This window comes from Sphingobium sp. TB-6, from assembly GCF_012927365.1.
Taxonomy (GTDB): domain Bacteria; phylum Pseudomonadota; class Alphaproteobacteria; order Sphingomonadales; family Sphingomonadaceae; genus Sphingobium.
The window spans coordinates 1-55651 of sequence record NZ_JABBGL010000019.1 but is presented as its reverse complement, the minus strand read 5'-3'; the positions used below and the strand labels follow the sequence as shown (position 1 = coordinate 55651).

At 59.9% G+C, this 55651-nt stretch carries 57 protein-coding genes and 2 pseudogenes (1 of these 59 cut by a window edge); 39 read left to right on the top strand and 20 right to left on the bottom strand.

Annotated features, from left to right (window positions below):
• Positions 1-65, bottom strand: partial view of an FMN-binding protein gene (locus HHL26_RS19685; RefSeq protein ID WP_169576596.1) — the 5' portion only. Its footprint begins 463 nt before the window's first position; only the first 65 of its 528 coding nucleotides appear in the window; the start codon lies at positions 63-65; its stop codon lies off the left edge, out of view.
• Positions 65-952 carry a DUF6662 family protein gene (locus HHL26_RS19680; RefSeq protein WP_169576595.1) on the bottom strand — a complete coding sequence of 296 codons (888 nt, stop codon included), beginning with the start codon at positions 950-952 and terminating at the stop codon, positions 65-67. The genes HHL26_RS19685 and HHL26_RS19680 overlap by 1 nt, the downstream gene beginning before the upstream one ends.
• Before the next feature lie 168 nt (positions 953-1120).
• On the opposite strand from HHL26_RS19680, the gene HHL26_RS19675 reads away from it, so the two are divergent.
• Positions 1121-1801, top strand: coding sequence for a response regulator transcription factor (locus HHL26_RS19675; protein ID WP_169576594.1), 681 nt, complete (start codon positions 1121-1123; stop codon positions 1799-1801).
• The gene (locus HHL26_RS19670; RefSeq protein ID WP_240962523.1) at positions 1791-3203 is read left to right on the top strand and encodes a HAMP domain-containing sensor histidine kinase; all 1413 of its coding nucleotides are present in this window, start codon (positions 1791-1793) and stop codon (positions 3201-3203) included. Before HHL26_RS19675 ends, HHL26_RS19670 begins: the two co-directional genes overlap by 11 nt.
• A 38-nt stretch (positions 3204-3241) precedes the next feature.
• Here the strand turns inward: HHL26_RS19670 and HHL26_RS19665 are convergent, their stop codons facing one another.
• A complete protein-coding gene (locus tag HHL26_RS19665; protein ID WP_169576593.1) occupies positions 3242-3610 on the bottom strand; it encodes a hypothetical protein in 369 nt (122 codons plus the stop codon).
• A 201-nt stretch (positions 3611-3811) separates the two neighbouring features.
• A complete protein-coding gene (locus tag HHL26_RS19660) occupies positions 3812-4222 on the bottom strand; it encodes a glycine zipper 2TM domain-containing protein (RefSeq protein WP_169576592.1) in 411 nt (136 codons plus the stop codon).
• Positions 4223-4402: 180 nt separating this feature from the next.
• Here HHL26_RS19660 and HHL26_RS19655 point away from each other — a divergent pair, with 180 nt between their 5' ends.
• Positions 4403-6496 carry a TonB-dependent siderophore receptor gene (locus HHL26_RS19655; RefSeq protein WP_169576591.1) on the top strand — a complete coding sequence of 698 codons (2094 nt, stop codon included), beginning with the start codon at positions 4403-4405 and terminating at the stop codon, positions 6494-6496.
• Positions 6497-7120: 624 nt separating this feature from the next.
• Here HHL26_RS19655 and HHL26_RS19650 read toward each other — a convergent pair.
• Together HHL26_RS19650 and HHL26_RS19645 are read right to left on the bottom strand one after the other, a co-directional pair.
• Complete coding sequence (locus HHL26_RS19650) at positions 7121-8287, bottom strand: IS91 family transposase (RefSeq protein WP_346765607.1); 1167 nt, start codon at positions 8285-8287, stop codon at positions 7121-7123.
• Between the two features lie 31 nt (positions 8288-8318).
• Positions 8319-9239: a site-specific integrase gene (locus HHL26_RS19645; RefSeq protein WP_169576589.1), complete on the bottom strand. Its 921-nt coding sequence runs from the start codon at positions 9237-9239 to the stop codon at positions 8319-8321.
• Positions 9240-9436: 197 nt separating this feature from the next.
• Here HHL26_RS19645 and HHL26_RS19640 point away from each other — a divergent pair, with 197 nt between their 5' ends.
• Positions 9437-9637: a hypothetical protein gene (locus tag HHL26_RS19640; RefSeq protein WP_169576623.1), complete on the top strand. Its 201-nt coding sequence runs from the start codon at positions 9437-9439 to the stop codon at positions 9635-9637.
• 456 nt (positions 9638-10093) lie between these two features.
• Positions 10094-10810: a helix-turn-helix domain-containing protein gene (locus HHL26_RS19635; protein WP_169576588.1), complete on the top strand. Its 717-nt coding sequence runs from the start codon at positions 10094-10096 to the stop codon at positions 10808-10810.
• 291 nt (positions 10811-11101) lie between these two features.
• Here the strand turns inward: HHL26_RS19635 and HHL26_RS19630 are convergent, their stop codons facing one another.
• The gene (locus HHL26_RS19630) at positions 11102-11947 is read right to left on the bottom strand and encodes a MucR family transcriptional regulator (protein WP_169576587.1); all 846 of its coding nucleotides are present in this window, start codon (positions 11945-11947) and stop codon (positions 11102-11104) included.
• Between the two features lie 465 nt (positions 11948-12412).
• Here HHL26_RS19630 and HHL26_RS19625 point away from each other — a divergent pair, with 465 nt between their 5' ends.
• The 3 genes from HHL26_RS19625 to HHL26_RS19615 all read left to right on the top strand — a co-directional run bounded on the left by HHL26_RS19625 (position 12413) and on the right by HHL26_RS19615 (position 13810).
• Positions 12413-12583 carry a DUF6771 family protein gene (locus HHL26_RS19625; RefSeq protein ID WP_169576586.1) on the top strand — a complete coding sequence of 57 codons (171 nt, stop codon included), beginning with the start codon at positions 12413-12415 and terminating at the stop codon, positions 12581-12583.
• Positions 12584-12687: 104 nt separating this feature from the next.
• Complete coding sequence (locus HHL26_RS19620) at positions 12688-13044, top strand: hypothetical protein (RefSeq protein WP_169576585.1); 357 nt, start codon at positions 12688-12690, stop codon at positions 13042-13044.
• Between the two features lie 541 nt (positions 13045-13585).
• Complete coding sequence (locus tag HHL26_RS19615; protein ID WP_169576584.1) at positions 13586-13810, top strand: hypothetical protein; 225 nt, start codon at positions 13586-13588, stop codon at positions 13808-13810.
• 286 nt (positions 13811-14096) lie between these two features.
• Here HHL26_RS19615 and HHL26_RS19610 read toward each other — a convergent pair whose 3' ends face one another.
• The 8 genes from HHL26_RS19610 to HHL26_RS19575 form a co-directional block, all read right to left on the bottom strand.
• Positions 14097-14459: a type II toxin-antitoxin system VapC family toxin gene (locus tag HHL26_RS19610; protein WP_346765605.1), complete on the bottom strand. Its 363-nt coding sequence runs from the start codon at positions 14457-14459 to the stop codon at positions 14097-14099.
• Positions 14460-14472: 13 nt separating this feature from the next.
• The gene (locus HHL26_RS19605) at positions 14473-14745 is read right to left on the bottom strand and encodes an AbrB/MazE/SpoVT family DNA-binding domain-containing protein (RefSeq protein WP_169576582.1); all 273 of its coding nucleotides are present in this window, start codon (positions 14743-14745) and stop codon (positions 14473-14475) included.
• 316 nt (positions 14746-15061) lie between these two features.
• Positions 15062-15469 (bottom strand): hypothetical protein, encoded by a 408-nt coding sequence (locus HHL26_RS19600; protein ID WP_169576581.1) that lies wholly within the window; start codon positions 15467-15469, stop codon positions 15062-15064.
• Positions 15466-15837: a winged helix DNA-binding protein gene (locus HHL26_RS19595; protein ID WP_169576580.1), complete on the bottom strand. Its 372-nt coding sequence runs from the start codon at positions 15835-15837 to the stop codon at positions 15466-15468. The genes HHL26_RS19600 and HHL26_RS19595 overlap by 4 nt, the downstream gene beginning before the upstream one ends.
• Positions 15838-15961: 124 nt before the next feature.
• Positions 15962-16561 (bottom strand): DNA repair protein RadC, encoded by a 600-nt coding sequence (radC, locus tag HHL26_RS19590; protein WP_169576579.1) that lies wholly within the window; start codon positions 16559-16561, stop codon positions 15962-15964.
• Positions 16531-16971, bottom strand: a complete 441-nt coding sequence (locus HHL26_RS19585; RefSeq protein WP_169576578.1) for a hypothetical protein — start codon at positions 16969-16971, stop codon at positions 16531-16533. Before HHL26_RS19585 ends, radC begins: the two co-directional genes overlap by 31 nt.
• Before the next feature lie 44 nt (positions 16972-17015).
• A complete protein-coding gene (locus HHL26_RS19580; protein WP_169576577.1) occupies positions 17016-17360 on the bottom strand; it encodes a hypothetical protein in 345 nt (114 codons plus the stop codon).
• Between the two features lie 61 nt (positions 17361-17421).
• The gene (locus tag HHL26_RS19575; RefSeq protein WP_169576576.1) at positions 17422-17997 is read right to left on the bottom strand and encodes a helix-turn-helix transcriptional regulator; all 576 of its coding nucleotides are present in this window, start codon (positions 17995-17997) and stop codon (positions 17422-17424) included.
• A gap of 297 nt (positions 17998-18294) precedes the next feature.
• Here HHL26_RS19575 and HHL26_RS19570 point away from each other — a divergent pair, with 297 nt between their 5' ends.
• The 14 genes and pseudogenes from HHL26_RS19570 to HHL26_RS19505 all read left to right on the top strand — a co-directional run bounded on the left by HHL26_RS19570 (position 18295) and on the right by HHL26_RS19505 (position 34138).
• Entirely contained in the window at positions 18295-18762 is a 468-nt protein-coding gene (locus HHL26_RS19570) for a sigma-70 region 4 domain-containing protein (RefSeq protein WP_169576575.1), read from the top strand.
• A complete protein-coding gene (locus HHL26_RS19565) occupies positions 18759-19646 on the top strand; it encodes a toprim domain-containing protein (protein WP_169576574.1) in 888 nt (295 codons plus the stop codon). Before HHL26_RS19570 ends, HHL26_RS19565 begins: the two co-directional genes overlap by 4 nt.
• A gap of 34 nt (positions 19647-19680) precedes the next feature.
• The gene (locus HHL26_RS19560) at positions 19681-21693 is read left to right on the top strand and encodes a ParB/RepB/Spo0J family partition protein (protein ID WP_169576573.1); all 2013 of its coding nucleotides are present in this window, start codon (positions 19681-19683) and stop codon (positions 21691-21693) included.
• 133 nt (positions 21694-21826) lie between these two features.
• A complete protein-coding gene (locus HHL26_RS19555) occupies positions 21827-26158 on the top strand; it encodes a strawberry notch-like NTP hydrolase domain-containing protein (RefSeq protein WP_169576572.1) in 4332 nt (1443 codons plus the stop codon).
• Between the two features lie 115 nt (positions 26159-26273).
• A complete protein-coding gene (locus HHL26_RS19550) occupies positions 26274-26519 on the top strand; it encodes a type II toxin-antitoxin system ParD family antitoxin (protein ID WP_135115720.1) in 246 nt (81 codons plus the stop codon).
• Entirely contained in the window at positions 26512-26802 is a 291-nt protein-coding gene (locus tag HHL26_RS19545; protein WP_169576571.1) for a type II toxin-antitoxin system RelE/ParE family toxin, read from the top strand. Before HHL26_RS19550 ends, HHL26_RS19545 begins: the two co-directional genes overlap by 8 nt.
• A gap of 182 nt (positions 26803-26984) precedes the next feature.
• Complete coding sequence (locus HHL26_RS19540) at positions 26985-27395, top strand: hypothetical protein (protein ID WP_169576570.1); 411 nt, start codon at positions 26985-26987, stop codon at positions 27393-27395.
• A gap of 61 nt (positions 27396-27456) precedes the next feature.
• Entirely contained in the window at positions 27457-28665 is a 1209-nt protein-coding gene (locus tag HHL26_RS19535) for an ATP-binding protein (protein ID WP_169576569.1), read from the top strand.
• Positions 28666-28771: 106 nt separating this feature from the next.
• Positions 28772-29584 (top strand): annotated as a pseudogene (locus HHL26_RS19530) (DUF932 domain-containing protein); the annotation flags it as partial.
• A gap of 613 nt (positions 29585-30197) precedes the next feature.
• On the top strand, positions 30198-32045 hold the full coding sequence (locus tag HHL26_RS19525) for a reverse transcriptase/maturase family protein (RefSeq protein WP_169576568.1): 1848 nt from the start codon (positions 30198-30200) through the stop codon (positions 32043-32045).
• Between the two features lie 85 nt (positions 32046-32130).
• A pseudogene (locus tag HHL26_RS19520) lies at positions 32131-32508 on the top strand (hypothetical protein); the annotation flags it as partial.
• Positions 32509-32562: 54 nt separating this feature from the next.
• A complete protein-coding gene (locus tag HHL26_RS19515) occupies positions 32563-33144 on the top strand; it encodes a hypothetical protein (RefSeq protein WP_169576567.1) in 582 nt (193 codons plus the stop codon).
• A 61-nt stretch (positions 33145-33205) separates the two neighbouring features.
• The gene (locus HHL26_RS19510) at positions 33206-33508 is read left to right on the top strand and encodes a hypothetical protein (RefSeq protein WP_240962522.1); all 303 of its coding nucleotides are present in this window, start codon (positions 33206-33208) and stop codon (positions 33506-33508) included.
• A 21-nt stretch (positions 33509-33529) separates the two neighbouring features.
• Positions 33530-34138 (top strand): hypothetical protein, encoded by a 609-nt coding sequence (locus HHL26_RS19505; RefSeq protein WP_206377541.1) that lies wholly within the window; start codon positions 33530-33532, stop codon positions 34136-34138.
• A gap of 416 nt (positions 34139-34554) precedes the next feature.
• Here HHL26_RS19505 and HHL26_RS19500 read toward each other — a convergent pair whose 3' ends face one another.
• Together HHL26_RS19500 and HHL26_RS19495 are read right to left on the bottom strand one after the other, a co-directional pair.
• Positions 34555-34908 carry a DUF4186 domain-containing protein gene (locus tag HHL26_RS19500; protein WP_169576566.1) on the bottom strand — a complete coding sequence of 118 codons (354 nt, stop codon included), beginning with the start codon at positions 34906-34908 and terminating at the stop codon, positions 34555-34557.
• A 154-nt stretch (positions 34909-35062) separates the two neighbouring features.
• Positions 35063-35407 (bottom strand): HU family DNA-binding protein, encoded by a 345-nt coding sequence (locus tag HHL26_RS19495; RefSeq protein ID WP_277349424.1) that lies wholly within the window; start codon positions 35405-35407, stop codon positions 35063-35065.
• 184 nt (positions 35408-35591) lie between these two features.
• Between HHL26_RS19495 and HHL26_RS19490 the strand changes: the two genes are divergently transcribed.
• From HHL26_RS19490 to HHL26_RS19465, 6 genes are all read left to right on the top strand, one after another.
• On the top strand, positions 35592-36395 hold the full coding sequence (locus HHL26_RS19490; protein ID WP_169576562.1) for a fructosamine kinase family protein: 804 nt from the start codon (positions 35592-35594) through the stop codon (positions 36393-36395).
• A gap of 222 nt (positions 36396-36617) precedes the next feature.
• Positions 36618-36830 (top strand): hypothetical protein, encoded by a 213-nt coding sequence (locus tag HHL26_RS19485; protein ID WP_169576560.1) that lies wholly within the window; start codon positions 36618-36620, stop codon positions 36828-36830.
• Between the two features lie 326 nt (positions 36831-37156).
• Positions 37157-37618, top strand: coding sequence for a DUF736 domain-containing protein (locus HHL26_RS19480; RefSeq protein ID WP_169576559.1), 462 nt, complete (start codon positions 37157-37159; stop codon positions 37616-37618).
• A gap of 94 nt (positions 37619-37712) precedes the next feature.
• Positions 37713-38723, top strand: coding sequence for a DUF2493 domain-containing protein (locus HHL26_RS19475; protein ID WP_169576557.1), 1011 nt, complete (start codon positions 37713-37715; stop codon positions 38721-38723).
• Positions 38724-38734: 11 nt separating this feature from the next.
• Positions 38735-38950, top strand: coding sequence for a DUF6117 family protein (locus tag HHL26_RS19470; RefSeq protein WP_169576556.1), 216 nt, complete (start codon positions 38735-38737; stop codon positions 38948-38950).
• Positions 38951-39437: 487 nt separating this feature from the next.
• Positions 39438-40376, top strand: coding sequence for a DUF2493 domain-containing protein (locus HHL26_RS19465; RefSeq protein ID WP_240962521.1), 939 nt, complete (start codon positions 39438-39440; stop codon positions 40374-40376).
• Between the two features lie 147 nt (positions 40377-40523).
• Here HHL26_RS19465 and HHL26_RS19460 read toward each other — a convergent pair whose 3' ends face one another.
• The gene (locus tag HHL26_RS19460; RefSeq protein WP_240962520.1) at positions 40524-40859 is read right to left on the bottom strand and encodes a hypothetical protein; all 336 of its coding nucleotides are present in this window, start codon (positions 40857-40859) and stop codon (positions 40524-40526) included.
• A gap of 417 nt (positions 40860-41276) precedes the next feature.
• Here HHL26_RS19460 and HHL26_RS19455 point away from each other — a divergent pair, with 417 nt between their 5' ends.
• The 6 genes from HHL26_RS19455 (at position 41277) to HHL26_RS24630 (ending at position 48200) form a co-directional block, all read left to right on the top strand.
• Positions 41277-41624 (top strand): hypothetical protein, encoded by a 348-nt coding sequence (locus HHL26_RS19455; RefSeq protein ID WP_169576553.1) that lies wholly within the window; start codon positions 41277-41279, stop codon positions 41622-41624.
• Positions 41625-42095: 471 nt separating this feature from the next.
• Positions 42096-42398, top strand: coding sequence for a hypothetical protein (locus tag HHL26_RS19450; protein ID WP_169576552.1), 303 nt, complete (start codon positions 42096-42098; stop codon positions 42396-42398).
• A complete protein-coding gene (locus HHL26_RS19445) occupies positions 42395-44404 on the top strand; it encodes a type IV secretion system DNA-binding domain-containing protein (RefSeq protein WP_169576550.1) in 2010 nt (669 codons plus the stop codon). Before HHL26_RS19450 ends, HHL26_RS19445 begins: the two co-directional genes overlap by 4 nt.
• Complete coding sequence (gene mobF, locus HHL26_RS19440; RefSeq protein WP_169576548.1) at positions 44401-47337, top strand: MobF family relaxase; 2937 nt, start codon at positions 44401-44403, stop codon at positions 47335-47337. The genes HHL26_RS19445 and mobF overlap by 4 nt, the downstream gene beginning before the upstream one ends.
• A 13-nt stretch (positions 47338-47350) precedes the next feature.
• Positions 47351-47857 carry a lytic transglycosylase domain-containing protein gene (locus HHL26_RS19435; protein WP_346765604.1) on the top strand — a complete coding sequence of 169 codons (507 nt, stop codon included), beginning with the start codon at positions 47351-47353 and terminating at the stop codon, positions 47855-47857.
• Positions 47838-48200 carry a helix-turn-helix domain-containing protein gene (locus HHL26_RS24630; protein ID WP_346765603.1) on the top strand — a complete coding sequence of 121 codons (363 nt, stop codon included), beginning with the start codon at positions 47838-47840 and terminating at the stop codon, positions 48198-48200. Before HHL26_RS19435 ends, HHL26_RS24630 begins: the two co-directional genes overlap by 20 nt.
• An 82-nt stretch (positions 48201-48282) precedes the next feature.
• Here the strand turns inward: HHL26_RS24630 and HHL26_RS19425 are convergent, their stop codons facing one another.
• Complete coding sequence (locus HHL26_RS19425) at positions 48283-48474, bottom strand: hypothetical protein (protein WP_169576546.1); 192 nt, start codon at positions 48472-48474, stop codon at positions 48283-48285.
• 379 nt (positions 48475-48853) lie between these two features.
• Here HHL26_RS19425 and HHL26_RS19420 point away from each other — a divergent pair, with 379 nt between their 5' ends.
• Both HHL26_RS19420 and HHL26_RS19415 read left to right on the top strand, forming a co-directional pair.
• Positions 48854-49144: a type II toxin-antitoxin system ParD family antitoxin gene (locus HHL26_RS19420; RefSeq protein WP_169576544.1), complete on the top strand. Its 291-nt coding sequence runs from the start codon at positions 48854-48856 to the stop codon at positions 49142-49144.
• Positions 49145-49513: a type II toxin-antitoxin system RelE/ParE family toxin gene (locus HHL26_RS19415; RefSeq protein ID WP_169576542.1), complete on the top strand. Its 369-nt coding sequence runs from the start codon at positions 49145-49147 to the stop codon at positions 49511-49513.
• A 183-nt stretch (positions 49514-49696) separates the two neighbouring features.
• Here the strand turns inward: HHL26_RS19415 and HHL26_RS19410 are convergent, their stop codons facing one another.
• On the bottom strand, positions 49697-50971 hold the full coding sequence (locus HHL26_RS19410) for a site-specific integrase (RefSeq protein ID WP_169576540.1): 1275 nt from the start codon (positions 50969-50971) through the stop codon (positions 49697-49699).
• A gap of 332 nt (positions 50972-51303) precedes the next feature.
• On the opposite strand from HHL26_RS19410, the gene HHL26_RS19405 reads away from it, so the two are divergent.
• The 3 genes from HHL26_RS19405 (at position 51304) to drt3b (ending at position 55553) form a co-directional block, all read left to right on the top strand.
• Entirely contained in the window at positions 51304-53124 is a 1821-nt protein-coding gene (locus HHL26_RS19405; RefSeq protein WP_066555449.1) for a tyrosine-type recombinase/integrase, read from the top strand.
• 247 nt (positions 53125-53371) lie between these two features.
• Positions 53372-54607 (top strand): antiviral reverse transcriptase Drt3a, encoded by a 1236-nt coding sequence (gene drt3a / locus HHL26_RS19400; RefSeq protein ID WP_066555451.1) that lies wholly within the window; start codon positions 53372-53374, stop codon positions 54605-54607.
• Complete coding sequence (gene drt3b, locus HHL26_RS19395) at positions 54600-55553, top strand: antiviral reverse transcriptase Drt3b (protein WP_169576538.1); 954 nt, start codon at positions 54600-54602, stop codon at positions 55551-55553. Before drt3a ends, drt3b begins: the two co-directional genes overlap by 8 nt.
• The last annotated feature ends 98 nt before the right edge of the window (positions 55554-55651 follow it).

Below are 55651 nucleotides of genomic sequence, written 5' to 3'. Positions count from 1 at the left end.
TGGGCTGGCGGTGCCACCAGCACCACCGGGACCAGGGCCAACAGGGATGCGCGGGGAGCCGACATCAGAACACCCTCCCGATCTTCAGGCGGATGCCGTCCCAACGGGTATGCTCGTCGCCATAGATGCGGCCATTGACGATATTGTCCCGCTGCTCGTCATTATAGCCCTTGGCGTGGATCTGATAGAGCACGGAGAGGGTGAAGAACCACTTCTGGCTGCCATAATGGATGTTCGGCCCCACGAAATGGGCGGTATGCTCCTGGCTGCCGTGCCCCAGCGTATAGCCGACAAATTCATTATGGTTGCGATATTCAAGGCCGAAGGACCAGTTCGGGCGGAAACGGTAGGATGCGCCCGCATCGAATTCCAGCTGCGTCGCCTTTTCGACTTCTCCGTCCTGCTCCTCATGCTCGAACTCGACGAAAGCGTTGGCGGCCAGCACCAGCCGATCGTCGAGGAAATTCTTTTGCGCGATCACTTTCAGTTCGATTGCGCGCTCATGCGGGCCAATCTCGGGTTCGACATAGAAGGCCAGGCCGAACGGCTTCTTGTAAGGACTCATCACCCGCCAGATCATTTCGGCCGACACCGTATCGAAGCGGAACTTATTGTAGGGCCGCGCCGGATCATGCGCCGGCGGGATGTCGAGGCCCTCGGTCGTGCCGGCGACGCTGTTGCGGTTGGCCGAGATGTAGCTCGTGTTCAGATAGCCGGCGATCTGGAAATTGTCGGTGATGCCATGCTCGACCTCGGTTCGCAGCTTGACGTCGTGGAAATGGCCGTTGGCCTGATCCTCGCGCAGCGTGACCCATTGTTCGATCTCGGTCTTGCCCTTGGGCATGACGTCCGTGGTGTAGACATAGCCGAACAGCGGTTCGCCGGCCATTGCAGGAGTCGATAGCGCGGTCGCCACCGCCGCTAGACCAATTGCTATTCTTTTACCTGACATATGCGCCCCTTCGTCTGCAAATGCGAACTGTTATCATTTGCGGCGATAGAGACTTGCTGTAGGGTCGGTCCAGCACGGAATGGCAACATTGGGAAATTGTATAGCAATGGCAATCAGGGCGTCATCTCGGTCCCTCGACCCCCACCTCAACCATGGCGAGGGTGAGCGATGAAGATTCTGCTCGTGGAGGACGATCTGGAATCGTCTGCCTATGTCGCGCGGGGACTCCGGGAATTGGGGCATCAGGTCCAATGCATCCCTGAAGGACAGCAGGCTTTGGGCGTCATTCCGGCAGGCGGGTTCGACGTGCTGGTGCTGGATCGGATGCTGCCAGGTCTGGATGGCCTCTCGCTCTTGCGCATGGTGCGCGCGCAGGGATGCCAGACGCCGGCCATGCTGCTGACCGCCAAATCAGCTATCGAGGACCGTGTCGACGGACTGGAAGCCGGGGCCGACGATTATCTCATCAAACCCTTTGCCTTTGTGGAACTGGTCGCGCGCCTCAATGCCTTGGGGCGTCGACCTCCATCCTGCGTAACTGTCACCCTGCTGGAGGCTGGCGGCATCAGCATGAACCTGCTGCGCCGGGAGGTGCGCCGGGATCATCGGGTCATCGATCTTCAACCCCGCGAATTCAACCTGCTCGAACAATTGCTGCGCAACGCTGACCGGGTCGTCACGCGGACAATGCTGCTTGATCGCGTCTGGAGTTTCGGGTTCGATCCGAAGACCAATATCGTCGAAACCCATATGAGCCGACTTAGATCGAAGCTCAACGAAGGCTTCCCAGATGACGCGATCCGCACCGTGCGAGGCTCGGGTTATATGATCGATTCCCATGCCCGATAGGATCATGCCCCGCTCGATCAGGGGATTGTCGCTGGGCGTCGCGATCACTTCGGGCCTCATCATCGCCTTGCTGGGACTTGCCACCTACAGGTTCGTTCATGAAGAGATCGAGTGCCAGATCAACCAGCGGATCAGGACCGAGGCCGATGCCCTGCTCGCCCATCACAGGCATCATGGCTTTGCAGCGCTGGTCGATCTGGTCAACACACTCGACAACCATGCCACGCCCGAAGATGTGAGCTATCTGGAAGGTGCCGACAGCAAGGGCCGGGGCATGGGCTATATTGTGACCGACGCATCCGGGCGGCGCAGGGCTGGATCGCTTGTGGCGAATGTACCACCGCCCGGATGGAGCGAGTTCGTTCCCTTCCATTCGCCGGATGGGGGGCCTGCCATGGCCCAGGCCATCAACGCGCCGCTTCCCGGAGGGGGGCGTCTCGTCGTTGCGGCCGATCGGGCTGTTGTCGATCAGATGGACCTGAAATTGCTGGCGCTATTCCTGAGCGCCTTCGCCCTCATTCTCGCGGTGGGCACCGCTGCGGTGATCGGGCTGGGCCGACTGGTCAGGGGCCGGCTCTCCAGCATCGAGGGTTCGGCAGAAGCGATCATGGCAGGCGATCTGTCCCGCCGGATGCCGCTTGATGGCTCGGCCGAAGAGTTCGACCGGCTAGCCATGATCCTCAACGGCATGCTGGATCGTATCCAGACGCTGATGAACAACCTCAAGCAGGTTTCCAGCGATATCGCGCATGACCTGCGAACGCCCCTCAATCGGCTGCGCGGACGGTTGGAGGAGTCGGAGCGAACATCAACGGAGCCCATTCAGCAGGAGCGCCTCGCAGCAGCGATCCGCGAAGCGGATGATCTGCTCGATCTGTTTTCGTCGATCCTGGCAATCTCCGAGATTGAGGGCCAGACGGTTCGCAGCCGTTTCCAGTCCGTGGAATTGCACGATGTCATTGAGGAAATAGCCGAGGCTTTTCGGCCGGCTTTCGAGCAAGCGGGCAGGTCACTCATGCTGGCGATCGTTCCAGTGGCGATCTGCGGCGACAGGCAACTCATTCAAAGATGCCTTGTCAATTTGCTGGACAATGCGCTGGCACACACGCCTCCGGGCACGGACGTCACCATCTCGACAGAAGCGCGGGATGGGCAGATGGCGCTCACCATTGCCGATAACGGTCCGGGCATAGTGGACGGCGATTGCGAACGGATCTTCCAGAGGTTTGCCCGGCTCGACCATAGCCGATCGACATCGGGCTACGGCTTGGGGCTTAACATGGTCGCCGCCATAGCCGCTGCCCATGGCGGTAACGCCCGCGTCGTTCCAGCAGCGGTGGGTCTCACCGTTGAAATCCTGTTGCCGACAGCATCAAACTCGACCAGCAAAGCACCTGGCTAAATCGCTGACCGAAATTCGATCACGGTCGGTCATTCGCATCAATCGTCATCATCATGGTCGTGATGGCGGCGGTGATGACGCCAATGGCGATCATTATAGCGATACCAACGCCTGTCATAATAACGCGGATAGCTGTCATAATAATAGTAATTATATGACCGGTAATGCGGTCGATAATATCGTTCGCGATAATAATAATCGCCATCGTAATAATAGCGCGGTCTATCCGAAGCAATGGCCGCGCCGATCGCCAGGCCGATTATTCCCGCGCTCACAGCGAGCGCTGCGTCATCGTCATAATGACGGGAATAATAGCGATGATGATCGCGTGCATCGGCAGGCGTGGCGCTGATCGGCATGGATGCTGCCAGTGCCAGACCCAGGACCGCCTTACGGAGCATTTTCATCCCCTGCCTCCTATTCTTTCGTCCTGTCCGCATCCAGCGGAAGGGATAGGCTGGCATTCAAGCACAGATGCGCTGAACTCGATCTGAACCCTGCCATCTCTGCTGCGACATCCCAAAAGGGCGCGGATACCAAGCGGTTCCGCGCACCAGAACCTCCCGTCACGGGAGGAAATTCAGTTCATTGCGCCTGCAATATGCCGATCAGCAGCCGGAATTGCGGTCGACTTCGCGGCCCAGAAGAGCGCCTGCGCCCGCGCCGATAATGGTTCCCGGCGCACGATCGCCATAGCGATCGACCGAGCGTCCGAGCAGGGCGCCTGCCGCGCCGCCGAGCAACAGGCCTGTGGTGCCGCTACCGCCGCAGCGATCGCGCCGCTCGCGATAATGGTAGCGCCGCGGTTCGGCGTAGCGGGGGCGGCGATAGTCCCGTTCCTCATAATAGCTGCGGCGGTAACGCGGACGGTCTTCGTCATCATCGTCGTCGCCGTCATCATGATATTCTTCATATTTATACCAGCTCCCTCTGCCATCATGAGCGTGGGCCAGAGAGGGAAGCCCGGCAAGCATCGAAGCGGCTAGCGATAGGGCCATCAGGGGTTTGCGCATCATCATTTACTTCCTCCACAGACGATTTCGTCTCCACGAGCAGGGTTATTGCGGCTCATCTCTGGCGCCTCTCTGAACAGGGCAGTCAGCAATTGTTCATCAAAGGATCGCGTTGACAGGTTCTTGCGTCATATATATGCGACCGCCTCGCAATATCACCATTGTCGTAAATTGTATCGGGGACCCATGTTTTCCAAGCTTGCATCGCGCCATCTGCGCGCCACGGTAGCGTTTGCCGCCATCGCCTTTCCCATCCATGCAAGCGCGAACGAAGCGGATCGGTCCGATATCGTCGTTACGGCGGACCGCCTTGATTATACGCCGAAACAGGTTGGCGCGCTTAAGATCGACGTGCCGCTGAAGGACATTCCCCAGACCGTTGACGTCGTGACCGAGGCCGTCATCCGCGACCAGCGCGCCTTGTCTATGCAGGATGTGCTGAAGAATGTGCCGGGCGTCGGCTTTTCCCATGGCGACGGTCAGCGCGATCAGGTTTCAATCCGGGGCTTTTCGGCTATTGCCGACCAATTCGTCGATGGTCTGCGCGACGATGCCCTCTATTTCCGCGACCTTTCCAATATCGAGCGCGTCGAAGTCATCAAGGGGCCAGCCTCGGTCCTGTTCGGGCGGGGGTCTTCGGGCGGCCTCATCAACCGCGTGACCAAGAAGCCTGGCGTCAATCTGGGCGAGATCGGCGTCAGCTATGGGAGTTGGGATGATCGCCGCGCCGAAGCCGACATCGGCATCGCGCCGGAGGACAGCATGGCCGCCTATCGCCTCACCGGGGCGATCGAGCGGGCCGACAGCTTCCGCAGCCAGCAGTTCCTTCGGCGCGAGACGATCGCGCCATCGGTCTCGCTCAAGCTGGGCGAGCGGACCCAACTGCTGGTCCAGGGCGATTATTTGCGCGACCGGCGCGTAACCGACTTCGGCATTCCGGCCTATCAGGGACGCCCGGTCGATGTACCGCGCTCCACCTATTATGGTTCATCCAATGCGCGGAAGGACGATTATAGCCAGTCGAAGGTCTATTCGGGTACGGTGACGCTGACCCATAAGATCGATGAAGACACCAGCATCCGCAACGCTTTCCGCTATTATGACTATAGCCTCGACCGGCAGAACACGCTGCCGGGAACGGTCAATGAAGCGGCGCAAACGGTCTCGCTCAACCGGTCGGCGCTCGACCGCAACGAACATGGCTGGTTCGACCAGCTCGAACTGACCCGCAAGGTGCGCTTGGCCGGCATAGAGCATCAACTGCTGTTCGGTGTCGAGGTCGGGCGGCAGATCAAGGATGTCGCGACCCATTCGCGCAACGGCATTGCGACCGTGAATCTGTTCAATCCAGTCCTACCTGTCATCACGACCAACGGCGCCTTGACCGCCGACAATCGCGGTACATTCGACACGCTCGGCTATTATGTGCAGGATCTGGTGTCGATCGGCGCGCATCTGAAGGCGCTGGTCGGCGCACGCTATGACCGGTTCAAGCAGGCCACGGACGACCATCTGCCCGGCCGCTCCGACCTGTCGCGCACCGACACCAAGGCTAGCCCGCGCGCGGGCCTGGTTTGGCAGCCGACGGAGAGCCAGTCCTATTATGTCTCCTGGAGCCGCTCCTTCCAGCCCTCGGGCGAAGCCTTCTCCATCGCGGCCAACAATGCCGACATCGCGCCGGAAAAGACCAAGAACAAGGAAGTAGGCGCCAAGTTCAGCTTCCTCGATGGCCGGCTCGCGACCACCATTTCTGCGTTCAACCTGCGCCGGTCGGGGATCAAGGCCGCCAATCCCGCCAATCCGACCGTACTCATCCCCATCGGTGTGCAGCGCACGCGCGGCATCGAACTGTCGGGCACAGTGAATCTGGAAAATGGTTGGCGGGCGATCCTGGGCTATGCCTATCTGGACGCCAAGATCGTGGACTCCGCAAATGCGGCCCTGATCGGCAAGCGCGCGACCATCACGCCGCGCCATGCCGCCAATGCCTGGATCGCCAAGGATTTCAGTGACAGCTTCGGTCTGGGTGCAGGCGGCAATTATGTGAGCGACCGTTTCGCCGATCCGGCCAACACCGTCACCTTGCCCAGCTATTTCACGATGGACGCGATGGCCTGGTATCGGCTGGGTCCGATTACCGCCCAGGTCAATGTCACCAACATCTTCGATAAACATTATATCGTGTCGGGACATGGCACGAGCGCCAACCTCAACCTGCCCGGTGCGCCGCGTGCAGCAATGCTGACGCTGCGTTACAATTTCATGGGTAGGAAGAACTAACTCGTCCGGCTGCAAGAATGCCATCCGCCGCTTGAAGGCGGCGGGTGGCCAGATGCGTCAACAGCAAGTGATCACTGAAATGTGCGCCGCCTGCTCGGACAGCCTCTCCGTCATACCGTGAGAACTGCTCTGGACCGCAGCTAACGGGATTCTCATTTGGCGCAGTAACTTCCAGAGGGGGTCATCGATAGGAAGCGCAAAGGGCAACTAACCCGCTTTTGTCGCTCGGAACCGGCCCGACCGCAAACGGCTAGCCCCGGCTCTGGAAAATGAGAAAGCGGACCGACCGGACCTGGAAGCGAAAAATTCGGAGCTGAGTGGCCGAGAAGGTTTAGGGTTTCGGGCGCTTGCGTACGAAAGCCTCCCATGCAGGAACCCGCGATTCCAGCAGGTTGCCCTATGGGGATTTATGCTTCCGGTTGGTTCGGCTGGATAAGAGAGGAGCGCAGATGGACGCGCGAGGGCGGCGGAACGGCTGGTGTTGGGATGCGCCAGAGGCGTGCTCGCCGTTGTGACCGTGATGATGCCAGGAGCCGACACCGGCCCAGCCATGGCCGGGCGCATGTCGTTTGGTTGACCACCGCGCGACATGCGGGGCCGTAGCGACAGGCTGATCATGCCGGGTCATGAGACGGGCTCCCGGATCGGCAGGGTTGGCCTTGGCGGCGCCCGTGGCTGACCCCAGCGGGCGAAGGTCTCGATGACGATCATGCGCCCGCCACAACACGGGCATGGTGGGCAGGTGTCGAGTGCGGTTTCGGGCATTGGCACCTCTGGCTCCGACGGGACGGCCAGCAGTTTGCGGGCGAGCGCGAGATTATCCCTGCGGGCTGCGCTGGCGAGCAGGCCGTAATGGCGGATGCGGTGGAAGCCGCGCGGCAGGACGTGGAGCAGGAAGCGACGGATAAACTCGTCGGCGGTGAGGGCCATGATGCGGTGGCGTTCAGCACCGTCCCGCCGATAATCCTTGCAGCGGAAGGTGACGCCGCTTCCGTCGAAGGAGGCCAGACGCCGGTTCGAGATGGCGACGCGGTGGGTGTAGCGTGACAGATAGGCGAGCACCGCCTCCGGTCCGGCAAAAGGCGGCTTGGCATAGACGACCCAGCGCTTCTTGCCGACCGGCGCCAGGTGCCGCAGGAAGGTTCGACGGTCGGCCAGACCGGTCATGGCTCCGTAGAAGGCGAGCCGCCCTGCGTCATGGAGGGCGATCAACCGGGTAAGGAAGAGCCGGCGGAACAGTTTCCCGAGCACGCGCACCGGCAGGAGGAAGGCCGGACGCGAAGAGATCCAGCGGGCTCTATCGAACGCGATGCCGCCACCCGGCACGATCATGTGGACATGCGGATGGTGGGTCATCGCCGATCCCCATGTGTGCAGCACGGCGGTGATGCCGATCCGGGCGCCCAGATGCCTGGGGTCGGCGGCGATGGTCAGCATCGTCTCCGACGCCGCCCGGAACAGCAGATCGTAGACCAGTGCCTTGTTCTGCCAGGCGATGTCGGCAACCTCGGCCGGCAGTGTGAACACGACGTGGAAGTAACCGACGGGGAGTAGGTCAGCCTCCCGTTCGGCCAGCCAGGTGCGCGCGGCGGCGCCCTGACATTTGGGGCAATGCCGGTTTCGGCAGCTGTTATAGGCGATCCGCCAGTGCCCGCATTCCTCGCAGGCTTCGACATGACCGCCCAGAGCAGCGGTGCGGCAGGTCTCGATCGCGGACATCACCTTAAGCTGGTGCAGGCTGAGATGCCCTGCATGCGCGGCCCGGTACGTCGGCCCGGCAGCCCGGAAGATGTCGGCGACCTCAAGGTCGGGGCGCACCGGCTCAGCCGGCGCCGGCTGATCCCGTGGACGCCTTGCCCTCCATCAGCGCCATGAGTTGGTCGAGCGGACCCGACACGGCGTGGATCGTTCGGGTGGACACCTTGGTGTAGAGCGCGGTGGTCTCCAGCTTGCTGTGCCCCAGCAGGACCTGGATGACGCGGATATCGACATCCTGCTCGAGCAGATGCGTGGCGAAGCTGTGGCGCAGCGTATGGGGACTGACGCGCTTGCGGATGCCAGCCACCTCGGCCGCTTCCTGGACCGCCCGGTGCAGTTGCCGGGTCGAGATCGGGTCGGTGACAGTCTGGCCCGGGAACAGCCAGCCATGCGGGATCAGCACCCCGCGCGTCCTGCCTTCGCGCCACCACATCCGCAGCAGCTCGAGCAACTGCGGCGAGAGCATGGCGTTGCGATCCTTGCCGCCCTTGCCCTGTTCGACGCGGATCAGCATGCGCTTGCTGTCGATATCGTCGACCTTGAGGTGGGCGACCTCCGACACGCGCAGGCCCGCGCCATAGGCCACCCCCAGCGCCGCCTTATACTTCATGCCTGGTGCGGCCTGGAGCAACCGCGCGGCCTCCTCGACGCTCAGCACTTCCGGCAGCCGGGGCACGATGCGGGTGATCACCAGCGACCGCGACAGATCGCGCCGCTTGAGCGTGACCGTGAACAGGAAACGCAGCGCCGATACCGTGCCGTTGATGGTGGTGGGCCGGACTCCACTTTCATGTTGCATGAGCTGGAAACGGCGTAGGTCTTCTTCCGTCGCGGTGTCGGGAGGGCGACCGAGGAAGGCGGCCAGACGCTTTACATGGCGGATATAATCCTTCTGGGTGTGGGGACCGAGACCCCGCATCATCATGTCGTGCTGCATCCGCTGACGCAGCGGGCTGATCGGGGCGGTGTTGATCGAGACAGTCATGGCAAGTTCCTCTTCGCTGAAGGAACTGCCAACCTCAGAGGGTAACCTCGCCCCGCTAAAGGCCCATATTTACCGCACTACCACGCCCCAAGCGACCCTCCCGCGGAGCGGGTTCGTGCTTGGGTCGAGACAGAATTCTGTGGAAAACCAAATTTGCAGATAGACGATTTGCTCGCGCGGACGCTACCAGCCCGCAGATGAGTATCACAGCCACCATCATGAATTCGACAACGGGCCAGCCAATCCAGAAAATGACGTTCGGCCGCATGCCCAAGCCTTGGGTCACCTTTCATCTGGAAAACGGCGAACGCGTGACGGCTGATCGGGTGAACGTCGGAAAGCCGGCCCCCGGCAAGTTCGTTGCGCCGGTCGAAGTTTGGGTGACGCCCAAGGCCTGAAGATCACCGTCCGCAATCGGAAGCCGCAGACTCGACGAAGGGGTCCAGCATGGGGATGACTTGCCGTGGCGGGTCTATGTCCAAAGTGGACGGTTTATGGGCGAACCATCATCGGCATAACTAATTCGCGGAACAAGATTTAAGAGTTTCAATCTGCAAATCATTGAAATTTTTGTTTTATTTATGGTGCTTGGCGGCTATCTTGGCGCTTCCTGTCCTAGGGGGCAGGACGGCCCCGACATCTGGTTCCCAAGCCCGTCGGGGCCGCGACCCCTCCGGAAACTTGCCTTTGACCTGGGAGACATCGCTCCCGTGCGCTTTTACCGGTGCTGAATGACGGGGAGGGGGGCGCGTTTTCGCGTTGTGCTTGCCGAAATGGGCTGGCCTTCTGCGTGATAGGATATAGGATTCCAGCCCATGGCGATAGGGCGTGCAAAGCTGGCGGTCGCGCAGGGCATGAGCGTCTGGGTGCTGGAGGCACCGGAAGGCTTTGGTGACGCCGACTTTCACGCGCACCACGCGATCCAGATCACGATTTGCCTGTCGGGTGCTCTTAGCCTCACCAGCGGGACAATCACCATCAATGCGTCGGCGATCGCGGTGGCGGCAGACGCGTTCCACCGCTTTCAGGCACATGGACTGCTCCTTTTCATCTTCATCGAACCGGAAAGTCGGGCGGGGCGTGCATTGGGACGCAGGTTGTTCGCCGGGCAAGTTCTCGCAGAATTGGAGGCGGACGATCTGTTGGACATCGTCGAGCCCATTCGGGGCACGTTCGACGATCGGCTCCCGGTGGCGACATTGCTGGACGTTGGCCGAGTGGTAGTCGAGTATCTCGCGCCGCCGGGGCCAACTCTGCTCCCGGACCCGTGCGTCCAAAAAGTGATCGAGCATATCGCCCTGCATCCCGATAAATCGCTGCATAGTGCGGCGGCGGCTTGCGGCGTGCATCTGTCACCAAGCCGGCTTCGACATCTGTTCGTCGAGCAGACGGGGCTTGCGTTCAAAACCTATCTGCTCTGGCTTCGCCTGGTGCGGGCGCTGGAAGTTTATGCACAAGGTCGATCGCTGACCGAAGCGGCGCACGCTGCGGGTTTTTCAGACTCCGCGCATTTCAGCCGGGTGTTCAAGCGGACCTTCGGTCTGCCCGCAACAACATTGGAGCGAATATAGCCGCTGCGTTCAATCGCATGATGCTACTAGAAGCTATCTAGTTTTCCTCACGGAAGGAGAACGATCATGACCGACGATCAAACCAAGCGTTGTTCCGAGCAATGCAAATGCACGAACTGCCAATGCGGCAAGGATTGCCGTTGCAAGAAAAAATAAGAGGCGATCAAAATGGGCGCGCGAAACAGTAATCGCGCGCCCATTTTGGCGTAGCAAAAGCTCCACCGACTGGCGCACCGTTGGTTTTGGAAATGCTGGTGGGGAGCGAGACCGAAAGTCCCGCCCCGCGATGCGTCAGGCTTTCACCGGAGCGGGTTCGGCCGCCTTGGTATCGGCCCCAACCGGCGAGCCGGCGGCGTTGAGCGCAGCCTTTGACGACTTGGGCTTGGATACGGATTTTGCCTTGGGAACGACGGCCGCTTTCTTGGCAGCGGGCTTGTCCTTCGACGTTGGAGCTATAGGAGCGGCCTCGGCTTTCGCATCAGCCGTATCCGCCTTCGGAGCCGCGATCGACAGGCGCTTGCGCGCTTCCTTCTTTGCTGCGGCTTTCGGCGAGGCAGCCGCGGCGGGCTCAGCCTTTACAGCAGGCGAGACATCTGCGTTAGCGGGCGTCTTCGCCGGAGCGGTCGCCACCTTCTTGGGTGCCTTTGCTTTCACCGCCGCCTTGGCCTTCGGCGCGGTTGCCGGGGCAGGGGCTGCCTCTGCGGGTTTGGCCGCGGCCACCGGCTTCTTGCCCAGGCCGATCTTTTCCGCAACGGCGCGCCGGGATTCCGAATAGCTCGGCGCCACCAACGGATAGGTCTTCGGCAGCTTGTAGCGCTCGCGATACTGTTCGGGGGTGAGATCATTTGCCGCAAGATGGCGCTTCAATGTCTTGTAAGGCTTGCCGTCGATAAGGCTGATGATGTGTTCTGGCGACGACAGGCTCTTGCGAACCGACACGGCAGGCGTGAACGTCGCAGCAGCAGGCTCCTCCACAGCCGGAGCTGCTTTTTCGGTAAGCGCTGCGCGGGTCGTCTTGATCAGATCCGCAAGACTGTCGCTCGCAACAGTGTTGTTGGAAACAGTGTTGTTGGAAACAAATGCGCTCACGAGCTGGACAGTGAGAGCAGTGAGGTCTGTCTGATTTTCTTCGGCCATTTTGCGAACCCGTGGAGAGAGGAGTGTTGCCGCTATCTGCGCGCAACAGGATCAAATGTAAATATTGCGATTTGGTTGCACTCCAAGATCGTATTTCATGTCGAGGTGATGGAATAACTTACGGACGATTTCAGACTGCCTTGCTCACAAGATATGAGGGAGAAAATCGTGAATATCGCCCGCCGTGAGGTTATTGCGATAGCGCTTGACGCACCCAATTCGGCATAGCGCCAATCCATGGTATCCAGTCATGGGGGGACTCATATGCATCTCATGATTGATTACCGGTAATCTTGCACAGGCCGTTCGCCTATTTCGCTCGGCCAATGCCTCACCTGACCGGAGCGGAGGCGGGCGATCGGCCCGTCTCAGGGACGGGGGGGCGGCCTTTTGCCGCCTTGTGCTGCGCCCTCGAATAGGAATGCTTGTTGCTCACTGAAGACAGGAGCGTCATAGGCTTTGGGAATGGACGAAAAAATACAATCGCTCTTGCATGCGCTGGAACGCGCTCCGCAATGGCTGCGCAACGAATTGGCGTCAAAAGATGCCGGCGTGCGGAGTAGTGCGGAAGAAACCATGGCGACAATGATCGCCAATGCGCTGGATGGTGGAACCGGCCACTCGACCAAAGATTAAACGGAAATCTTTTATCGGAGCCTGGGTCATGCGCAGAACATCGTGGGCTGGGCTGACAATGATCCTTATTGTCGTTGCCTCACATCTCGCCCCTGTTAGGGCCAATGCAGACCGATCGAGCGGTGATCTCCATGTGCGATGCGCAAAGGGACGCAGCTTCCTGCTGCGGATCGAAGGTGAGCAGGCAAGGGTTCAACTGGACACCAGGCAACTCGAGCGGTGATCTCCATGTGCGATGCGCAAAGGGACGCAGCTTCCTGCTGCGGATCGAAGGTGAGCAGGCAAGGGTTCAACTGGACACCAGGCAACTGACCCTGTTCAGTCGCCGATCGTCTCTCGGACGGCAGTTCCAATCTCCTCTGGCGACCTTGATCATCGATGAAGACTTTGTCGCCTTTGTGCCCCAAGACGACACAGGTTGGCGCGATTGCCGGATCGAAGGAGAGGGGAGCAAGCCGTGAACCTTGCAAGAATCGCATCCGAAATGAACTGACTTCCCCAATCGGGCTTGAAATGCGCGGCGAGCGGCATAGATTTGTTGGGTCGCTCCATTCCCCTTTGGATCGACACTCCCTGAACCTCGCCCCGTCGTTGAGCTTGCTCCGGCGGGGTTTTCTTTGAAAATCGCGGCAATCGGGCATCTGTAGAGGGAGGGTGGCCAAAGCTCGCGAACGAGAGGCATTGCCCAGACATTAATTCCATCCGCCTTGGACTATCCCTCTTCGTTCGCTCGATATTTGTACTATTCTCCCTCCAGCCAAGCATGCCGAAGGGGGCGATTGCGGATGAACGGTGGTTCCATACACGTCAGGCTGATCTGGGGATGAGCAAGTCTCCCTATCCCAAGCCGACTGCGCGTCGTTTCCGCGTCTATGCCTTCGACCCGCCGGCCAGCCTCGCGCCGGAAACCGCGTTCATCAACAATGCGGTCATCTCGCTGCCCTATGAGGAAGCTATGAGGCGCCGCTCGCCTGCGGTCCCACCAACGAATATGTCGAGGTCGTGGATTTCGCTGCGCCGGCAAAGATCTTCTACGCGCCGATCGACCCCAACCATCCCGATCTTCTCCCTGAATTCGGGCTTTGGCCGGACGAAGGCAGTCCCCAGTTCCATCAGCAAATGGCCTTCGCCGTGGCGATGAAGACCATCAAGGGGTTCGAAAACGCTTTGGGCCGAAAGGTGGTGTGGGCCTCATCGCTCTCCAGCCAGCGCGATGCCTATATTTAGAGGCTTCGCATCTATCCGCTTGCTCTCGCGGAGCCCAATGCCTATTATTCGCCTGAGAAGACCGCGCTTCTCTTCGGCTGTTTCCGCGACTCCTCAGACCTTGGGAAAGGCCTGCCAGCGGCGCAGTTCTGCGAGCGTTCTTTCCTCGGCGTCGAACTGGACGGTGAGCACTCCCGCACGGCGAGCAATGGGATGGGGCGTCTGCGCTGACTAAAGAATGGGGCTTGCCCCGCAGGGATCCGCCCCATTTGGAACCTTGGGAAAATACCGATCGCCAGATGTAGAGTTACGGAATGACGACCGGCATTGCGTTCGAAGCCTTGGCGCGCTTCGCCAATTTGCGATCGAAGGTGAGAAAATCCACGCAATGGCCCGATCGCGCGAGATGAAGGGCATCGGCGAAATCCATGCCGCTTTCCATCCACTCTAGCGCCAATGCCAGTTGGGCCGGTTCTTCCACGGACATGCCCGGCAAGCCGGCCAGTCCGCGTAACGCGCCGGCAATCTGGGTGGGCTCGAAATCATATCCCGCGCGCAATACCCACTCGGCCTCCAGCAGCACGGTCACGCCGAGGAAAACCTCTTTACCTTCAATGGCGCGCCGGGCGGCTTGCGCCTGATCCGCATGGTCAGCGGTCAGCAGCCGCACGACGATATTGGTATCAATCCCGCGCACGTCGCTTCGCTTCCCTGGCGATGACTGCGTTCATGGCATCGATGGACAGAGCAGGCTTGGTCGACCGCAGCGATCCGAAAACGGCATCGATATCGGTTGGCGCAAAGATGGGCATAGGTTTCAGGAGGACGCCTTCCGGCGTCTCCTCGACAATCAGCTTCGTACCGGCAGGCCAATGCCGTTGCTCACGGATCGCCTTGGGCAGGATCACCTGTCCCTTGGTCGACACCGTGGTCGTAATCCGTTCCCGCACGCCCATGGCACCCTCCAAAGTAAGACAAGGGTAAGATAAGGTGGAATGTGCATCAGGGCAAGCGTCCCGGAATTCAATCTTGGTGTACCAAGCCGATTTCGGTTAAGGGGGCGAGCATTTCGCACTGGCCCACCATGGGCGGGTTCCACATGCCGTGGTGCGCGCGCGTAATCCCGAAACCCGCCTTTCCATACGTACCAGGAACTTGTGGCTCCGACGACAGCCGTTGGGTTGAGCGGCGAGTTAAGCCGATTTGGATCTTCCCGCGCGCTTGACGACATGGCTACCGGCGGGCAAGGCGCTCGGGCTTTCCATAACCAGGCTAGAGATGTTTGACGTTGCCTTGAAAAATAATCTCGGAGCGCAACTGATCCGGATCTGGAACGCACCCACGGACAAGCCGCAACCGTTGATCTTGTTGGCTCCCATTGGCCGAGATTCCACCGAAATCATTCGGCCTATCGCGGATGAACTTGCTATCCAGTTCATCCACCTTCCATTGAATCAGGTTGTGACGCCCGAACAGCATTTGCTCCTCATGCAGGACAAGCCGCGGCTGATCGCGATTTCGGGAATCGACAGGCTGACCGCGAGTGAGCGCGACGCGCTTGTTCGCCTCATTGACGGCGGTCCCAAAACATTGGCTGTCATCCTTTGCTCGGTCGAGAGGGATGAAGCGCGCCGGATCAACATCGCCTGGACAAAGCTTCGAGCCATTGAGGACGCTCAACAATGCCGGGCCTCGCGCCTCGCAAACTCGACCAGGATCGAAGTCGGATCGGCTCCAACCGAATCCGTCCGATCAATTCCGACAAGCTGATCGAGGAGCTTCTCGACGGCATCGTTGCCTTCTGCTGTCAGCCTGACCCGCACGCGGCGCCGGTTGCGGTGCGCGGTTTCGCGAATGATCAAACCTTGCCTTTCCATGGCCTTCACTTTCCTCAAGGCGGTGGAGAGTGGGACATGGGCAAACATACACAGCGACCAGAGGTACACCGATCGTTCCTCGCGCTCCGCAGTGTAGAGTTCGAACAGCATGTCGCAGATTGGATTGGCGCAAAAATTATACCCCAGCGTATCGCCGACGATCTTGCGCATGGCGACGAGCTTCCGACACATTTCCATCAGGATTTCAGGCGATTGCTGCATGGGATATAATTCCTTCCGTTCACTATCCTTCCGGCAGTGATGTTGAGCAATGGCGCGACAGTCGCACCGGTCCTTACAGAAGGCCTTGCCTCCTGAAGCTCATGCTTCCTCCGCGTGCGATCAGGATGTGATCATGCACGGCCACGCCGAGGGATCTGGCAGCCTCCACGATGTTTCGCGTCATGATCTGGTCGGTCCTGGAGGGCTCAAGCCGACCCGATGGGTGATTATGGGCGACGATGATGGCTGTCGCCCCAAGCTCGAGGCATCGCCTCATGACTTCTCGGGGATAGACATGCACCGACGAAACGGACCCGATCCCCATGACTTCGTCGGCCAGCAGCTCATTGGTCCCGTTGAGATACAGCACACGAAACTGCTCCGTCGGCGCGAATGCCATCGCAGCCCGGAGATAGGCCAGAACCGCTGGCTCGTTCGACAGCAACGTTCTCTTCGCCAGCTGACCGTGTAGAACCATGTTGATCGCCGCGCGCACCGACGAGAAAATATCCTCGACATACCGTCCGCCCAGGACCTTGATCCGTTCATTTTCCGGGGCATTCAACGCCTCTGGCAACGAGCCGAACCGACCAAGCAGAAGTTCGGCAAATTCCTGCGCATGTTCCGGGTGAGCAATCCCGATCAGTTTCGCCAGGACCTGTCCGCACCCCATTTCCGCAATCGGTCGCGGTGCCGCCAGGTGGCTGCGATGAGCATCACCTGTACTGCCCAGGCCCAAAGTGCCACGGCATTCATATAGGCGATCGGCACCACATCGGGCACAGCGAACCGCGCTATGTGCACGATCACCTCCGAGAGCAGCAAGGACGCGATCCAGATTGGCCAGAAGCGCGTACTTCGCAAAGATAGGCATAGGAAAATACCCAGCACCATGATGTCCACGAGGAAGATGCCCGCTTCGACATGCTGGAAGCGAACGCCGGCAGGGTGGGCGAGTCCGTAGCTGAGGCCCGCGCTCCCCAGAAGAGCGGTCGCTCCGATCTGTTCGGGGCGACCGCCTCTGATCATTGCATAGAGCGAACTGACTATGAGGAGGCCGAGAAAAACCATTTGCCGTGTCATGACGCCTCCCAGTCCATTCTATCAACGATGTGGCTCGCCCGCCGTCAGACAGCGCGGAGGCGGTTCTCCACCGGCGTCGGGTTCGCCACAGCCACCTTCAACAGATCGCCGTAGCTGGTTTCGCCAAGACCGATGTCGTCACTGACCTGCTTGAGACTGCCATGGATTTCGATGACCTGCGCTCGTGTCCGGGCGATCAGCACCTGCGCCGCTGCGGAGCTGTCAATGGTGGCCTGTCCGACGGCAGCCGCGACACGGGCGTCGAGACGTGCAAGCGGCAGGGCAGCATGGAGTTCGGCCATGCGGGCGGCCGCCAGGTCGACGGCTTCTTCGGCAGCGAACAGGCGCTGTGCAAGTGATTGAGCTATAGCGTGACGTTGTTTGGGCATGATTGTTCCTTCCCGCACTCCGCTGGAATGCGCGTCAATTTTTGGGCTTTCGGATGCTGCTCTAATGACGGGCGAGGGTATCGAACGTCGTGAGCAGTGAAACCGCCGAGCCCAGCGATGCCAAGGCCGCGGCGGCGAGGACCGCAATAATGGTCAGGATATGGGATCGTTTCAGGTCATTGCCTTGCCTCCCGTCAGGGCGGAGCGGCACAGGACCGAGAGGAGATAACGTTCTGTCTAACGAGGGATAAGCTCCCTGTTCGTCTACAAGCCGTCCGTCTCGCCTGGACCGTGCATCCACATCGTCATCAGCGAGTGCAGAAGGCCCATCTTCTGGCGACGGGAATAGGCCCAATAACTGGGCGCCCAATAATTGCCCCCCTGTTTCGTTCCCCAGGCTAGCTTCATAGGCGGCAACAATCATGCCCGCCTCATCCCGTCCCATACCGCCCATTTTTCCCCGGGCGTCTAAGATATGCTTGTCGACCCTGCCAGCAGAAATGCCCAGGGTGAGGGCGATCCGCTTTGTTTTCAGGCCTCTCCCGACCCAGGTTAAGCATTCATACTGCCGGGGGGTCAGGCTCTCCAGCCTGTCCCGATAGAGGGTGAAGTCGGGAACGATGGGTTTGCCGAGCATGACAGGGTTCAACCTTCATCCATGCCGGCCACATCAAGCATCAAGGACAATCGAGATCGGCCGGTGCGTTTCGGAATGAAATGAGTGTCATCAAAATGTCAAACAAATCAACCTTATAAGTCGCCAATTTGACGGCACCTGAATCGGCCAACCGCTGGTGGCGAACATCTCTGGGCTGAGCGCATTGTTGGAAGCAATACTCCGCTGTGCCTGCTCGTGCGAGCGGGAGGAGAGGGGGAGGCGAGGAATGGCGTCCCTTTTGGGGAGGTTCATTTTTCAAAAATGCCGGATGGCCCCATGCTCACCTTCACGCTTCCAGCCTGGCTTCGAAGCTGGCTTTACCCGTCGTCACCCCGAAGAAACCGCGCGCATGCGGCGCTTGCTCGAATGGAGGACTATATTGCGGCCCATCGCTTTGAATTCGATGATCTGAAGCTGACCTTGGCTGATCGCCTGCTTCCGGCCGGTGCGGCATCGTGCGGGGCACAGAGGCGACTCGATCGGTTCGGCGCATTGCGGGGCGATGCGAAAGGCGCAGGCGCTTTTCTTGATCCACCATTGGAGCGTCAAAAACTTATCGCTTCAATGCCCCCGATCACTCGCGCCATTTTGATCTTGCGGATCCATCATGGGATGTCGGTTGCCGAAATCGCGGAGCTTTCTGGCGTAAATCGCGCCAAAATTCGCCGACACCTCCGTAGCGCGTTCGCCTGGTCGCCGCGTTGTCCGCCTCCCGAGAACGTTGAGTCGGGGAGAGGCCGATGAACGATCAGCTAGATCGAGCGGGCGAACGCCTTGTTCGCCATCTCGGAGGTACATGGTCGAACGGCGGCGGCATGTGTCGATGCCCGGCGCATGACGATCGAACACCAAGCCTTTCTGTCCGTTGTGGGAGATCGACCCTTCTCTTCAAATGCTTCGCCGGCTGCACGATCGCCGAGATATTCCGCGCGCTGCGACGCGAGAATTGCGATATCGCGTCCATCCGGCAAGCATCGAGCGGACGGGACGATGCATCTGGCCGGACGGATATTGCCGCCCGCCGGGTCTGGCAGCAATCGATTCCTCTGTCGGGAACGCCGGGCGCGCGGTATCTGGCCAGCAGGAAAATCGCGCTGCGCACGCCGGCCCTTCGCTTCCATCCCGCCACGCCGTTCGGGGGTGGCAAATCTGTCTGCTTCATGCCTGCCATATTGGCGGCCATCACCCATCGCCGGGAATTTTTCGGGGTGAAGCGCATATTCCTCCAGCCCAACGGCCGCCCCGCCCCGATGATAAAGCACAAGCGAACCCTGGGGCGGCCCCGTCACGGGGCTGTGGTCCTGTTTCCCGCCACAGATGTGCTTGGTCTGGCTGAGGGCGTCGAAACGGCTCTTTCCGCTTCTGCGCTCCTTCGCATTCCCGTCTGGGCAACCTTGGGGGCAGAGCGGTTAGACAGGATCGAGGTTCCAGAACAGGTGACCCGGCTCATTCTCCTTGCAGACAATGATCTCGCCGGCCGCCGCGCGGTCGAACGAGCGCAGGAGCGCTATGCCTGGCCGAGACGCGAGATCGAGATCCTCTGGCCGCCGGCGCCCTTTACCGACTGGAACGATCTGCTGCGCGCAGGAGGGAAGGTGGAGGCGGGGTGGATGCGGTTAGCGGCCTGATTGTCGGGGCGCTCCGCGAAACGGAGAATCTGCCATGACACAGAAGCCACCAATCCTCTTTGTTCCCGCGTCCAAACTGACCGTCGCACCGACCAATGTGCGCAAGCGCAGCGATCCCGTTGCCGATGAGGAACTCAAGGCAAGCATCCTCGCCAAAGGCGTCATTCAGAACCTCATCGGGCTGCCGGTCGCGCGCAAAAAGGGCGAATATCGGATCACCGCTGGCGGCCGCCGCCTGAAACAGGTTCAAGCGCTCATCGAAGAGGGCTTACTCGAAGCCGATTATGCGGTCCCCGTCATGGTGCTGACCGACAAGAATGACGCGGTCGAGATCAGCCTCATCGAGAATTTGCGGCGCCTCAATATGACGCCGGCCGAGGAATGCAGGGCATTTCAGGCGATCATCGAGACCGAGAAGAAGACGCCCGGCGACATCGCCAAGCGATTTGGAGTCACGGAGCGGTTCGTACTCGGCAGGCTCCGGCTCGCGGGTCTTGCCGATATAATCTTCGATGCCCTCGCCGATGGCAAGATCACGCTTGATGTCGCCAAGGCCTATGCCGCCATCAGCGATACGACGCGGCAGGCGACGGTATTCGAGGAACTGAGCGATGGCTGGGGAGCGAACAACTGCGGCGAAATTCGCCGGCGCCTGATCTCGGGCTTCTACCGCGGCAGCGATCCCAAGGCGCTGCTGGTCGGCCGGGATGCTTATGTCGCTGCCGGCGGTCGCATCGACAGCGACCTCTTTTCCGACGCGGCCAACGAGAACTGGATTGACAGCGAGATTGTCGAGCGCCTCGCAGACGAACGGATGCAGGCAGCAGCCGCAGAGATCCAGGCTCGCAATGGCTTTGGCGAGCTTCGGGTCGTCTGCCACACGCGGGTGCCCTATATGGACGTCATGGCCCTGGACGAGGTTGACGCCGAACCCGTGCCGCTGACCCCTGAAGAGGAAGACCGCCAGCGGGCAATAGAGCAGGAACTGGAAGTGATCGCGGAAAATGCCGACGAAGACGGCTATTCCGACGAGGAACTGGAGGTCATCCAAACGCTTGAAGCCGAATTTACGGCGCTCAACGAGCGTCCACCAGTTCTCACGGAAGATCAGAAGGCCGAATCGCTCGCTTATCTGCTTATCGGCGAGGACGGCGTGCCGCGGCTGCATGAGCGGTTCTACTCGATCCCGGAACCTGAAGTCGAAGATGAAGAGGGCGAGGCCGACCTATCCCTGGATGTCGAACCTGATGACGAGCCCGTCGAGGAGGGCGATTCTCGATCGCCGATCAGCCAGCGCCTCGCCGACGAATTGGCGATCATGAAGACCGAACTGCTCCGCGTCCATGTCGCCAGCGATCCTCACTTCGCGCTCGACCTTGGCACCTTCTTCATGGTCGATGCCACCTTCGGGTACCGCCATGATCTGCCCAGTGAGCTGCGCGCCAATGCTCCCAGTCTGCGCGTGCCCGGCTTCGAGAGCGACACGTCCGCAGCGGAGAACTGGGAAGAATTGAAGGCCGGCCTCGATCGCAGTTGGGCCCAATCGCCCGACATCACGGACCGCTACGATGCGTTTTGCGCTCTTCCCGAGGAAGCACGCGCTGCGTGGCTCGGTTACGCGATCGCGCGCACCCTTCATGCGATACCCGCCGGTGGCTCCGGCAGCGCGATGCTCGATCATCTTGGTCGGAAGTTGAAAATCGATGTCGCGGCATGGTGGCGGCCGACCGCGCGACGCTATTTCGACCGAGTCAGCAAGCCGACAATCCTCGCTCATTTCGAAGAAGTCGGGGGTGTCGAGCTGCGCAGTCGTTACGGGGCGTCCAAAAAGCATGATCTCGCCCTGTCCGCTGAAAAGCTGTTCGGCGGGCAGATTATCGTTGAAGCCGCGGTGAAGGAGAAGGCCCTCGCCTGGGTGCCCGAAGCGATGCGGTTCGATGATGATGGCGACTGTGCTGCCGGTGACGCCGAAAACGAAGCGTCTCCCAATGACGAAGGCGAGCAGGGCGGGGCGAATGAAGGCAGCGAATTGCCCGAAGCCGCCTGACCTCTCGCTCGGGCCGGAGCTGATCCCACGCAGCTTCGGCCCCTTGGCGCGTGCCGTCACCCCGTCCGGGAGGAGGAAGGGGGTGGGGTGAGGTGCGCTGGCATTGAGCCTTGCGCTTTCCAGGAGTTCCCCCATGACCCGTTCGCTTCTCGCGGCCCTTGAGGCCGGTTCCGATCCGCTTGACCAGAAAATCTGGACGCTCGCCGCTGTCGTCAAAGCACTGGTCGACCTGATCGCAACAGGACAACCCATCGCTCGCCAGCGCCTTTCGCGTCTCATGGAAGTGCATTTCGGGGCGAGCGATGCCACCGGCGCCTGGTCGCTCCGCGAGGCTTATGATGCCCTCGAAACCGCACAGGTCGTCGCCTTGCTCGACGGTGCCATTGATCTTGGCAATCCGCAGAATCCGACAGGCGCACTCGCAGCCTTGGACCGACTGATCGGCCGCCTGCCGACACAGACCTATCGGTCCGAGCAGCAGATCGACATGCAGCAATTCTCAACGCCCGCCCCGCTCGCCTATTTGACAGCCTTTGCTGCCGCAGTTTCACCGGGCGATGTCGTGCTGGAGCCATCCGCGGGGACGGGGCTCCTCGGCGTATTCGCAAAGCTTGCCGGTGCAGAGCTCATGCTCAACGAACGCGATCCGGTTCGGGCGGGATTGCTCGGCCGGGCGCTGAACCGCGACGTTGCCTGCCATGATGCCGAATTCATCGACGACCTGCTCCCGCCGGGGAAACGGCCGAGCATTGTTCTCATCAATCCTCCATTCGCGCGCAGCGAAGGCAGGGGCAAGGACCGTCATGCCGGGGCGCGACATCTTCGCTCGGCTCTTGCTCGCCTCGCGCCTGCTGGACGCTGCGTTGCGATCATGTCGCCCGCTTTTGCCCATGATGGCAGCGCGCGAACTGGTTATCAGGCGGTCGCAAACCTCGTGCCGCCCCGTGTCGAAATCACGATCCAGGGCCGCCCCTTCGCGAAACATGGCACCAGCGTTCCGGTTCGCCTGATCGTCTACGACAAGGGCTGGAGTGGCACCCCCCATCGAGTAACCGTGAGAAATCTGGATGCGCTCCTTCCGCATATCCTCGTGCTGCCGCCTCGGTTGTCGGCTGATTCGCCGCTCGATCCAGCGCCTGGTCAGGCAAGGCCAATGATCGCCACGCTTGGTGCGAAGCCGGTCGTTCGTTCCCTTTTCGCATCAGGCACGCGGTCCCCAATGCCGCGACCAAAGTCCCAGCCAGTCGCCGCAGTAGATGGCACGGTCGAGCCGCTCGCTTACACGGTCCGGGAAGCGCCGCTGCCTGCCGGGGATCAGATCGGCATCTATGTGCCCTGGCGCCTCTCCAGGATGGATATCCCGGATGCCAAGGCGCATCCCGATCAGCTCGTCGAATCGATCGCGATGTCGTCGATCATCCCGCCACTCCCAACCTATGTGCCGATGTTGCCGCGATGCGCGGTGGCTGCGCTGTCGGATGCCCAGCTCGAAACGCTGATCTATGCAGGCCAGGCATTCGAGCGCGATCTTCCAGGACTCCATGCTCCCAACGATGCCGGCACGCTGCTGACGCCCGACGCCAATGGCGTGGCATATCGTATGGGCTTCTTCATCGGCGACGGCACCGGCGTCGGCAAGGGTCAGCAGGTCGCTGGTTGCATCCTTGATCAATGGTCGCGCGGGCGACGCAAGGCGGTCTGGATTTCGAAAAGTGCTGCGCTGATCGAGGATGCCCGCCGCGACTGGGCTGCGCTTGGCGGGCTGCCCATCGATATCCAGCCTCTCGATGCCTTCCCCTTCGGTGCGCCGATTGCGATAGAAAGCGGCATCATCTTCCTCACCTATGCTACACTGCGATCCCAGCGCCATGATGAGACCTCACGCCTGCACCAGCTCCTCGCCTGGCTGGAGGATGATTACGAGGGTGTCATCTGCTTCGATGAAGCCCATGAAATGGCCAATGCCGCAGGCACGGAAACACAGTTCGGAAACCAGAAGGGCTCCGAGCAGGGCCTTGCCGGTGTACGGCTCCAGAATCTCCGTCCGCGCGCGCGCATCCTCTATGTCTCGGCGACAGGCGCGACCGATCCCGCCAATCTCTGCTATGCCATTCGCCTTGGCCTATGGGGGCCTGGCACCTCGTTCGACGACCGCGCCGCATTCATGAGCGGCATCGAAAAAGGCGGCATTGCCGCCATGGAGATCGTTGCCCGCGACTTAAAGGCGCTCGGCCTCTACACGGCGCGCGCACTCACCTTCAGTGGCGTCGAATATGATCCCCTCGAACATCCGCTGAGCCTCGAGCAGATCGAGATCTATAACGCTTATGCCGACGGATGGCAGGTCATCCATCGCAATCTCGACGAGGTGCTGGCGCTCACCAATATCGTCGACCGCATGGAGAACAAGGCCCTCAACGCGCAGGCCAAGGGAGCAGCCCTGTCGCGCTTCGAAAGCGCCAAGCAGCGTTTCTTCGCCCAGCTCCTGATCGCCATGAAAATGCCCAGTCTGATCGGGGCGGTATCCCGCGAAGTTGAAGCGGGGCATCATGCCATCGTGCAGTTGGTGACGACGGCAGAGGCGATGCTCGACCGCCGCCTCGCCAGCCTGTCGGCTGATGAGCGCGCGCATCTTGATATCGAGCTTTCGCCAAGTGCGGCCATGATCGACTATCTCAAGACCGCCTTCCCGGTTCGCATGATGAAAATCATCAAGGGAAGCGACGATACCGAACGCTCCGAACTCATGCTCGACGAGCATGGCAATCCTGTTTTCTGTCAGCAGGCATTGGCGCTCCGAGACGAAATGATCGAGCGGCTCTGTGCACTTCCGCCCATCGGATTGGCCCTTGATGAACTCATCCGCCATTTCGGCACTGACAAGGTTGCCGAGGTGACAGGGCGCACGCGGCGACTGGTTCTTGAAGCCAATGGGCGTCAGCGCGTCGAAAGGCGTGGCGGACGAAGCAATCTCGTGGAGGCCGAGTCCTTCATGGCTGGCGGCAAGCAGATACTGGTCTTTTCCGACGCTGGAGGCACCGGCCGCAGCTACCATGCGGACCGAAACTGCAAATCAGCAGATCGCCGCCGCATCCACTTCCTCCTCGAACCAGGCTGGCGCGCTTCCAACGCCATCCAGGGGCTGGGTAGGTCCAATCGTACAAACCAGGCCAGTGCGCCGGTTTTCCGACCAGTCACCACCGATTGCCGCGGCGAGCGGCGGTTCATCAGCACGATAGCGCGCCGCCTCGATAGTCTGGGCGCCCTGACCCGCGGGCAAAGACAGACAGGCGGACAGAATCTCTTCGACCCGTCGGATAATCTCGAAAGCGATTATGCCCGCGATGCGCTCATCCAATGGTATCAGCTTCTCTACCGGGGCAAGCTGAGCAGCACATCCCTCAAGACGTTCGTGGAGATGACAGGGCTCAAGCTGCTCGACAGGGACAGAGGCGAGCTGGTCGACGACCTTCCCCCGATCCAGCGCTGGCTCAACCGGCTCCTGGCGCTCCGTATCGAGACCCAGAATGCGATCTTCGAGGAATATCTGGCGCTTATCCAGGCACGCATCGATGCCGCGCGCGATGCTGGAACGCTCGATGTCGGGGTTGAAACGATCCAGACGGAGCGGACGGTCCTCCTTGATGAGCAAATCCTTCGCCGTGATCCGGTGACCGGTGCGGAGACGCGCCTCAGCCGATTCGAACTTCACTATAGGCGCCGGGCGACCGGCTATGCCCAACTGATACGCGAACATGGTAATGAGGCCGCCGCATGGTTGCGGAATGGGCGGTCGGGCCGTATTGCCCTTCAAAGACCCAGTTGGAGCATCATGGACGGGGAGGGCAACGCCATCGCCATGTGGGAACTGGTACGGCCTACCGGCCGCGAGCGCATCCGGGATATTGCCCTCAAGGAGAGCCATTGGGTACCGATCGCCAAGAATGAGTTTGAAGAACTCTGGAATGCCGAGGTGGAGGAGGCGCGGGCCAAGATCGATGTCGAAACGATCAGCATGGCGACCGGCCTGCTTCTGCCCGTCTGGAACCGATTGCCCGACGACGATTTGCGCGTCTGGCGCGTCTCGGACGCCGAAGGCAATTCGATCCTTGGCCGCATCATTTCGCCAAGCGGCTTTGAGAAAGTGGCCCGGTCGTTCGGGGTCGAGATGGCGATCGCCTTGTCGCCCGCCGAGATGATTGCGGGAGCGCGCAACAGCGAGGGTGTTCCTGTCCCCGGAATGGACTCCGCACGGCTTGTCTGGGCGCATGTGAATGGAAGTCGGCGGCTTGAAATCCGGGACTTCCCGCCGACTCGCCGAGAATGGCTGAAATCGATCGGCTGTTTCACGGAAATCATCCAGTATAAGACGCGGCTGTTCATCCCCGGCGACTGCGCGTCGACCATCGTCGAGCAGATCGTGCGCACGGGAACGGAATGGAACATTCTTCTGGCTGTGGGATGACCGCTTATCGAAAATGCCGTCGTGACTGAGGGCACCTTGCACCCGGCCCGTCGAATCACTAAATTGCACCAATAGTATGATTTTATTCCGCCTTCCGGGCGGCAGGGAGGGCCAGATGGCCGCTGTACGCAAGACCATTACCCTTACCGAACAACAGGATGCGTGGATCGCTTCCCAGATCGCGGCGGGTCATTATACCAACGACAGCGAAGCGATCCGCGACCTGATCCGGCGTGAACAGGAACGCAGCTTCGAAATCGAGACGATCCGCCAGGCACTTATCGAAGGCGAGCAGAGCGGCGAACCGGAACGGTTTGATTTTGCCGCCTTCAAGAAGCGCAAGATCGCTGAGCATGGCTGAGTTCCGCCTCGGCCCAAGAGCCCAGCGCGACATTGATGGAATCTTCGACTACACGGCAAAGCATTGGGGCTTGCCCCAGGCCCTTCGCTATATGGACCTCATCGAAGCGGCCTGCACAAGCCTTGCTGATGCGCCACAGCAAGCTCAGGAATGTTCCCTCATAAGACCGGGCTATCGGCGACGCAGCGTCGAGTCGCACAGCATTTACTTTCGGCAGACCAGCTACGGGATCGCCGTCATTCGAATCCTGCACCAACGCATGGACCCGAGCCGTCACATCTGAACCAGGACATGAACGGCGACCAAAAGAATGGACCTTTCGCATCAACCCAAGATGCGTGGGGACCGAATGGCGCAGGCGGCCTACAAGCCTGACACCAAGGGCTGCCCGGACCCGGGCTAGGAGGGAAGAGGGGAAGGGGTGTTTGCGGCAATTGGCCGCTGCACTTTTCGGGGAGACCCGCCATGACCCTCATGACCACCGTTTCTACTGCCGTTTCTCAAGGTGCGATCACCAGGATCACGCGCCTGTTCAACGGAACCCTGCTGGACGCTCTCAACGAGATTCTCCAAAATTGCCGGCGTGGCGGGGCCACCGGCGTCACGTTGACGACAATGGTACAGGGCGAGCGAACTCTTTTGTCGGTAGCCGATGACGGCAGCGGCATAGATGACCCCGCCAATCTCATCACCCTGGGACAGTCAGGCTGGGGCGACGAGGTGGCCCGGCGGGAAGATCCCGCCGGCATGGGCATGTTCAGTCTGGCAGGCCGATATGTCGAGGTCCGATCCTGGTCACCACGGCATGCCGCGGGCTGGAAGATGGTCATCGGTCCTGACGACTGGGAAATCCAGCGCTCCCATCGCCCTGGCTGAATGCGATATCGCGCGCGGCACCGACATTCGCTTCGAACTTTCGCCAGCCTGGCAGAAAACGGTGGAATATTCGGTTGCCGCCGCGGCCTGCTATTTTCCGTTGCCGGTCACCCTGGACGGAAAGCCGCTCGGCCAGGTGGATTGGCTCGATGGGGCGCACCATGTCGAATTTGCCGTGGGCTGCCGCATCGGCGTCTTTTCCGGCAGGACGCTTTCCAACGATGTGCCTCGGATCAATTTCCACGGCGTCACGGTGCCGTGCCGGCTCCCCAGTGTGATTGAATGTAGCTATGGGCCGCGATGGTCGGTTCTGATCGACATCGTTGATGCGCCATCGCTCCAGCTGGTCCTTCCAGCCCGAAAGGAGATGGTCGAAAATGCGGGGCTGGAGGAATTGCGATCAGCCATCAGGATGGCGATCTTCCGGGCGATAGCCCGGCGCGAGGGCCATTACCTTTCCTATGAAGACTGGACGCAGGCCCTGAAATGCGGTGTCGAATTGCCGGAGGCCACGCCTCGCCTCCTGCAATGGACTCCTTCCAGTGGCGAAGGCGTTCGGTGCGGAGGGGCGCAGATGATCGACGCGGCAAATGCGTTTCGCATGCCTTATTTCAGTCCTCAATATGCCCAATGTCTGTCTCGCGCACTCCAGGCACATCAGGATTTCACCACGACGCTGGTTGAGCCGGTGGCGGCATTCGAGGGCTATGCCTGGTATGACGGTCTGACCAGGGTCGAGAACGTCGGATTCCTGATTTCGCAGAATGGAAACCGGTATCGCTATAGTGAGATGGATGAGCGACCCGATCTGAGATCAGGGCGTGTCGACGCGATCATCATGGAACTTCATGTCATGGCAGCCGATGGTACCAAGACGGCCGTCCGTCTACCGGCAGATCTGTTCATCTCCTACGATTCCAGCCTCGACTATGACCTTGAGGACGCCGTTATTGTCCTGGCGCCGGAATCGCCTATCGATGTTGACGGCCTGACCGGCATGCTCGATGCCGTCTGCTTTGAGGCGCACCATGATAGTGATGCCGACAGCTGGCAGACACAGCACGACCAGTTTCTTCTCGACGCGCGGCAGGTGGCCATGGAACTGCTTCTCGACGCCGATGAAGCCGTGATCGTCAGATGCGGCGCGGTCGTCGCCAGGGAACTGCGGTGGCTGGTGCCTGAGGGCAAGATGATCTCCATTCAAACAAGTGCCGCCTCGACGAACATCGAGTTGGTCGATCTTCCGCCAGGCGAGCAGGACGCATCCTGATACCGGGACTCTGCGGGCGGTCAGGAGGGAGGGGGGAAGGGAGGAGTGGCGAAGCGGGGGCAAGTGGCTTCCGCGATCGTCCGTCCAACCAGCCCTGGAGGTTCCCATGACTGCCATGACCCTAACCGATCGCGGCGCGACGCGTCCGTATCGCGTGGATATTTCGCGTGGAACGAACGTCTCGCGCGTTTCGTCCGAATGGTTCAGCCGCCCGCAGGACGAGCGCTATCTTTCGCTCGGCGACCTTTACCAAAGCGTGCGGACCCGAGCCGACCGCGCGACCACGCGAATCGTCGAGAGCCGGAGCGTTCGGGTCGAAGCCCGCAGCGATGAGCCTGAACGCCTGTCCCTGTTGATGCCCGGCGAAGAGGCGCCCGTCGCACCGACCAACTGGTCCTTCGGCCAACTTTGTAGCCTTGTCGGCGCACCGGCAGCCTATCTCCGCCAACTCCCCGCAGCGCTTGCCGGCATCAACCTTCAGCACGGCCTGATCTCCCATTCGGGCGAGCATGTAAAACTGCTCCAGACAAGCGATGGCCGCAGCGAGCTACGCGCGGTAACGGGCCCCGATTACGGGCGGATCTGGGATCACGAATTGGTCGCGGCCGTAATGAAGATCGCCGGCAATGGCACAGGCGACACGCGTTGGAAGGTGCCGGGCGTCCTCGACTGGGGGGCGATGACCTACAACCCTCATGTCGATGTCACCCGCGACACGACAACGCTTTACGCTTCTGACCGCGATGTTTTTCTCTTCCTTGTCGATGATTTGCACCCGATCGAGGCGGGGCGATTGCCCAATGGAGAGCCTGATCTCTATTTCCGTGGGTTTTATAGTTGGAACTCGGAAGTCGGCTCCAAGTCTCTGGGAATAGCGACTTTTTACCTTCGCGCCGTGTGTCAAAACCGCAATTTGTGGGTGCGCCATGGTGGCGCGATCAATTGAGTGAAGGATGACTTCTCAGGAAACCAAGAACAGCCTGATGCTCACCCGACTTACCTTGGCCAGCAATGGCTGCGACCGTGAAAACGGCAGGGGACAATAGCATGTCGGGAAAAAGGCGTCATCCGGGCCGAAGCCATTGTAGGCTATCGGGACGTCAGGGCAAGACGTGCATGGTGAATGCTGGATTGCGTGAAGCTCAGATTCAGGAACTTTATTCGGGTCATGGCGCAGCAATGGTTGACGCGTCATGCCGTGCGAAGGGCGGGGTACCCCACGAGACCTGCCTAAACTTGGTCGCACGGTCCACCTCTCGTCGAGAGGCCAACGATCGAACGAGCCACCTAACCACGTCGCATCTCACTGATCGTGTAAACATGGGATCGCCTAAGCGGGCACCTCTCCGGTGTCCCGTAAGGCGACGGAGCCGCCATATTAGCCAAACGCCCGGGGTAATGCCCGGGACAGCCATCCAAGGATGGACGGGCATGGGTGAAACTGGCCGGGCAACCGGACGGGGAATCCCCTCTGCGCGGGTGAAGGGCGGCGCGCTTGCTGGGTCTTTCAACTTCATAACGGAGGTCTGCTGATGCAACTGCTCACCGTAGAGAAGAGACTGGACTCGGTCATCGACCTGTCACGCCAGGGAAAGCGTATCAACGGTCTGTTCCGGCTGCTCGGCTGTCCGTCCCTATGGGAACGGGCCTATGAGCAGGTCGCTCCCAACAAAGGGGCGCTCACGCCCGGCATTGATCCCAATAACACCCTCGACGGCTTCTCGCTCGAAAGGATGGAACGGATCATGGCCGCCGTGCTGGACGGTTCGTATCGCTTCTCTCCGGCCCGCAGGCAATACATCCCCAAACCCAATGGGAAGAAACGCCCGTTGGGCATTCCTACTGCCGACGACAAGCTGGTGCAGGCAGCGGTGAAGATTTTGCTCGAACATGTTTACGAGCCGGTCTTTGCCGACCAATCGCATGGCTTCCGCCGGGGGCGGTCATGTCACAGTGCCCTGACTGAAATCAGGCGCACATGGCATGGCGTGAAGTGGCTGATCGAGGTCGATATAGTCGGCTACTACGACAATATCGACCATGACATCCTGCTCGGTCTCCTACGCAGGCGTATCGATGATGATCGCTTGATACGGCTGATCGGACGGATGCTCAAGGCTGGCTACCTTGAAGACTGGACGTTCCACCGGACGTTCAGCGGCGCTCCACAAGGCGGCGTGATCTCACCGATCCTCGCCAATATCTACCTTCATGAACTCGACGAGTTCATGGCGGGGATGAAGGTGCGGTTCGACAGGGGACAAACGAGACGGCGCAGCAACGCCTATCTCGAAATCTCTAAGCAGATTCAGATCCGACGCAGAAAGATCGAACGACGGCGGGCCAATGGCCAAGAGGAGGAAATCCCGACGCTTGTCGATGAGATCAGGGAATGGGAGCGGCGACGGCTCGAAGAGCCGGCTCTCGACCCGTTCGACCCCAACTACCGCCGACTCCGCTACTGCCGCTATGCTGACGACTTCGTTATCGGCGTGATCGGCAGCAAGGACGATGCCCGCGGCATCATGGCCGAAGTCAGAACCTATCTGGCGGAAACCCTGAAGCTTGAGGTGTCCGAGGAGAAAAGCGGGATTAGGAAGGCGGACGAGGGTGCCATGTTCCTCGGCTATCAGTTGAAGACATATGGCGATGGGCGAACCAAACGCATGATCAAGGGCGGCCGTGCCGTCACCATGCGTGTGCCTGGAGACCGTATGCAACTTCACGTGCCGGTGGACAGGCTTGCCCGGTTTGCGGAACGCCAACGCCTCGGGAATATCCATATCAACCGGGGCGAGGCGCGCTGCGAACTGATCAACAACTCCGATGTCGCAATCCTGACCGGATATAATGCGATGATGCGGGGGCTGGCCGAGTATTACAAGCTCGGCACGCTCTGGAAAGATGAGGTCGGGCGGCTGCATCACCTCTGGTGGTGGAGCTTCATGAAGACCATCTCGCGGAAGCATAAATGTTCGGTCAAGGTGACGGCAGAGAGGCTCCGGAACGGGGATCGCCTCGGCCTGTGGTATGAGGGCCGCCATCAGCGGCGCTTCATGCCGATGTTCCGCCTCAAGGATGTTCGGCCAACACCGGCATCCGGGCATGTTGACCGCCAAACGTTTGCACATATCCACTTTGCAGGACGGAATGACTTTGTCGACCGCCTGCGGGCAAGGGCATGTCAGGCGTGCGGCACCGAAGACGTGCCAGTGGAGGTGCATCACGTCCGCAAGATGAGCGATATGCAGGGGACTACCTTGTGGACTCGCGTCAAGGCGGCCCGAACGCGCAAGCGTGTGGTGCTCTGCCGCGACTGCCATGTCGCGCATCATGCCGGACGACTACAGGAACGGCTGGATCGTATGGTGCAAGCGTAGGAGCCGGATGATGGGAAACTATCAAGTCCGGTTCCGTGGGAGGGGTAGAGGACAATCCCACCGGGAACCCTCGCCCCTACCCGACGGCGTGGAGAATTTCCAGGAAGTCAACATCCGTCATTCCAAATTCGCGGCCAACCGCTTTGCGCATGAGGCGGCACCGGCGCTCGAGCATTTTGCCGAGAGTTCGCCCCGGTCCTTTATCGACGGCATCACCGCCGCTCGATCGAAGATCGTCGCGCGCAAGGATGAGGACCGCGAGACATTCCTCCGCAAGGAAGGCTTCTCGAAAGCGGAGACCGGCAAGATCATCGCCACCGTTCTCGCCGAAGAAGGCCATCCCCCCGCCTCGGTCTATGATTTTGTCCAGGGCATTACCGCCGTTGCTCGCAGTCGGCCGCATCAGGATGGCCGCCTCGAACTCGAATCCAAGGCGCGCAAACTTCTCGAACGCGCTCGCTGACCTCTGCACGGCCGGACGATCGGGCCGGCCTTTACATTTTCTGGGAGAAATATCATGGCGACCCCGCCCGTTTCCGCGCGCCTCTATAAAGTGCGCGTCGATTATTTCAGCGCCGATGAACGCTACGCCAGCGAGATCGTGCAAGTCGAGGTGCCCGACGACGCCGATGTCCTGGCGGCTGTCCATACTGCGGCGCAAGCCACCATCTATTATAATGAGCGGATACCGGACATCACATTCACCGTCGAATTCATCGCGCCTGATCCAGACGATCCCGACCCGGCGCCGCTCGCCGGCCTGTTGAAGCCGGTCTGCTCCCACTGCGGATCAGAATCGATTGTTCGAGATGCTGCCGCCCGGTGGGATGTGGAGACCCAGAAATGGGACTTCTCCAGCATCTACGACTGTACGACTTGCGATCTGTGCGGTGCGGAGAGCGACGATCTCGCGTCATGGCTGCCAGCAAACCATATCACGCCGCCCGAGCAGTTCGAGATCGACCTCGCGGCCAAGCTCGGGGCGCCGGACTTGCGACATGACGGCGTCTTCCAGCAATTTTGCTTCGGACTCTTCCTTACCCATTCGGTCGATGAAGCCGTAGCGGCATGGAAGGCCTCCGGCCATTCATCTGGGTAGGCCGGCGCGCGATCGTCCAACCTCGAAGATTCCGGTCCGTATGTCGAAAAGGAGCGATCCCATGTCGAACATCATTCCCGACGATCCGCTCGTCGAACGCTTTAATGCCCGCCTTTTGCAGCTCAATTCCTCGGCCCGGGTGGCGCTCACCAGAATCGCCGGGCACGCGGACATGCTGGAGCTTCGCGATGACGAGGAGAATTTCCTCGAATTCATCCCGGCCGAAGCATCGCCCGAAATGACCGCCATTGCGTTTCGCCTTTACGCCCGAGGTCTCAATCGGGGCGTACGGGCGGGGGAGGACGCGGCCTGGGCCAAGCTCCGCTATCTGATCGGGGCTGCGACGGCCGCCAATCTTATCTGATTGATCGGAAAGAACATCGCCATGGCCGAGACCTATTTCTCTGCGAGCTTTGCCTTCTCTTGCACCAATGCTGAAATGGCCTTGTTGGAGGAAGCCTTCAGCGTGTCCGAAGACCTGAATTGCAAAATGGAACCTCCTTCGCCGAGTCCTGAGTTCCTCAACGCCTTCCCACCAACGCAGGGCGGGGATCAATGGAGCGGCTTCCTTGCCCTGTTCGACGATCCGAATTTCCCGATGCTCGGCGCAGATTTGAGCGGAGGGAACAGCGCGAACGAGCCGGCCATATCGACGGTGCTGATTTCGGGGACGACCGACTTCCAGCCCTGGGCCATCGCCGAACTCATACGACGATGCTGCCAGGCCTCGCTTGGCCTGGCGCCGATCGGCTTTGAATGGGCGGTCACCTGTTCGCGGGCACGACCCGGGGAATTCGGCGGAGGACGTTGCGCGATATTTGCCGATCGCGTCGATATCCAGTCTACCGGCGAGGCCTTGAACCATGCCTTGGCAGCCGGAACGCCTAGCCGACGGCGCCCTACGCCTGATCCTGTGGACTGTCCCGAGTGGGCCAGAGCTTGCTCATCAATGCACCTGAATTCTTCCGCGACTCGGCTTTCCAGCAGTGGCTGAACAATCCGAGCCCCAAATTCACGTGGCATCATAATGGGGACCCGGATGAATGGTCGGACGTGGTCGTCCTGGTCGATCCGAGTCTCAGCGGAGAGGGGAGCGACTCGGACATGCCCGAGCACATCTGGTGCCGAATCGTTGAAGAGTGCCGGCTTCATCTTGGCTCCGGCCTCGGGGGCTCAGACCACTATATGGTCCGCCTGACCAACCTGGAAATTTGATGAGTCATCGGGCGCGGGCACCGGCGCCGACAATATCCTCCATGCCCAGAAATATGACGGGGATCACCCTTTATCGGTATGACGCGCATGCTCGCGAGTGGTAGAAAGTCGCTGCGACCCGAAGGCTCTTCGCCATATGGCTGACGAGACTTCCACTGGCCCGGTCATCTGTCGGGTGGCCGGGCCATTTTTCTGTCAGGGGCGCCGATGACTGAGCCAGCGCTGGATGACCATCGCGACATAAATCTGCTCTTCGTCGCTCAGCTTCTGACCGGCAGCGATCCCATGCCATTTTGACAGGCAGCTTCGGCAACATGTCGCGGTCGCATGTTGGGCGACGAACACCGGATGGCCGCGCATCGGTGTCTGCTTGCCGTCATTGAGGGGCAAGGCGGGGGCAAGCCGCTGCCCAATAAAATCACTCGCATGAGCGAGGAGCGTATCGAGACCCCGTTGGGCGAGATACGCCTCTTCCCTCGCATTCAAGCGGAAACGGGACCGGAACGCGGATCTTGCGAGTCGAGCAAACAGGGGATCGAGGTCGTCCATGCGGCCGGGATATAAGGTGGTGCCGCCGAATTGCACGTCCCGCGGGACCTTCTGGTTTCAGTTTTCGGACGATGCTGGACGCTGTGGCGATGCCCGTTGGCTGCGCGCAAAGGCGAAAGGCGCCCCGCAATCATGCTGCGGAGCGCCAGGTCGATCAGCCGTTCAACTGATCCTTGACGGCCTTGGCCGGCGTGAAGGTCAGCTTCTTCGACGCTGCGATCTGGATCGTCGCGCCGGTCGAAGGATTGCGACCCTCGCGTGCTGCCTGGTCCTTGATCTTGAACTTGCCGAAGCCGTTCAGCGAAATCTCATCGCCCTGCGCTGCGGCACCGGCAATCTTCGCGAAGACGGCATCGACCAGCTTGCGGGCGTCGGCCTTGGTGACGCCATGGTCGGCAGCCAATGCATCGGCCAGATCGCTATTATTCATGGGATATCCTTCTAAGAATCGAGGAGCCCGCAATAGCGTCGCCAACCTAGGGGCAACAACCTCTTTCATGACTGGCTTGCAGGCGCATCGTCCCATACTCATGGGGAGGAGGCGAGCACTTGCCGGGCAGGCTCCTGTCCGAACCGCTGGACAGTGGTAAGACTTCGCCCCAAGGGAGTCGCGATGTTCAGCCTTCAGCCCTGTCCTCTAGCAGATATTCGTTCGCGTCCCCGACTATCGCTGGAGGCGGGGCGTGACCTTCACGCGCACCCGCGCGAGCCAGCTCCTTTCGAGAAAGATCCTGCGGGCAGAACCCATCGCCGGGGGAGACCTGTCGGCGGTCAAGCGGCTGTTCGCCGCTGACGGCGGGACCGTCATTGCCAAGGAGACGCCGCTTGCCTCTGCCGAGGCGGAAATGCTTGCAGCTTTAAGCGATACTGGAGCGCCGGCACCGGCCGTACTCGCGGTCGACCATGATCTCCTCCTTCTCCAGGACATGCCGGTCGGTGGAAGGCTGGCGCGCTCTTGGGTCGACCTTGCCCATGTGCTGGACCATCTCCATGGTGCCTCGGGTTCGGCCTATGGCTGGCATCGAGACTATGCCTTTGGACGCATGCCGATTTCCAACGCCGAATCGCGACATTGGCCCAGTTTCTGGGGCGATTATCGGCTTCGTTGCCATCTCCCCTTCCTCGATCAAGGACTCGCTGCGCGGGTTTCTACCCTTGCGGACCGTCTGGGTGATCTTCTCCCGGCGCACCCGCCAGCAGCGCTACTCCACGGTGATCTCTGGGGCGGCAATATTCTTGTCGAGCATGATCGCATAACGGCCCTGATCGATCCGGCCTGCTACTATGGCGACCGCGAGGTCGACTTTGCCATGCTGAGCCTCTTCGACGGACCTCCGGCTGTCTTCTATGACGCCTGCGCTCTTTCGCCCGGATGGGAAGCACGTCAGCCCATCTATCGGCTTTGGCCTTTGCTGGTCCATCTGCGTCTCTTTGGTGACAGTTACCGGCAACAGGTCATGGAAATGCTGTACGCTTGTGGCGTCTAAGGCGGTTCAGCCTCAATCGTCCGGAGGAATATAATCCGGGTAAAATCTGCTTTCCCACTCGGGATGGCGCTGCGCCTTTATCCGCTGTCGCTTCGGGCAGGGCAGGATCCGATCCAGTCGCACCGCTCCGCCGACAGATATTCTCTCGCCCTGCGAAAGGAGTCGAACGGGGATACGGACAGGTTTATGAAGCACAGGGCATCCGGGGCAGAGGAGTGCTTCATGGCTGAATTCCAAGGACGTGACCTGCATCTGGTCAAAAAGGCCCTGTGCATCGGTATTCTCGCGATCGAAAGCCAGGATGGCGGGCCTTTCAAAGCCGAGTCGGATCTGACCGACATGAAGGCGTTGGTGGACGACCTGATCCCTGGCGGCGTCGAACTTGGTCACTATATGCGCTCAGCGCATATTGCTCTTTCCGGCAGACCTGACTGACAGCCACCACTTCGTTCGGATAGACAAGGCTCGCAAGGCCTCCGCTTGGATTCTGCGGCGCGTTCGCAGTTGATCTTCTTTCCCCCTCTGCATTGTCGCGCGCGACGGCCGCCTTGCCGGCCTCAATCTCTCTGAATTTCGCAGGCTGCGATTCGGTTTCTTATCACGCGTTTCAGCGCGGGGCCGGAAGGGGCGGCATGGGGGCGAGGGTGTGCCCTGATGAGAAGGCAGCGTGTGGGGCCAGGGCAGGGACCAGAGAGGAAGAGGATTTTGGAAGGTGTCGCTTTCGAATGGTCGAGAGCGCTATCATCCAAGGAGTTGAAGTCATGAATATCGGTGAAATCAAGCCCGTGAACGGTCGTCTTCAGGGGCATATCGCCACGCGCACCATCGATCTGCCGAAGGTCGGTCTGCGCCCGGTGCAGAGCATGCATGAGCGCGCACCCGTGTTCGAGGTCGTTGCGCTCAATGTCGGTCGCCGCTGGGTGCAGGTCGGCGCCCTTTGGGAAGCGACCGCCAACAAGACCGGTGAGAGCTTCCTGCAAGGGTCGATCGACGATCCGAGCCTCGCCGAACCGCTCCCAATCGCGCTCTTCGGCACCGATGCCGAAGGCTACCGCGTTGCCTGGCGTCGCCGCGAAATGCGTGATGACTTCGGCGGCGCGCGGCAAAATGCGGGACGGCCGACCGGCGTCGATGGCGCTGGCGGGGGCTTTGGTGAAAGCACGGCCGGTGCCGATGGCTCGCTCATGACGCAGTCGGACCTCGACGACGAGATCCCTTACTGACGAGTTCGATCGGATAAACGGGGCCGGGGGAGCGCGATGCTTCCCCGGCCTTTTTGCGTCCTTCCTCTTCCCATCATCATGAAAGGAACGTGCCATGGCCACTGCCATCCGCGCGAGCGTCGACCGTTTCGCTGACCTTCCCACCCTTTATGCCCAGATGACCGCCACTCCGGAATTTCGTGCCGCCTTCGGCGAGCCGCTCACGGTCTCAATCGTCGAACCGGGCGACGAACCGGGGGAGCATCAGATGCCTGAGCCCTTCGCTGCCCAGGCAGAATGTGGAGGCGTCATCGCTACCATCTTCGATCTCTTTGCTGGCACCCGCCTCGAACCGCTCACCGCGGACATTGCGTGGGGGATCGTCAACAGCTTCCATTTTGTCGCCGGGAAACTGGAACGCCAGGAAGATGCCATCGCAAAGGAAGTCGGCAAACTTGCCCGCAATCCTGACGTGAGCGAAGTCTATACGAAGGAACTGGAGGAGAAGCAGCTCCTCTGTCAGTCGGTCGCCGAGCAGCGCGAGGCGATCGAATGCATGCGCGACTATGCCGCCGAAATGTATCGCGCCCAGTCGGGATGGCCCTGGTCGCCCGCGCGCGGGACACGGGCGTCGTCAGCTTCGAGCGCAAGCCAGATCGCGGCCATCGATTTCCTCCGAGCCCGCAAGCTCGCAACGCGCGAAAAGCATATGCCGGAGGGACCGATCGTGGTCGTCACCGGACCCTCCCAATGGCATGATTGGAAGCTGATCTGGGATCGGCTCGACGCTATCAAGGTCCGCGTGCCGCACATGACGCTCGTCACCACCGGCCAGAGGCGCGGTGTCGACCAGATCGCGGCAGCATGGGCCGCGCGTCCCGAAAATCGGATCCCGGTCGTCGTCTACGGCCTCTACGGATCGGGCCGCAAAACGGCCTTCACCCGCAATCGGAAGATTCTCGAACTGGCGCCAGTTGAGGCGGTCCTGTGTGAAGGCTCGGGCATCCAGGCGAACCTCTATCAGCTGCTGCGTCAAGCAGGCATCCCGATCCATGCCTTCCGCAAGGCTGACCAGTCGACAGACGAAGTGGCGATGGCGCTCAGCCGCCGGCGCCGTGTTCATTGAGGGAGGCCGTCATGGCGATCCCCGACTATCTCAGGGGCAATTTCAACACGCTTTTGCGCGCGGCGGCCGACGGAAATCTGGCGCTGATGGAATGCAAGGATGCAGCGACCGGAGAACCCCGATATGTCCTTTGCGCCGTCGGCAGGAAGGGCGGCGATTATATCATGACGCCCTTTGGCCACCTGGCCGAAGGCAACCCCTATGACGCCTATATGCCGCCATTGTGACGGGCAGCAGCATGCCGAGCAAACGACAAGGGATCGACCGCCGATGCGCGGTCGGTCCTTTTTTCGTTCCCCAATCCAGGGAGGACCCTCATCGCTCATGCACTCCACGCCGCCACGGGGTTCGAGACGGCTGCAACAGGCGCATGGTGGGCGGATCAAAGCGAGCGCTGCGGGGCGAGATTTCCACAGCGAGAGCGATCGCTTGGGGCACGCATTTGCGAATCGGAGGCGTCGAGCCTCCGAGTCGCAAGCCACCTTCTCTCTCTCAACATCTCTGATCGTGGCACGGTACCGCAGCGGCCTCAAGGACGGCGGGGCCCCACCATTTTCTTTGGCGGGGCGGTCGTGGTGCGCTGACGCTTGATAGGTACGCCGCCAAAGAAAATCGTGACCCCCACCGCCGCTGCGCGGTCGCTGCGCGATCCTTGACCCCGCAGCTCGGAGCCCGTGCAGGGAGGAGAGCCTCTTGATGAAGAAGGAGGTTACGATGACTGACATGACGAGCCGTGAAGCAGCGCTGGACCGTTTCGCCGACGCCTTTGTCGAAACGACTGATCGCTATCGCATCGTCCCGGGAGACGAGGTGAGTGAAGCGCCGATGCCCGACGCCGACGCGGTTGCACAGGCAACGGAAATGGTCGTACGCACGCTGTTCGATGTCCTGCGCGACACGCGGCTCGAGGGGATAGCCGACCAGATCGCCTGGGGCATCGTTCACAGTTTTCACAGGGTGGCAAGCCAACTCGAAAGGCAGGCCGACGGGGCAGCGCAAAGCGTCCAGCGCCTCATCGCGCAGGCCGACGGCAGCGAGATCGGGGCGGTCGAGCTTGAGGAAGCGCAGATGCTCTGCCACTCACTCGACGAGACCCAGGATGCCGTCGCCTGCATGCGGGACTATGCCGCCGAGACCTACCGCGCGGAGACCGGCAAGGCCTGGTCGTCACCGCGCGCAACCCAGGTCTCGTCGAAGCGCACGGCCTCGGTCATCGCGGCCACCGATTTCCTTGCCGCCCGTCGCAAACGCCAGATCGACCTGAAGGCACCGCACGGGCCGGTCGTGATCTTTTCGGGAGGTCAGACCTGGGAGGATCACCGCCTGCTCTATCGCACACTGGACGGCATCCGGGCGCGAATTCCCACGATGATCCTCGCGACGACAGCGCAGGACAAGGGATGCGATGCGATAGCGACCGCATGGGCGGCGCGCAGCGGTTGCAAGGTGATAGCGTTCGACCTCAACCGCAGGCTTGGAAGGCGGGCCGGCTTTGCCCGCAACGAGCAGCTGGTCGGATTGAACCCGGTCGAAGCAGTGGTCTGCGAGGGGTCGGGCCTTCAGAGCCATCTTGCCCGTGAGGTACGAAAGCATGGCATCCCGGCGCACTTCATAACGATCGCAGACCAGCATCAGGCGCGGTCAACGCGGTAGAACAAAGGCCCGAGTGAAAATGGGCGGCAGAGCGTCTGGCTCCGCCGCCCATTCTTTCGCCTCGAGGGAGAGGATCGGCGCGCTCAGGGACGCAGACACAGGGCGCGTCGCGCCTTGGGTCCGCGCCCGTCGCGCGCCGATGCAGGCTCAGCCAGGCTGAACCTGGCCAGCTGCGCGCGGCTCCGCCGTGCTCGCTGCTGGGACAACCCTTCGGGTTGGCTTGGGCGCGGGAGGACCGTTGCCTCGCTCGGCAACCAGTGCCCGCAACGCATCCATCGCCCTCTCTCCCCCGACCCGGATCGCGTGATCGACTATATCGCGAAAGGCACGTTCACTGAGTTGCTCGACGGGAAGATCTTCCACCATCAAGGCATATTTGCCGCGCAAAGCGCGGCGGGCGCCCAGAACCTCCTGCGCGAGTTTCCGCTCCCGCGCCTCCAGCTCTGCAAGCCGTTCCCGGTCTGTCATCTTTGGCACTACCATAGCTCCTTTAAAGCAATGGTCTGCCCGCAGGGGCGAATGTTGCCCGAATTCACCCCGGTTGCAATAGGCGCATTACGCGCGGACCAAGGCCAGCGCCCAGGGGTGAGATTCGCAGAGCGAGAGGGATCACTTGGGGCACGCATTTGCGAATCGGAGGCATCGAGCCTCCGATTCGCAAGCCTCCTTCTCTCTCTCAAGAATTTCGATCGTGCCACGGGGACAGCGCCGGCCTCAAGGACGGCGGGGCCCCACCATTTTCTTTGGCGGGGCGGTCGTGGCGCGCCGACGCTTGATAGGTGCGCCGCCAAAGAAAATCGTGACCCCCACCGCCGCTACGCGGTCGCTTCGCGATCCTTGACCCCGTCGCTTGGAGCCCGTGCCCAGCAGGACACCTCTTTCAACTTAGAGGAGGAAATCATGCAGACTGAACCCGACTTCGACCGCATCGTGCACAGCCACGAGCCGCATTATTTCGCCGCTCAGGCGCGCGGCTTCGCACTCATCGAGGAGATCCAATATTACCTCGATGAAGCGCAATCCTACGCCGGGCGGTACAAAGGCTATATCGACCACGAGACCCTCGATCTCGTCATCACCGGGGAATATGATGCCGAGTATGAGGATGCGATGGACGATGCTCGCGATGCAGCGCGAATGGTCGCGCGCTCGAACGGATATCACACGCTGCGCGCGCTCGAACGAACGGATGAGGCCGCCCGGCTCGTCTATGAAGAGCATGCGAAACTGAGCGCGCAGACGCGATGATCAGTTCAATTCGGGAGGTCGGGCGTCCGCCTGGCCTCCCTCCTTTCTTGATCGCTCAGAATGGCTCTCTTCCATCGGGCAGTCGCAATGGCCATGGGACATTCGTCGCGCAAAAATGCCCCGCGCCTACCGGCACGAGGGAACGCAGCGCGCGCGGCGCTGCGCAGGAAAATACTCACGGCCACCGGCCGTATTGTAATGCACCGTACGCACGGGTGCTGCGGGTGCGAATCGCGAGGATTTCTGCGGCTTTCAGTGATGCATTCCGGTCAGCCGCACTGGCACTGATTGACGCCGGGCGGCACGGATTGGCAGTCATTTCCCAGATTGGACTGGCTAACCTCTTGATCAACCTTGGCACTATTTGGCTGCCGCCCAAATTTGCACATAATCGTTTGAGATCAGCCCGTTACTGCCGTATAAGGATCAAGCTTCATCACTGCGGTCAGACGTCGAACAGGAGTTCGGCGCTTGCCCAGGGTCACCATCAGGTTCAAGGACGCGCTCTATGAGCGCCTCGTTGTCGGCGCGCGCGCCTCCGACACGACCGTCCCCGACTATGTTCGCGACATCCTCAATCGGTTCGAGGGCATGGATGCTCGTGGCTATCATGGTCGCTTCGACGAGGTTCACGCGACCCTTATCCAGGTCTTCGCCATCCTGGCCGCCTCGGTCGGAACCCGCCGCCCCGATATCCTCCAAAAAGGGATGGCCGATGCCCGCGTGCTCCTTCTGGAACGGGGCCTCATTGATCCTGAAGAGGGTGGGCGATGAGCATATTCCGCAACGACACTCTCGGGTCGTGGACTCGGGGTGGGCAGGCCATCGTCCACAATGTCCGCATGACCACCCAGGTCTTCTTTCAGACCATGCTGGCGGGCCTCGTCATTTGGATCGGCGGCATGGTCTGGTATGTGCTGGAGAAATCCAGCGACTATGAGCGCTTCGTCGCGGTCAAGATTGCTGAAGCCACCTTGAAGAGCGATGTGCCAGGAGGTGCGCCACTCCTGTTTCGGACGCCGTCGGGCCGTCAATATTGGACCAGCTCGAACGCATTGCTGGCATCGCCAATCGCCAAAAAGACGATGCAGGCGATGGAGCATCACCTTCTTTATGGCGCTGGGCTTTCCGGCGGCTTCGCGCTTCTGATGCTGGTCTGGGCATGGTTCTATTTCACCCGGACGGGGCGGGGACTTGGCTCCAACCAGTTCCTGCGCGGCGCCCGATTCGGGACCGCACGGCAGCTTCGGCGTCTCCTTTGGCGGACGAGAAAAGGGAGCTTCTCGATCGGGGGGGTGCCGGTGCCCGACGCTTTCGAGGCGGAACATATTCTGATCTGTGGTGCGCCGGGGACCGGCAAGACGAACATCATTCTCAAGATGCTGGCCGGCATGAGACGCGAGCGAAAACGCGCCATCGTCTATGACACGGCCGGGACCTTCGTTGAAAAATTCTACAGGCCCGGACACGATATTTTGCTCAACCCGCTCGATGCGCGGGCGGACTGCTGGTCGCCCTGGGTCGATGTCCCGAGGGACTATCATTATGACCAGATCGCGGAATCGACGATCCCTGAAAAAGGTGGCGATCCCTTCTGGGCGAAGGCGGCGCGTGGAACACTGGTGGCGGTATTCCGTAAGCTCGCGCGCAGCGATCGCATGCTGGTCTCCACGCTCCTCGACACGATCTTGCGGAGTCCTCTGAAGAACCTGGCGGCCTTTGCCGAGGGTACCGATGCGGCCGCCTTCATCTCCATGGAAGGGGACCGGACTTCGGCGGGCATTCGCGCCGAACTCGCCTCCGTCATGCGGAGTTTCTCCTATCTCGACGACACCGCCGACGGCTTCTCGATCCGTGACTGGGTCGCCAATGAGGAGGACGATAGCTGGCTCTTCATTACCGTGAAGGCCGACCAGTTGCCTTCGCTCAGACCCCTGGTGACGGTCTGGCTCGACATCGCGATCAGCGCGATCATGAGCCTTCCACCCGACCGCAAGCGGCGCCTCTATTGCGTCATCGACGAGCTTCCGACCCTCCAGAAACTGCCGTCCCTGAGCGACTTTCTGGCCCGTGCCCGCAAATATGGTGGGTGCGGTATATTGGGGTTCCAGTCCTACCCCCAACTGGAGGCGACCTACGGTATCCAGGACGCCGCCGCCATCACCGGCTATTGCTCGACCTGGGTGGCGCTGCGCGCGAACGACACTCCCACCGCCAAGCATGTTTCCGAAAATCTCGGGCAGGTGGAGCAGGTGGAGGCGAATGAAGGCATGTCCTACGGCGTCAACGACATGCGCGATGGCGTCAATCTTTCGCGCATGCAGGTGACCCGGCCGCTGGTCATGCATACCGAGGTGACCAATCTCCCGAACCTTGCCGGCTTCCTGCGTTTCGGCCGGAACCTGCCGGTCGTGCGCTTTGCCGACCGATATAACGCGCTCCCAACAATCGAACCGGCATTTGCTGAGAAGATGACACCGCCGGTGCGGTTCGTTGTAAGCCCGCCCGAGGGTGGGAAGCTGGATGGGCGACGATCCCATCGCCCGACCAAGCAGAAAGGCGAGACCGAACCTCAACTGTCCCTTGAGGCATCAACGCCGCAGAAAGCTGATGCGGAAAATATGGTCGACCCTACGCCGCAGCCGTCAGATCGTGACCGTGAGGAGACTGCCGTTGAACCTCCAGCCGGTCCGCCTCCACTGCTCGGGCCAACCAGCGGCTTTCGCCTGCAGCAACATGGTCGAGCATCGGGCGACCGAGACGAGGCGAGGCCAGCATGATGCATCCCCGTCGGCTTTCCGGATCGCCGGGAAACATCGCCCGCTACTATACGATCGGCGACTATTATACGAAGGGCGATGCCGAGAGTTCGGCCTGGGGTGGGAGCCTTGCAGGCGACCTCGGTCTTACTGGCGAGGTCGATGCCAAGACCCTGCGCGATCTGCTCTCTGGGAAAGTCGCTGGGCAGCAGCTTGGCCGTCATCGCGCCGACGGCATCGAGCATCATCCCGGATGGGATTTCGCGATCAGCGCGCCGAAATCGGTCTCGATCATGGCTCTTGCTGTCGGAGACGATCGCATCGTCCAGGCTCATGAGCGGGCCGTCGATGTCGCGCTCGCCTATCTTGAGGAGCATGCGCAGCTTCGCCGACGGGCTGGCAAAGAGATAGCCCATGAAACGACAGGAAGACTGCTCTGGGCACGGTTCACCGAGCATGCGAGTCGCGAGCTCGACCCACACCTCCACACCCATGTCGTCATTCTCAACATGACGAATCGGGAGGGGGACGAGCGCATCGTCAGCCTTGAAAGCCGCGCCATGTATGCCGAGCAGATGACCAGCGGCCAGATTTACCGGAACCAGCTTGCTCATGGTCTTCGTGAACTCGGCTATGAGATCAAATTTGATCCCCGCCGGGGACTCTTTGAGATTTCCGGGGTGCCCCGCAGCCTCATCAACGAAATGTCGCAGCGCGCCAAGCAGATTGATGACCATGCCCGCGAGCACGGCCTGACTGGTCAGGCCGAGCGCCGCAAATCCTTCTACGCGACTCGCGGCGCGAAAATGAAAGTGGGCCTCGAAGAGTTGCATGAGCAATGGCGCAAAAGGCTGCTCCCGCATGAGAAAGCGATCTCGTCGTTGCAGGAAAGGGTAGAGGAGGCGGGTGAGCGAGAAATAGTGATTGAACCTAGCGATGCTGCTCGGGCTGCCTTGTTTGGGATCAGGCAGCCGGAAGGGCGGGAAGCCGTCAACGCCCTCGGCCGACACTATAGGGCGGCTCTTGCTTCCCATGTTGGCGAAGTTCGATTTGCCGATGTCCGGCCTCTCGTCACGCATCATGAGGAGCGCCGGAAGCTCCTCGCGACTCGCGAGCAAACAGGCGATGACCTACTGAACCGGGGCCGCACCAGCCGGCGATCGGCCCGATTCGAACAGTCGCTCTCCCAGCATCTGGCATTGGGGTTTGGCGACTCGCGTCCCGTCACGACAGCCGATCGACTGCTCAAGACACTGGAAGGCGCAGGGCTTTCCCCGGAGCAGGAACAGGCCATGGTCCATATGGCGCTGTCCCATGATCGGATCACTGGCATCACCGGGGTCGCGGGATCAGGCAAATCAACGCTTGTCGGTTGGCTGAGGTCAGCGGCAGGGCCTGAGAAGACGTTTCTAGCTTTGGCTCCTACATCTTCCGCCGCGGCGGAATTGGGGGTCAAGGCAAAGATCAAGTCGCGAACCGTTGCCAGCTTGCTCGCAGGCGGCGGCCATGGCTTGGGTTCCGATCATGTGCTGGTCCTCGATGAAGCCGGACAGCTGGGAAATCGGCAAGCGATGCGGGTTCTTGAACTCAGCCGGGCGACCGGCGCGCGCTTGATCCTGATGGGAGACAATAAGCAGACCGGCGCGATCGAACAGGGGAAATCTTTCTGGCTCATGCAGAGGCTCGGCATGGCGACAGCCGACCTTACCGAAACCCGGCGCCAGGAAACGGAGGCGATGAAAGCCGCCGTGACGGCGGCGCGCGCAGCGGATTACGAGGCGTCCGTTGGCGCACTCGACAAGGTTGTAAGTGGAACGGACAGCGAGGAACTCGCCAAGGGACTCGTGGCCGAATGGACCCGCCTTAAGCCGAAGAGCCGCGCCTCGACCAATATTCTTGTGCTCGACAACGCCACACGCCTCATCGTCAACAGCCAGGTCCGCGAAACGCTGAAGCGCGAGGGGGTCATCGCCGCCGAAGATAGCAGGCTCTCGATCCTTACGCCGGCCGGTCACAGCGATCAGGAAAAGCGGCTAGCCCGCTTCTACTCCGGTGGCCAGGTCGTGCAGTTCAGCCGGGATCAGGCAGGAGCGGGACTCGCCCGGAATGGCGAATATCGCGTGATCGGAATCGGAAGGGATGCGCAGGGCCGACAATATGTTCGGCTGATCGACGAGCAGGGACAGGTCCATCGCTGGGACCCACGGACCAGCAAGGCCGCGCAGGTGAACGTGTTCGTCGAGGAGGCGAGAGAGCTTGCGGCGGGAGACCGCATCCAGTGGCGGCTCGTCTCCAAGGACCTCAAGCTCAAAAATGCGGAAAGGGGAACGGTCGAAAAGTTAGACGGCGATCACGCGACTGTGCGCTGGGACCGCAATGGCCGGCTACAGAAAATCGATCTGTCGCGTCACAAGACCTGGGATCATGGTTACGGCGAGACCGTCTATTCCTCGCAATCGAAGACCTATGACAGGGTCTACGTCCTTGCCCCTGTCGGCTCGCCGCTGGTCAATGGCCAGAATTATTATACGGCCATCACGCGCGCCCGCTTCGGCGTGAAGCTTTGGACTGAAGACCCGGAGAAGCTGATCGACAAGCTGGTACAGCGCTCGGGCGAGAAGACCTCTTCACTGGAAGGTCTCGGGCGGTTGGATCGGGATCACAACCGGGCATTGTCCGCGCGCCACGAAGAACGAATCGCGTACCTTCGAGACGAGCAAGAGCGTCATAGGCAGGTTCGCAGAGACCAGCAGCTGGAACGTCAACTCAATCGCCGTTCGCGAAGCAAGGGAGGGCTGGCCGAAAAGCTTGCCGAGAGAGCGCGCTCAGGTGTGGAGCGTCTGGACCGGCATCTCCAGTCCTTCCTGGCGCCTCGGGATGATCAATCCACAGAGCGAATCGAGCAAAAGCCAGCTGACCAGGAGCGGGAGGGCCAACATGGCATCGATCGCTAGGCGCAGCTTTGCCATGACCTCCATCTGCCTCGCCATGGTATCGTCAGAGGCAGCCATTGCTTCTGACGGACAACTTTCGTCCAACGGTGAGATAGAGATCGCTCGCTGCATTCGCCAAGCGGCGCGGGGGCAGACCTGGCTGGAGAAAACGCTCTGGGGCCTGCGAGACCAGGAGGGAGGATGGATCGGCGCTGAAATCCGGAACTCGGATGGAAGCCACGACCTTGGTCCGCTTCAGATCAACAGTTGGTGGGTAGCAAAGTTGGCGGAGATGCTTGCCCGACCACCTTCCCAGGTTCGCCGCTGGCTGCGCTACGATCCCTGTTTCAATGCTGAGGCGGCGCGGTGGATTTTCACATCCGCTTTGAACGCCACCGGCAATTATTGGAAAGCGGTCGGAATCTACCATAGCCCCACAGCGTGGCGGCAGCGCAAATACGCCTCCCTTGTCGCTTCGAAGCTTATCCGGCGATTCGGCGCAGAGGTATTCGGTCAGAAAGATGACCATGTCTCGCGCTGATGGTCGCGACGAATCGGGCGATCGGGCCCTGAACAGGTTGCTTCGGCGCCCGGTGAATGTTGCACTGTCCCCGCGAGCGCGCGGAGACGCACCCGCTCAGGTCGCTGACCCGGCACATAGGACTGGTCGAGCGGACCCTGCGCGGCAACGAGACATCACAATTCACCCGCTTTGCGTACGTATCCCGGTGGCCGTGCAGATGCTGGGCGTCTGCCGGACGAAGGTTTATCATCTGATTCAACGGGGCGAGTTGGAGACGGTCAAGATCGATGGCTCCACGCTCATCACCACACGTAGCCTGGAGGCGTTTGTCGACCGTCACGCGCGGATTCGCGGACAGTGACCTGACCCAAGAGTAAGCATGTCCGTTCCATCGCGAATCGGCCAATTTCGGCGATTCGGAGAATGAGTCCATGCTCGGTATCTCAAGCGGCTGCCCGCACATCCTCGTCCTGCATTTCGGATTTGACCTGACCGGAGAGCAGGTAGTTGGCCCAATCCGCCATCACTGTCTTACGTTTGTCGAAGGCGTCCTTTCGACGATCGGCCCGAACCGTTGAGTCACCGACCTGATGGGCAAGGGCATGCTCGATGACGGTTTCGGCGTGCTCGGTCATGTCTCCCATATAGTCGCGGAACGAACTGTGCATGCCGTGGACCGTGAAGACCCAGAGGCCCCCGTGACCGATCGCGAAGGCAGCGAAGGCAAGCCGTTGTCGGAGGCGGCTTGACCGGGCCCCGGCGTAACAGTGTATCGCTGCCGTGCGGCCTGCCTTCGATTGCCGAGTTTTGCTGAAAACCTGCGGAAATTCATAGTTCGCTCGGCTCCGAACCGTCCAAACTCCAGGGCTATTCTGCCTCATAGCCCGACTGACTGGGACCTTGGTACGGTGCAATTGGGCTGTAGGACCGACAGCTATGGCGAGTAAAAATCGCACCTATTGGCATAATCTGCCATAAGATGTTATGACCTCATCGCCGGAGGAGATACCGTAAATGCCGACTCGCAATGTGGTGCTGACCGACCATCAGACTGAACTCGTGGATTCGCTGGTTCGCTCTGGACGCTACCAGAACGCGAGCGAAGTCCTGCGTGAGGGGCTCCGCCTGGTCGAACGAAACGCTGCCGAAGACGCCGCAAGGCTCGATGCCTTGAAAAAGGCGGCGCAAACCGGGTGGGATGACCTCGATGCAGGCCGCTTTGTCGATGTTGAAGAGCATCAACTCGGCGAATTCATTGCGGGTTTGGGTCGGCAAGCGAAGAAGCGGGCGCGCGTGGCGCAATAAATGGCGCGCTATCGGCTGTCTGCCTCGGCGCAAGCCGACATCATCGACATATTGGAATGGACGCAGGCCCGCTTCGGCGACGCAGCGCGCGAGCGTTACGAAGTGCTGCTCGCAACCGCCATCCAGGATATCGCGGTCGAGCCTGATCGGCCTGGTGCGGTTGACCGTCCCGAATTGGGGAAAGATGCGCGCACCTGGCATCTGCGACTCAGTCGTGAGCGGGCACGGACCGACGTCGGGGCCGTCCGTCGTCCGCGCCATTTCATCCTCTTTCGAGCTACCAATCCCGATGTCCTGGAGATTGGACGCATCCTTTACGACGCAATGGAACTGGAGCGCTATCGCTTGCGCGAAGAGGACTGGAACTGACCGGCGCCATATTGAATCGCGGCAGTCCAGGGTCCACGCTCATCATCACACGTAGCCTGGAAGCGTTTGTCGACCGTCACGCGCGAATTCGCGGACAGTGACCTGACCCAAGAGTAAGCATGTCTGCTCCATTGGGAATCGGCCAATTTGGGCGATTCGGAGAACGAGTCCATGCTCTGTATCTCAAGCGGCTGCCCGCACATCCTCGTCCTGTACGTCGGATTTGACCTGATCGGAGAGCAGGTAGTTGGCCCAATCCGCCATCACTGTCTTACGTTTGTCGAAGGCGTCCTTTCGACGATAGGCCCGAACCGTCGAGTCACCGACCTGATGGGCAAGGGCATGCTCGATGACGGTTTCGGCGTGCTCGGTCATGTCTCCCATATAGTCGCGGAACGAACTGCGCATGCCGTGGACCGTGAAATGACCCAGATCCATCCGTCGCATGACCATCGTCATCGCCATTTGCGATAGCGGCTTTTCCGGCTTTTGGCCTGGGAAGACAAAATCGTCCGGATCGATGGTTTTCCCTGAGGTCATGGCCTTGAGGATGTCGGAAGCCGCATCGCTGAGCGGGATGCGATGCATAATACGCATCTTCATGCGCACCGCTGGTACCGTCCAGATTCCACTCTTCAGATCGACCTCTTTCCATTGCATGCCGAGCGTTTCACTCGTGCGGGTAGCGCAAAGAATCGTGAGTTCCAGCGCGCGAGCCGCTGGCGCCGGCCTCTCCTTCAACGCAGCGAAAAAAGCCGGCATGTCTTCATAAGATATGGCGGCGTAGTGGCCCTTCGACATGCGCCTCCGCTTGGGAAGGCGATGGATCAGATTGCCCTTCCAGCGCGCGGGATTTTCCCATGGGCTGGCGATATGCTTGCTTGCCTTGGCGGCATCAAGGATGGTCTCGATCCGACCGCGCACGCGCCCAGCCGTATCGGGAATCACATTCCATATCGGCTTGAGTACCTCCACCAGGTCGTCTTCGGTGATCGTGTCTACAGGTTTCTCCAGGATAGGTTTAACGTGCTTGGTCAGCGAATTGAGCCATTGCCAGCGGTGTTTTGCGTTGCTCCAGCCATCCTCATGCGCGGCAATATAGTCCTTGGCGCAGGCGAGAAATGTCGGGGTTAGGGCAGGGCTTTCGGATGCTTGCTCGACCGCGGCTTCCCTTCTCGCCTCCTCGGCGACTTCCATCCTCATTTTTAGAGGGTCGCCACCCTCTTTGATGATCTTTCTGGCTGCGTACGCCATTTCTCGGGCATCATTCAGTGTGAAATCACGAAAAGGTCCCAGACCAATCTCGCGCCGCTTCTTGTTGCGAACCCAGACGAATATCCATCGCTTTGTCAGATCGGCTTCGATCCGCAGCCACAGGCCACCTCCGTCGCCATACCAGCCTGGCTTTTTCAGGCCCTCAAGGCGCCTCGGGCTCAGTTTATGAATTGCTCTTCCCATCGTTTCCTCATGTCAGGCGCGTTGTCGGAGGAGCATTCTGAGCCACCTAATTTCCCACCTAATTTCCACCTAATTTTCCACCTAATTTCTGCATGAACATCGGTGAATGAATTTGGACGGCAGTGAACAATCCTGAACAACGAATATGAGAAAAACATAGCAAAAACATATGTTTATTGGAAGAAAAAACCGGACTTCATTGGCCTGCAAAAGCAGAGGGTTCGATCCCCCTCGGCTCCACCAATTTTCCCAAAACCTGCGGATTTCTGCCAATCGGCGGAAATCTGCGGCTTTTCTTGCCTCTTTGCTACACCAATGTGTAACACAGGGCCATGGAAGACATGCCAAAACCGCCATATGTCGTTGAACGGGCGGGCAGCCGAAATCTCTATTATCGCAGGCGCTTTCCCGATGACGTAGCCGCGCATCTGGGCCGGTCGGATTACAACAAGTCGCTGGGGGTGTCCGCGTGGAAAGACGCCGGAGAGCCTGCGCGCCAGCATGAGCGCAAATATCATCTCGCGGTTCAGGCCGCTGAACGTGAAATCCATGAGGGACATGAGCGGATCAGCCATTCTGCGGCGAGAGAGCAGGGGCTAATCGTCCCGTCGCGCATTTCCGCCCCGGCTCGGCCGACCGATCCCTCTCTGCCCTTGCTGACCAATTTGGATGCCCGGCGACTGGCGCGAGATTACCTGTTGGCGGCACGGTCGGAATTGGACGCCTTGCCTCCCGATGAGGCGATGGATGCCCAGCGCCGAGATGAATATATGATGGAGATCGAAGACCGCATCGCAATGTTTCGTTCTGCCGAAGACATCGGAACAATGCGGGTGGTGCAATCAATCGAAGCTGACCTGCTGAGCAAGGCTGGGATGCGTGCTGAGTTCCTATCGCCGGAAGCGCAGTTGCTGCGGCAACTGGTTCGCCGCGCCGCTTTGCAGATTGCCCAGATGGAGCGTCGCCACTTAGACGGGGACTATTCCAAGGGGTTTGATGATGCCGCGTTTCTGGAGCCTGTTGCAGCCTCCCCAGTCTATTCGCCATCACTGCCCGCGCGGAGCGGACCTACTTTCGGCGAAGTGCAGCAGGCATATCTGGACGCCCTCTTCCGCAAGGGGCAATCTGAGAAGACCAAAGATCGCTATCGCGCGGAAATGAAGCATATATTGGCGTTCTTTGGTTCGGATACCCGATTGGCGACGTTGACCAAGGCTGCCTGCGAGGGCTTCGCCGAAGTGATCGACAAACTGCCCCCCAATTTTGAGGATTTGATCCGAGGCGGAGCCGATCTTCGTTCAATCGCTGCCAGCCGATCCCCGAACAGCCCGGTGCTGTCGTATGCAACGCAAGAGAAATATTTGAGCCAGCTATCACGCTTCTGCGGCTGGGCAAGCGGCCATGACCATATCGCCAAAAACTATGCAGACGGGTTGATGCCTAATGGCAAGAAGCCCGACGGCTCTGTCGCGAAGATGCCATTCGAGGATGATGAGCTGCAACGCATCTTTCAGCGGCCCATATATAGCGGCTGCCGTAATGATCGCCACGGGTTCAGCGAACCGGGAGACGCCATTATCCGCCGTGCCCGCTATTGGGCACCCGTAATCGGCCTCTTTTCCGGCCTTCGCTGCGGCGAAATCTTGCAGCTAACGCCGTCGCACTTCCGCGTCTCCGAGACTGGCACACCTTTCATCGTTTTGACGAAGGACATGAAGCTGAAAAACAGGAACGCCGAGCGAGAAATTCCCGTTCATCCTGCGCTGGTGGAGATCGGTTTGCTGGACTGGGTAGAACGGCGGCGCAGTCGGGCGGAGGAAACCTTGTTCCCAGAGGTGCCGATTAACAAATATGGCGATGCAAGTTCCTGCTTCGCCAAATGGTATCGAAGTGACCTCCAGCATTTCGGATTGGGGGATAGACGACCACTGCTGTCGTTTCATTCATTTCGCCATACCTTCAAGCGCGCGTTGGACCGGGCCGATGTGCCGGAAGAGAAAAAGGATGAGTTGTGCGGTTGGACGCGGGGTAAGAAAATCGGGCGGCGCTATGGCAGCGGCCTCGACGCCGATGTCTTAGTAGACGCTGTCACGAACGTTTCTTACGACCTCGATCTCTCGCACTTGAAGCTTCACAGGCTGCTTCACGATTGATGACCTCCGCAAACACGAAAAACGCTTGCACCCGTTGCAAGCGTTTTTCGTCTCGCTCCGCCACACGGAGCTTCGATATCCCCCTATCAATTTGCCCGGTAGCGGTTTTGGAGCGCTTATAGATTTACCCTAAGAGGAAGGAAATCTGTTGCCTAGTGATCCGCGCAGCGCCAGTAAAAGCGAGTGCAGGGGACGGACAGGGAGAAGTCGCTTGCCCAAGGCTGGCGAGCGAGGGGCTATTCAGTAGATGCACGATCCGACGATACATCCGAAGTCGATTACACGGCAATTTAGATCGGCCGATTTCATAAAAGACCCAACCTTACTGACGCCGGATACCCTCAAGCAGGTAGTGAATGACGCGGTGAGGCTTGGCTGTTCTGGGTTCGACGGAGTTGCGATCAAATCATCCGATCTTCGCGGTAAGTCGATATATCAGATTGATGGGCTGGCTCCCCAATTAGTCCTCCGGCACATTACGAGTAATATCCGGCGGATTACCGGCGTTAAACAAGATGACAGACAGTTTATAGTGAACTGCATAAAAAAATTAGGGTCGGAAGGGACTAGCTTCCGAGTTTATAAATTCGATGTGAAGTCATTTTATGAGACTGTCCCCATCGACGATGTTTTGAAAATGCTTGAGAGAGACCTCGCATTTTCAGGACAGTCGGTGAGGGCGTTATCGTCTCTATTCGCTGATCTGGGGAAGTTAGGGGTTGCTGGTTTACCGCGCGGCATGGCGATTAGCGCAACTTTGTCAGAGTATCTGATGCGAAAATTTGACCGCATCGCCTCAAGCACGACCGGGGTCTGGTATTATTCGCGGTTTGTGGATGACATCATTATCATCACTGATGGTCGAGAGGATGAGCAGCCATTTAAAGTGCATATCGAAGCTGCGCTTCCAAAGGGGCTGAGGTTCAACGAAAAGTCACGTTGTTATGCCTTCGGGCAATTTAACGGCGCGAAGATGCCTTCGGATGAGCATAGCTTCGATTTTCTTGGTTATCACTTCGCTGTGAGCTGCGCGTTTCGTGGCAGCGATAATAAAATCCGGCGAGAAGTGAAGTTGGATTTGGCTCCGTCGAAAGTGAATAAAATAAAAACTCGGATAGCCAAGTCTCTAATACAGTATAAAGCTGATAATAATTTTGCCGATTTGCGAGACAGGGTTCGGCTTTTGACGAGTAATTTTAGCTTCGAAGATCGGGTAACTGGAGCTAAAAGAAATTCAGGTGTGTATTTTAATTACCCACTCATAACGGAACCCTCGTCAGGTGGTCTTAGGGCATTAGATAAATTCCTCCGAAACTCCATAATTTCATCAACTCCGAAAAATAAACTGTTCCCAGCCCTTGGGCCGGTTCAGGAAAAAGAGGTGATCCGATTGAGCTTCGTTCATGGTCACATAAAGAAGAGGTTTTTCTCTTTTGACCCAAAAAGATTAGCTCATCTGACTGGATGTTGGTTTTATGCGTAAATCAGTCATAGCAAAAGGCAACATTCACCCTAACGATCATGCTCGCGCTCTCGTGACTGACACGTTGCCCGGCGACGTGCCCATAGTAGTCTCGAACGATGGCTTTTATAAGAATATCAAGGCTATCCCTCATGCCAACGGTCATTATCAAGAATTTATTGACCGACTGCTCAAAAGGGCGCGGCCTTATACAATTCCGTATCGCTATAACATACTAAGACCAAACGGATCACCGAGGAAGTTGAGCCTGATGCATCCTTCCGGTCAAATAGAAGTGGCCAATTTCTATCGCGAATACGGAAATTTGATCGCCTATTTTTGTCGCAAGTCGGATGCTTCTATTCGTTCACCTCGAAAGGTGGGCAGCCTATTTTTTGTCAGAGGTCGCGGATCAGAAAAAAATAAGCTGAAAGGCGCAGGAATAGATACAACAAATCTAGAAAATACAGTCTCAAATCCGGCATCTTATTTTGCATATTCAGGGTATGATCGAATATACAAATTTTTCAATTCAACCGATTATATGCGGTTGGAAAAGAAATATGCCGTCATGTATTTCGCTGACATCTCTAAATGCTTCAACAGCATATACACCCATACATTATTCTGGGCCACGGCGGACGTTGCAACCGCCAAGGACAACACTTCTGTCGCAGGATTTAGTAACGCGTTCGATAAACTGATGCAGTCCGTAAATTATAATGAAACCAACGGGATTTGCGTGGGTGCGGAAGTTAGTCGTATTTTTGCTGAGCTAATTTTGAGCGAAGTAGACAAAAGAGCCATTGAGAACCTTAGAAAGGATAGCTTGAACTTTAAGATAAATTATGAATTTCGTCGATATGTTGATGACTTCATTATTTTCGCTGATGATGACGTTGTTGCTCAAAAGGTTATGTCATCTATCAAGATCGCTCTTAGAGGCTGTGTCAGAACGGTCTCGTAATGGTGGACGATCGGGTTTCGATATGATTCCGAGGGGTTGCGACACCAACCTTGGAAGCCATCATGTGGAACCCGACCGCCCGCGTGCATCATAGCCGC

What these genes read in the sequence shown, in the direction of transcription:
- HHL26_RS19680 (WP_169576595.1), bottom strand. Translation starts at nt 952, where the DNA reads ATGTCAGGTAAAAGAATAGCAATTGGTCTAGCGGCGGTGGCGACCGCG.
- HHL26_RS19675 (WP_169576594.1), top strand. Translation starts at nt 1,121, where the DNA reads ATGAAGATTCTGCTCGTGGAGGACGATCTGGAATCGTCTGCCTATGTC.
- HHL26_RS19670 (WP_240962523.1), top strand. Translation starts at nt 1,791, where the DNA reads ATGCCCGATAGGATCATGCCCCGCTCGATCAGGGGATTGTCGCTGGGC.
- HHL26_RS19665 (WP_169576593.1), bottom strand. Translation starts at nt 3,610, where the DNA reads ATGAAAATGCTCCGTAAGGCGGTCCTGGGTCTGGCACTGGCAGCATCC.
- HHL26_RS19660 (WP_169576592.1), bottom strand. Translation starts at nt 4,222, where the DNA reads ATGATGATGCGCAAACCCCTGATGGCCCTATCGCTAGCCGCTTCGATG.
- HHL26_RS19655 (WP_169576591.1), top strand. Translation starts at nt 4,403, where the DNA reads ATGTTTTCCAAGCTTGCATCGCGCCATCTGCGCGCCACGGTAGCGTTT.
- HHL26_RS19645 (WP_169576589.1), bottom strand. Translation starts at nt 9,239, where the DNA reads ATGACTGTCTCGATCAACACCGCCCCGATCAGCCCGCTGCGTCAGCGG.
- HHL26_RS19640 (WP_169576623.1), top strand. Translation starts at nt 9,437, where the DNA reads ATGAGTATCACAGCCACCATCATGAATTCGACAACGGGCCAGCCAATC.
- HHL26_RS19635 (WP_169576588.1), top strand. Translation starts at nt 10,094, where the DNA reads ATGAGCGTCTGGGTGCTGGAGGCACCGGAAGGCTTTGGTGACGCCGAC.
- HHL26_RS19630 (WP_169576587.1), bottom strand. Translation starts at nt 11,947, where the DNA reads ATGGCCGAAGAAAATCAGACAGACCTCACTGCTCTCACTGTCCAGCTC.
- HHL26_RS19625 (WP_169576586.1), top strand. Translation starts at nt 12,413, where the DNA reads ATGGACGAAAAAATACAATCGCTCTTGCATGCGCTGGAACGCGCTCCG.
- HHL26_RS19620 (WP_169576585.1), top strand. Translation starts at nt 12,688, where the DNA reads ATGCAGACCGATCGAGCGGTGATCTCCATGTGCGATGCGCAAAGGGAC.
- HHL26_RS19605 (WP_169576582.1), bottom strand. Translation starts at nt 14,745, where the DNA reads ATGGGCGTGCGGGAACGGATTACGACCACGGTGTCGACCAAGGGACAG.
- HHL26_RS19595 (WP_169576580.1), bottom strand. Translation starts at nt 15,837, where the DNA reads ATGCGCAAGATCGTCGGCGATACGCTGGGGTATAATTTTTGCGCCAAT.
- radC (WP_169576579.1), bottom strand. Translation starts at nt 16,561, where the DNA reads ATGGGGTGCGGACAGGTCCTGGCGAAACTGATCGGGATTGCTCACCCG.
- HHL26_RS19585 (WP_169576578.1), bottom strand. Translation starts at nt 16,971, where the DNA reads ATGACACGGCAAATGGTTTTTCTCGGCCTCCTCATAGTCAGTTCGCTC.
- HHL26_RS19580 (WP_169576577.1), bottom strand. Translation starts at nt 17,360, where the DNA reads ATGCCCAAACAACGTCACGCTATAGCTCAATCACTTGCACAGCGCCTG.
- HHL26_RS19575 (WP_169576576.1), bottom strand. Translation starts at nt 17,997, where the DNA reads ATGCTCGGCAAACCCATCGTTCCCGACTTCACCCTCTATCGGGACAGG.
- HHL26_RS19570 (WP_169576575.1), top strand. Translation starts at nt 18,295, where the DNA reads ATGCTCACCTTCACGCTTCCAGCCTGGCTTCGAAGCTGGCTTTACCCG.
- HHL26_RS19565 (WP_169576574.1), top strand. Translation starts at nt 18,759, where the DNA reads ATGAACGATCAGCTAGATCGAGCGGGCGAACGCCTTGTTCGCCATCTC.
- HHL26_RS19560 (WP_169576573.1), top strand. Translation starts at nt 19,681, where the DNA reads ATGACACAGAAGCCACCAATCCTCTTTGTTCCCGCGTCCAAACTGACC.
- HHL26_RS19555 (WP_169576572.1), top strand. Translation starts at nt 21,827, where the DNA reads ATGACCCGTTCGCTTCTCGCGGCCCTTGAGGCCGGTTCCGATCCGCTT.
- HHL26_RS19550 (WP_135115720.1), top strand. Translation starts at nt 26,274, where the DNA reads ATGGCCGCTGTACGCAAGACCATTACCCTTACCGAACAACAGGATGCG.
- HHL26_RS19545 (WP_169576571.1), top strand. Translation starts at nt 26,512, where the DNA reads ATGGCTGAGTTCCGCCTCGGCCCAAGAGCCCAGCGCGACATTGATGGA.
- HHL26_RS19540 (WP_169576570.1), top strand. Translation starts at nt 26,985, where the DNA reads ATGACCCTCATGACCACCGTTTCTACTGCCGTTTCTCAAGGTGCGATC.
- HHL26_RS19525 (WP_169576568.1), top strand. Translation starts at nt 30,198, where the DNA reads ATGCAACTGCTCACCGTAGAGAAGAGACTGGACTCGGTCATCGACCTG.
- HHL26_RS19515 (WP_169576567.1), top strand. Translation starts at nt 32,563, where the DNA reads ATGGCGACCCCGCCCGTTTCCGCGCGCCTCTATAAAGTGCGCGTCGAT.
- HHL26_RS19510 (WP_240962522.1), top strand. Translation starts at nt 33,206, where the DNA reads ATGTCGAACATCATTCCCGACGATCCGCTCGTCGAACGCTTTAATGCC.
- HHL26_RS19505 (WP_206377541.1), top strand. Translation starts at nt 33,530, where the DNA reads ATGGCCGAGACCTATTTCTCTGCGAGCTTTGCCTTCTCTTGCACCAAT.
- HHL26_RS19500 (WP_169576566.1), bottom strand. Translation starts at nt 34,908, where the DNA reads ATGGACGACCTCGATCCCCTGTTTGCTCGACTCGCAAGATCCGCGTTC.
- HHL26_RS19495 (WP_277349424.1), bottom strand. Translation starts at nt 35,407, where the DNA reads ATGAAAGAGGTTGTTGCCCCTAGGTTGGCGACGCTATTGCGGGCTCCT.
- HHL26_RS19485 (WP_169576560.1), top strand. Translation starts at nt 36,618, where the DNA reads ATGGCTGAATTCCAAGGACGTGACCTGCATCTGGTCAAAAAGGCCCTG.
- HHL26_RS19480 (WP_169576559.1), top strand. Translation starts at nt 37,157, where the DNA reads ATGAATATCGGTGAAATCAAGCCCGTGAACGGTCGTCTTCAGGGGCAT.
- HHL26_RS19475 (WP_169576557.1), top strand. Translation starts at nt 37,713, where the DNA reads ATGGCCACTGCCATCCGCGCGAGCGTCGACCGTTTCGCTGACCTTCCC.
- HHL26_RS19470 (WP_169576556.1), top strand. Translation starts at nt 38,735, where the DNA reads ATGGCGATCCCCGACTATCTCAGGGGCAATTTCAACACGCTTTTGCGC.
- HHL26_RS19465 (WP_240962521.1), top strand. Translation starts at nt 39,438, where the DNA reads ATGACTGACATGACGAGCCGTGAAGCAGCGCTGGACCGTTTCGCCGAC.
- HHL26_RS19460 (WP_240962520.1), bottom strand. Translation starts at nt 40,859, where the DNA reads ATGGTAGTGCCAAAGATGACAGACCGGGAACGGCTTGCAGAGCTGGAG.
- HHL26_RS19455 (WP_169576553.1), top strand. Translation starts at nt 41,277, where the DNA reads ATGCAGACTGAACCCGACTTCGACCGCATCGTGCACAGCCACGAGCCG.
- HHL26_RS19445 (WP_169576550.1), top strand. Translation starts at nt 42,395, where the DNA reads ATGAGCATATTCCGCAACGACACTCTCGGGTCGTGGACTCGGGGTGGG.
- mobF (WP_169576548.1), top strand. Translation starts at nt 44,401, where the DNA reads ATGATGCATCCCCGTCGGCTTTCCGGATCGCCGGGAAACATCGCCCGC.
- HHL26_RS19435 (WP_346765604.1), top strand. Translation starts at nt 47,351, where the DNA reads ATGACCTCCATCTGCCTCGCCATGGTATCGTCAGAGGCAGCCATTGCT.
- HHL26_RS24630 (WP_346765603.1), top strand. Translation starts at nt 47,838, where the DNA reads ATGACCATGTCTCGCGCTGATGGTCGCGACGAATCGGGCGATCGGGCC.
- HHL26_RS19425 (WP_169576546.1), bottom strand. Translation starts at nt 48,474, where the DNA reads ATGACCGAGCACGCCGAAACCGTCATCGAGCATGCCCTTGCCCATCAG.
- HHL26_RS19420 (WP_169576544.1), top strand. Translation starts at nt 48,854, where the DNA reads ATGCCGACTCGCAATGTGGTGCTGACCGACCATCAGACTGAACTCGTG.
- HHL26_RS19415 (WP_169576542.1), top strand. Translation starts at nt 49,145, where the DNA reads ATGGCGCGCTATCGGCTGTCTGCCTCGGCGCAAGCCGACATCATCGAC.
- HHL26_RS19410 (WP_169576540.1), bottom strand. Translation starts at nt 50,971, where the DNA reads ATGGGAAGAGCAATTCATAAACTGAGCCCGAGGCGCCTTGAGGGCCTG.
- HHL26_RS19405 (WP_066555449.1), top strand. Translation starts at nt 51,304, where the DNA reads ATGGAAGACATGCCAAAACCGCCATATGTCGTTGAACGGGCGGGCAGC.
- drt3a (WP_066555451.1), top strand. Translation starts at nt 53,372, where the DNA reads ATGCACGATCCGACGATACATCCGAAGTCGATTACACGGCAATTTAGA.
- drt3b (WP_169576538.1), top strand. Translation starts at nt 54,600, where the DNA reads ATGCGTAAATCAGTCATAGCAAAAGGCAACATTCACCCTAACGATCAT.